Origin of the sequence: Pseudarthrobacter sp. NPDC080039, from assembly GCF_040702335.1 — a bacterium.
Classification (GTDB): Bacteria; Actinomycetota; Actinomycetes; order Actinomycetales; family Micrococcaceae; genus Arthrobacter; species Arthrobacter enclensis_A.
The window spans coordinates 172,144-217,741 of sequence record NZ_JBFBKY010000004.1; the positions used below are offsets into that span (position 1 = coordinate 172,144).

45 protein-coding genes, 1 other RNA gene and 1 riboswitch (1 of these 47 cut by a window edge) are annotated in these 45,598 nt (G+C 65.0%); of the genes, 20 read left to right on the forward strand and 26 right to left on the reverse strand.

The window, feature by feature from the left end; translation table 11 throughout:
* Positions 1–641 carry the 3' portion of a PLP-dependent cysteine synthase family protein gene (locus AB0313_RS06650; RefSeq protein ID WP_366304429.1) on the forward strand. The gene continues 463 nt to the left of window position 1, outside the view, so the window shows 641 of its 1,104 coding nt (coding positions 464–1,104); the start codon falls outside the window, past its left edge; it ends in the stop codon at positions 639–641.
* On the opposite strand, the gene AB0313_RS06655 is transcribed toward AB0313_RS06650, so the two are convergent.
* Complete coding sequence (locus AB0313_RS06655; RefSeq protein WP_366304431.1) at positions 638–1,294, reverse strand: MBL fold metallo-hydrolase; 657 nt, start codon at positions 1,292–1,294, stop codon at positions 638–640. The genes AB0313_RS06650 and AB0313_RS06655 overlap by 4 nt on opposite strands.
* 90 nt (positions 1,295–1,384) lie before the next feature.
* On the opposite strand from AB0313_RS06655, the gene AB0313_RS06660 reads away from it, so the two are divergent.
* On the forward strand, positions 1,385–1,846 hold the full coding sequence (locus AB0313_RS06660; protein ID WP_141942136.1) for a Fur family transcriptional regulator: 462 nt from the start codon (positions 1,385–1,387) through the stop codon (positions 1,844–1,846).
* On the opposite strand, the gene AB0313_RS06665 is transcribed toward AB0313_RS06660, so the two are convergent.
* The 5 genes from AB0313_RS06665 to AB0313_RS06685 form a co-directional block, all read right to left on the reverse strand.
* Positions 1,824–2,708, reverse strand: a complete 885-nt coding sequence (locus tag AB0313_RS06665; RefSeq protein WP_366304433.1) for a metal ABC transporter permease — start codon at positions 2,706–2,708, stop codon at positions 1,824–1,826. The genes AB0313_RS06660 and AB0313_RS06665 overlap by 23 nt on opposite strands.
* The gene (locus tag AB0313_RS06670; RefSeq protein WP_141942141.1) at positions 2,708–3,520 is read right to left on the reverse strand and encodes a metal ABC transporter ATP-binding protein; all 813 of its coding nucleotides are present in this window, start codon (positions 3,518–3,520) and stop codon (positions 2,708–2,710) included. The genes AB0313_RS06665 and AB0313_RS06670 overlap by 1 nt, the downstream gene beginning before the upstream one ends.
* Positions 3,521–4,489, reverse strand: a complete 969-nt coding sequence (locus AB0313_RS06675; protein ID WP_307308588.1) for a zinc ABC transporter substrate-binding protein — start codon at positions 4,487–4,489, stop codon at positions 3,521–3,523. It lies immediately after the preceding gene.
* 142 nt (positions 4,490–4,631) lie between these two features.
* Positions 4,632–5,702, reverse strand: a complete 1,071-nt coding sequence (locus AB0313_RS06680) for a hemolysin family protein (protein WP_307308585.1) — start codon at positions 5,700–5,702, stop codon at positions 4,632–4,634.
* On the reverse strand, positions 5,699–7,033 hold the full coding sequence (locus AB0313_RS06685; protein ID WP_366304436.1) for a hemolysin family protein: 1,335 nt from the start codon (positions 7,031–7,033) through the stop codon (positions 5,699–5,701). The genes AB0313_RS06680 and AB0313_RS06685 overlap by 4 nt, the downstream gene beginning before the upstream one ends.
* Before the next feature lie 544 nt (positions 7,034–7,577).
* Here AB0313_RS06685 and AB0313_RS06690 point away from each other — a divergent pair.
* The 4 genes from AB0313_RS06690 (at position 7,578) to AB0313_RS06705 (ending at position 13,501) form a co-directional block, all read left to right on the forward strand.
* Positions 7,578–11,381: a multifunctional oxoglutarate decarboxylase/oxoglutarate dehydrogenase thiamine pyrophosphate-binding subunit/dihydrolipoyllysine-residue succinyltransferase subunit gene (locus AB0313_RS06690; protein ID WP_366304438.1), complete on the forward strand. Its 3,804-nt coding sequence runs from the start codon at positions 7,578–7,580 to the stop codon at positions 11,379–11,381.
* A gap of 142 nt (positions 11,382–11,523) precedes the next feature.
* The gene (locus tag AB0313_RS06695) at positions 11,524–12,123 is read left to right on the forward strand and encodes a GDSL-type esterase/lipase family protein (protein ID WP_141942156.1); all 600 of its coding nucleotides are present in this window, start codon (positions 11,524–11,526) and stop codon (positions 12,121–12,123) included.
* Between the two features lie 83 nt (positions 12,124–12,206).
* Positions 12,207–13,040 carry a DUF4097 family beta strand repeat-containing protein gene (locus tag AB0313_RS06700; protein ID WP_366304440.1) on the forward strand — a complete coding sequence of 278 codons (834 nt, stop codon included), beginning with the start codon at positions 12,207–12,209 and terminating at the stop codon, positions 13,038–13,040.
* Positions 13,040–13,501: a PadR family transcriptional regulator gene (locus tag AB0313_RS06705; protein ID WP_366304442.1), complete on the forward strand. Its 462-nt coding sequence runs from the start codon at positions 13,040–13,042 to the stop codon at positions 13,499–13,501. The genes AB0313_RS06700 and AB0313_RS06705 overlap by 1 nt, the downstream gene beginning before the upstream one ends.
* 295 nt (positions 13,502–13,796) lie before the next feature.
* Here AB0313_RS06705 and rsrA read toward each other — a convergent pair whose 3' ends face one another.
* Entirely contained in the window at positions 13,797–14,057 is a 261-nt protein-coding gene (gene rsrA / locus AB0313_RS06710; RefSeq protein WP_141942165.1) for a mycothiol system anti-sigma-R factor, read from the reverse strand.
* The gene (locus AB0313_RS06715) at positions 14,054–14,908 is read right to left on the reverse strand and encodes a sigma-70 family RNA polymerase sigma factor (RefSeq protein ID WP_366304444.1); all 855 of its coding nucleotides are present in this window, start codon (positions 14,906–14,908) and stop codon (positions 14,054–14,056) included. Before AB0313_RS06715 ends, rsrA begins: the two co-directional genes overlap by 4 nt.
* A 195-nt stretch (positions 14,909–15,103) precedes the next feature.
* Here AB0313_RS06715 and AB0313_RS06720 point away from each other — a divergent pair, with 195 nt between their 5' ends.
* The 10 genes from AB0313_RS06720 to AB0313_RS06765 all read left to right on the forward strand — a co-directional run bounded on the left by AB0313_RS06720 (position 15,104) and on the right by AB0313_RS06765 (position 23,579).
* Positions 15,104–15,652 carry a DoxX family protein gene (locus AB0313_RS06720; protein ID WP_141942169.1) on the forward strand — a complete coding sequence of 183 codons (549 nt, stop codon included), beginning with the start codon at positions 15,104–15,106 and terminating at the stop codon, positions 15,650–15,652.
* 6 nt (positions 15,653–15,658) lie between these two features.
* On the forward strand, positions 15,659–17,047 hold the full coding sequence (gene aroA / locus AB0313_RS06725) for a 3-phosphoshikimate 1-carboxyvinyltransferase (RefSeq protein ID WP_141942171.1): 1,389 nt from the start codon (positions 15,659–15,661) through the stop codon (positions 17,045–17,047).
* Positions 17,031–18,146 (forward strand): ribosome small subunit-dependent GTPase A, encoded by a 1,116-nt coding sequence (locus AB0313_RS06730; RefSeq protein ID WP_141942173.1) that lies wholly within the window; start codon positions 17,031–17,033, stop codon positions 18,144–18,146. The genes aroA and AB0313_RS06730 overlap by 17 nt, the downstream gene beginning before the upstream one ends.
* Before the next feature lie 44 nt (positions 18,147–18,190).
* On the forward strand, positions 18,191–19,003 hold the full coding sequence (gene hisN, locus AB0313_RS06735) for a histidinol-phosphatase (RefSeq protein ID WP_141942175.1): 813 nt from the start codon (positions 18,191–18,193) through the stop codon (positions 19,001–19,003).
* A gap of 152 nt (positions 19,004–19,155) precedes the next feature.
* Positions 19,156–19,269, forward strand: a riboswitch (SAM riboswitch).
* A 37-nt stretch (positions 19,270–19,306) separates the two neighbouring features.
* Positions 19,307–20,725: an aminotransferase class V-fold PLP-dependent enzyme gene (locus tag AB0313_RS06740; protein WP_366304447.1), complete on the forward strand. Its 1,419-nt coding sequence runs from the start codon at positions 19,307–19,309 to the stop codon at positions 20,723–20,725.
* 93 nt (positions 20,726–20,818) lie between these two features.
* Positions 20,819–21,577, forward strand: a complete 759-nt coding sequence (locus tag AB0313_RS06745) for a class I SAM-dependent methyltransferase (protein WP_366304449.1) — start codon at positions 20,819–20,821, stop codon at positions 21,575–21,577.
* Between the two features lie 49 nt (positions 21,578–21,626).
* Positions 21,627–22,340 carry a metal-dependent transcriptional regulator gene (locus tag AB0313_RS06750; protein WP_366304451.1) on the forward strand — a complete coding sequence of 238 codons (714 nt, stop codon included), beginning with the start codon at positions 21,627–21,629 and terminating at the stop codon, positions 22,338–22,340.
* 7 nt (positions 22,341–22,347) lie between these two features.
* Positions 22,348–22,752 (forward strand): CrcB family protein, encoded by a 405-nt coding sequence (locus AB0313_RS06755; RefSeq protein ID WP_141946412.1) that lies wholly within the window; start codon positions 22,348–22,350, stop codon positions 22,750–22,752.
* On the forward strand, positions 22,749–23,147 hold the full coding sequence (locus AB0313_RS06760; protein WP_307308553.1) for a CrcB family protein: 399 nt from the start codon (positions 22,749–22,751) through the stop codon (positions 23,145–23,147). The genes AB0313_RS06755 and AB0313_RS06760 overlap by 4 nt, the downstream gene beginning before the upstream one ends.
* 54 nt (positions 23,148–23,201) lie before the next feature.
* On the forward strand, positions 23,202–23,579 hold the full coding sequence (locus AB0313_RS06765) for a hypothetical protein (RefSeq protein WP_307308550.1): 378 nt from the start codon (positions 23,202–23,204) through the stop codon (positions 23,577–23,579).
* A 43-nt stretch (positions 23,580–23,622) separates the two neighbouring features.
* Here AB0313_RS06765 and AB0313_RS06770 read toward each other — a convergent pair whose 3' ends face one another.
* Positions 23,623–24,606 (reverse strand): trypsin-like peptidase domain-containing protein, encoded by a 984-nt coding sequence (locus AB0313_RS06770; RefSeq protein ID WP_307308547.1) that lies wholly within the window; start codon positions 24,604–24,606, stop codon positions 23,623–23,625.
* A 216-nt stretch (positions 24,607–24,822) separates the two neighbouring features.
* Between AB0313_RS06770 and AB0313_RS06775 the strand changes: the two genes are divergently transcribed.
* Positions 24,823–25,290: a pyridoxamine 5'-phosphate oxidase family protein gene (locus AB0313_RS06775; protein ID WP_141942188.1), complete on the forward strand. Its 468-nt coding sequence runs from the start codon at positions 24,823–24,825 to the stop codon at positions 25,288–25,290.
* Positions 25,291–25,309: 19 nt separating this feature from the next.
* On the opposite strand, the gene AB0313_RS06780 is transcribed toward AB0313_RS06775, so the two are convergent.
* A complete protein-coding gene (locus tag AB0313_RS06780) occupies positions 25,310–26,365 on the reverse strand; it encodes a zinc-dependent alcohol dehydrogenase family protein (RefSeq protein WP_141942190.1) in 1,056 nt (351 codons plus the stop codon).
* A gap of 184 nt (positions 26,366–26,549) precedes the next feature.
* Here AB0313_RS06780 and AB0313_RS06785 point away from each other — a divergent pair, with 184 nt between their 5' ends.
* Positions 26,550–27,020: a pyridoxamine 5'-phosphate oxidase family protein gene (locus tag AB0313_RS06785; protein WP_141942192.1), complete on the forward strand. Its 471-nt coding sequence runs from the start codon at positions 26,550–26,552 to the stop codon at positions 27,018–27,020.
* Positions 27,021–27,055: 35 nt separating this feature from the next.
* Positions 27,056–28,060, forward strand: a complete 1,005-nt coding sequence (locus AB0313_RS06790) for a zinc-dependent alcohol dehydrogenase family protein (protein ID WP_366304605.1) — start codon at positions 27,056–27,058, stop codon at positions 28,058–28,060.
* A gap of 11 nt (positions 28,061–28,071) precedes the next feature.
* Here the strand turns inward: AB0313_RS06790 and AB0313_RS06795 are convergent, their stop codons facing one another.
* The 16 genes from AB0313_RS06795 to AB0313_RS06870 all read right to left on the reverse strand — a co-directional run bounded on the left by AB0313_RS06795 (position 28,072) and on the right by AB0313_RS06870 (position 43,348).
* Positions 28,072–29,097 carry an ATP-dependent 6-phosphofructokinase gene (locus tag AB0313_RS06795; RefSeq protein ID WP_366304455.1) on the reverse strand — a complete coding sequence of 342 codons (1,026 nt, stop codon included), beginning with the start codon at positions 29,095–29,097 and terminating at the stop codon, positions 28,072–28,074.
* Positions 29,094–32,279: an HAD-IA family hydrolase gene (locus AB0313_RS06800; RefSeq protein ID WP_366304457.1), complete on the reverse strand. Its 3,186-nt coding sequence runs from the start codon at positions 32,277–32,279 to the stop codon at positions 29,094–29,096. Before AB0313_RS06800 ends, AB0313_RS06795 begins: the two co-directional genes overlap by 4 nt.
* An 89-nt stretch (positions 32,280–32,368) precedes the next feature.
* Entirely contained in the window at positions 32,369–32,824 is a 456-nt protein-coding gene (locus tag AB0313_RS06805) for a pyridoxamine 5'-phosphate oxidase family protein (RefSeq protein WP_141942199.1), read from the reverse strand.
* A gap of 150 nt (positions 32,825–32,974) precedes the next feature.
* Positions 32,975–33,343: a transfer-messenger RNA gene (gene ssrA, locus AB0313_RS06810) on the reverse strand.
* A gap of 73 nt (positions 33,344–33,416) precedes the next feature.
* Positions 33,417–33,890 carry an SsrA-binding protein SmpB gene (gene smpB, locus AB0313_RS06815; protein WP_141942201.1) on the reverse strand — a complete coding sequence of 158 codons (474 nt, stop codon included), beginning with the start codon at positions 33,888–33,890 and terminating at the stop codon, positions 33,417–33,419.
* 81 nt (positions 33,891–33,971) lie between these two features.
* Positions 33,972–35,402 (reverse strand): M23 family metallopeptidase, encoded by a 1,431-nt coding sequence (locus AB0313_RS06820; RefSeq protein WP_307308532.1) that lies wholly within the window; start codon positions 35,400–35,402, stop codon positions 33,972–33,974.
* Between the two features lie 27 nt (positions 35,403–35,429).
* Positions 35,430–36,344 carry a permease-like cell division protein FtsX gene (gene ftsX, locus AB0313_RS06825; RefSeq protein WP_141942205.1) on the reverse strand — a complete coding sequence of 305 codons (915 nt, stop codon included), beginning with the start codon at positions 36,342–36,344 and terminating at the stop codon, positions 35,430–35,432.
* Positions 36,341–37,129, reverse strand: coding sequence for a cell division ATP-binding protein FtsE (gene ftsE / locus AB0313_RS06830; protein WP_307308526.1), 789 nt, complete (start codon positions 37,127–37,129; stop codon positions 36,341–36,343). Before ftsE ends, ftsX begins: the two co-directional genes overlap by 4 nt.
* A 185-nt stretch (positions 37,130–37,314) precedes the next feature.
* The gene (gene prfB, locus AB0313_RS06835; protein ID WP_141942209.1) at positions 37,315–38,430 is read right to left on the reverse strand and encodes a peptide chain release factor 2; all 1,116 of its coding nucleotides are present in this window, start codon (positions 38,428–38,430) and stop codon (positions 37,315–37,317) included.
* Between the two features lie 44 nt (positions 38,431–38,474).
* Complete coding sequence (locus AB0313_RS06840) at positions 38,475–38,921, reverse strand: pilus assembly protein TadG-related protein (protein WP_366304461.1); 447 nt, start codon at positions 38,919–38,921, stop codon at positions 38,475–38,477.
* Positions 38,918–39,538: a hypothetical protein gene (locus AB0313_RS06845; protein WP_366304463.1), complete on the reverse strand. Its 621-nt coding sequence runs from the start codon at positions 39,536–39,538 to the stop codon at positions 38,918–38,920. The genes AB0313_RS06840 and AB0313_RS06845 overlap by 4 nt, the downstream gene beginning before the upstream one ends.
* The gene (locus AB0313_RS06850) at positions 39,519–39,932 is read right to left on the reverse strand and encodes a TadE family protein (protein WP_307308760.1); all 414 of its coding nucleotides are present in this window, start codon (positions 39,930–39,932) and stop codon (positions 39,519–39,521) included. The genes AB0313_RS06845 and AB0313_RS06850 overlap by 20 nt, the downstream gene beginning before the upstream one ends.
* Before the next feature lie 27 nt (positions 39,933–39,959).
* Entirely contained in the window at positions 39,960–40,169 is a 210-nt protein-coding gene (locus tag AB0313_RS06855; protein WP_366304465.1) for a hypothetical protein, read from the reverse strand.
* Positions 40,170–40,332: 163 nt separating this feature from the next.
* Entirely contained in the window at positions 40,333–41,274 is a 942-nt protein-coding gene (locus tag AB0313_RS06860; protein WP_366304467.1) for a type II secretion system F family protein, read from the reverse strand.
* Complete coding sequence (locus AB0313_RS06865) at positions 41,271–42,128, reverse strand: type II secretion system F family protein (protein ID WP_366304469.1); 858 nt, start codon at positions 42,126–42,128, stop codon at positions 41,271–41,273. Before AB0313_RS06865 ends, AB0313_RS06860 begins: the two co-directional genes overlap by 4 nt.
* Complete coding sequence (locus AB0313_RS06870) at positions 42,125–43,348, reverse strand: ATPase, T2SS/T4P/T4SS family (RefSeq protein ID WP_366304471.1); 1,224 nt, start codon at positions 43,346–43,348, stop codon at positions 42,125–42,127. Before AB0313_RS06870 ends, AB0313_RS06865 begins: the two co-directional genes overlap by 4 nt.
* A gap of 726 nt (positions 43,349–44,074) precedes the next feature.
* On the opposite strand from AB0313_RS06870, the gene AB0313_RS06875 reads away from it, so the two are divergent.
* The coding region (locus tag AB0313_RS06875; RefSeq protein WP_366304606.1) for a GH25 family lysozyme at positions 44,075–45,598 on the forward strand (1,524 nt) is incomplete at its 3' end.

Consider the following 45,598-nt stretch of genomic DNA (forward strand, 5'->3'; position numbering starts at 1 on the left):
ACGGGCATTACATGGACCAGTTCACGTACGCGGAACGGGCTACGGACTGGCGCGGCAACAACAACATCGCGGAATCAATTTTCGGCCAGCTCAACCTCGAGCCGCACCCGGTGCCGGACTGGATCGTGGTGGGGGCCGGCACCGGGGGAACCAGCGCCACGATCGGCCGCTACCTGCGCTACCACTCCCACCCCACCCGGTTGCTGGTGGTGGACCCGGAGAACTCCGCCTTCTACCCGGGCTGGCTGGGCGAAGCAGCCGGGAAACCCACCGGCCTGCCCTCCCGGATCGAAGGCATCGGCCGGGCCCGGATGGAGCCCAGTTTCATTCCCACGGTGATCGACAGAATGGTCCAGGTACCCGATGCCGCCTCGATCGCCGCGATGCGGCACCTGCATTCCTACGCCGGCCTGCACGCCGGGCCCTCCACCGGCACAAACCTGTGGGGAGTCTGGCAGGCAATTGCCGGAATGCTCGCGGAAGGGCGCCGGGGCAGCATCGTTTCCCTGATGTGCGACGGCGGGGAACGCTACGCGGGCACCTACTGGAACCGGGAGTGGCTGGCTGCCCAGCGGCTGGATCCTGCGCCGTATGAAGCAGTTATTGCCCGGTTCCTGGACACCGGGGAATGGACGGCCTAAACCTCCACTGATTCGCGGGAGGCCAGGTGCCGGTACTCCGTGCCGTACTTGGCGCCAATCCGCTTCACGTGGCCTTCAACGATGCCCAGGCCGTTGTCGTTGAGCAGCCCGTCGTGAATCTGGAACGCCCGCGGCGCCCGCACGCCGATGACGAAATCCACCACCTCCGCGGATTTGCTCCACGGTGCGTGCAGTGGCACCAGCAGCGTCTGGACCGTGATGCCGTCCGGGATGATGAATGAGTCCCCCGGGTGGTACACGTTGTTGTCCACCAGGAAACCGATGTTGGCCACCACGGGAATCTGGGGGTGGATCAGGGCGTGCTGGCCGCCAAAGCTGCGGATATCGAATCCTCCGGCCTGGAAAGTCGATCCGGGTTCCACGGCGTGGATACGGTCCGCGGCGGCCGGGGCCTCCCCGCGCAACTGCCCGGCCACCCCCTCTGGGGCGTACAGCACCAGGTCCTTGTCATCCTGGAGGGCCTTCACCACAGCGGGGGTGTCAAGATGGTCTGCGTGTTCGTGGGTTACCAGGACGGCCTGGGCCCCAGCGAGCGCCTCAGCCGATTCGGAGAACGTGCCGGGATCAAGGACCAGGACCCCGCCTTCCTTCTCGAGCCGGACACAGGCGTGGGTGTATTTGGTCAGCTTCATAGCGCCAGCCTAGGGTCCGCCGCGGAAGCCTGTCCACGATGCTCCGGCTGGTAATCTTGATGTCTGCCCCCCACGGAAGCGAGTTCGTCCATGCCGATCGGCGTCAAGGCTGATTCCGCCGCCCCACCACCGGCAGGAGCTGGCAAGGAACAGCGCGTCACCAAACAGCGCAAGGCCGTCAGCGCAGCCCTGGACGATCTGGATGACTTCGTCAGCACCCAGGAGCTCTACCGCATACTGCAGAACCAGGGCGTCTCCGTTTCCCTCGCCACTGCCTACCGGATCCTGCAGTCACTCGCCGATGAGGGCCTGGTGGATGTGCTGCGCAACGGTGACGGGGAGGCCGTGTACCGGCGCTGTGCGGTGACCGGGCACCACCACCACCTGTTGTGCAGGAACTGCGGCAAGGCAGTGGAGGTTGAGGCACCCGCCGTGGAAACGTGGGCCGTGCGCACTGCAGCGGAGCACGGGTTCACGGAGGTGGACCACACCGTGGAGATCTTTGGCCTGTGCCCCGACTGCACCGCGCTTAAGGCTTCCGGGAAGCTGTAAGGACGCGTCCGTTCATCCCCCGGGCAGACCGCACCGACCCGATGACCCGGCACACCACGTAGATCAGGAATGACAACGTGGTCACGTAGGGGCTGATGGGTATCCGTCCGCCCAGCGCCAGCAGGATTCCGCCCACCGTTGCGCTGACCGCGAAGACGACACTCAGGACCACTGCTGCGACCGGCGAGGACGTGACACGCAGGGCCGCGGCTGCCGGAGTGATCAGCAGGGCGAGTACCAGCAGGGCGCCCACCACTTGGATGGACAGCGCCACGCTGACGCCGAGCACGATCATGAACACCACCGCGAGGGTGCGGACCGGCACTCCCCTGGCCTCGGCAAGGTCCGGGTCCACGCTGGCAAAGTTCAGGGGGCGCCAGATTGCCAGCAATACAAGCATGATGACGACGGCGGTGCCGGCCAGTGCCTGCAGCTGGACCGTGTCCACCGACACGATCTGCCCGGTCAGCAGGCCAAACTTGTTGGCGGCGCGGCCTTGGTACAGCGACAGGAAAAGGATTCCAAGGCCCAGGCCGAAGGGCATGATGACACCGATGATGGAGTTCTTGTCCCGCGCCCGTACCCCCATAACGCCCAGCAGCAGGGCAGCGGCCACCGACCCGATGAGCGAGCCAAACACCACGTCCGCGCCGACCAGCAGGGCGAAAGCCGCCCCGGCGAAGGACAATTCGGAGATGCCGTGGACCGCGAAGGCAAGGTCCCGCTTCATCACGAACGTTCCCACCAGGCCGCCAAGGAGGCCAAGGATGGCGCCGGCCCAGATGGAGTTCTGGACCAGGACCAGCAGTTCGCCGTAGTTGTCGAAGTTGAAGATGGCGCCAAGAATGCTGTTCACGTCCATCAGGCCACCTCCCCCGCCAGCGAATCGGCTCCGTGGTGGTGCGTTGTGGCGTCGGGCAGCCCGACGACGACGATCCGGCCGTTGGCGTGGATGACCTCCACGTTGCTGCCGTAGAGGTCCGAGAGCACTTCAGTGGTCATGACCTCGTCCGGCGTCCCCACACGGAAACGTCCCCCCGCCAGGTAGAGCACCCGGTCCACATATTCGATGATCGGGTTGATTTCGTGGGTGACGAATACTACGGCGGTGTCGTGTTCGCGGCTTTGCTGATGGATGAGGGCGCTGACCGCCTGCTGGTGGTGCAGGTCGAGGGACAGCAGCGGCTCGTCGCAGAGCAGGACCTGCGGGCCCGTGGCCAGGGCCTGCGCCACGCGGAGGCGCTGCTGCTCTCCGCCGGAGAGCTGGCCCACCGGGACCTTGGCGTAGTCGGAAGCTCCCACCATCTCCAGCAGCTGGTCCACTTTTCGGTTGGTTCTACCGGGTTGCAGCCTGATTCCCCACCGGTGGCCGTCCACACCCAGGGCCACCAGGTCGCGTGCACGCATGGGGGTGTCCGGCGGGAAGGACTTCTGCTGGGGTATGTAGCCGATCAGGCTGCTGCCGCGTTCCACCGGACGACCGCCCAGCTCCGCCTGTCCTGAATGCAGTTTCTGCAGGCCAAGCAGGACCTTCAGGAAGCTTGTCTTTCCGCTGCCGTTGGGGCCGAGAACGGCGAAGAACTCTCCGGGCCTGATGTCCAAGTCCAGGTCCTCCCAGAGCGTGCGCTGGCCGAACTTGAGGCACGCCCCTTTGAGGCTGACGACGGATTCCACCTATTTTGTCTCCAGAACCTTGCTGATGTTGTTCACATTGTCCGCCATCCACTGCAGGTAGGTCTTGCCTTCGGGCAGTGTCTCGGTGAAATCAACCACCGGCACACCCGCCCCTTCGGCCGCCTTCTTCAGGGCCTCCGTCTGCGGGCCTTCCGTTTGGGCGTTGTAGGCAAGGAAGCGCACCGCCCTGGATGCCACCAGATCCGTGGCCTCCTTCATGACTGCGGGCGGAACGTCGCTGCCTTCTTCAATGGCTGCCGTGTATTGCACGGGCGTTGCGTTCACCAGGCCCGCGTCCTGCAGCAGGTATAACGGGACGGGCTCCGTCACGGCCACCTTCCCGTTCGCCGCAGCAGCCTTGACCGCGTCCACCTTGGACTGCAGCCCGGCGAGGGAGGACTTGAATGATTCAGCGTTGGCTGAGAACGCAGCGGCAGAGCCGGGATCCAGCGCGGACAGCTTGGCCTCGATGCTGTCGGCCACCCGCTCCATGGCCGGCAGGCTGTACCAGACGTGCTCGTTGATGTCGCCGTGGTCGTGTGCGTCCGCCGTGCCGGTCGCCGACGGCCCGGCCCCGGATTCCGCAGGATGGGCAAGCCCCGAGATGTCGACGGCGGTCAGCACCGAAGCATTGCCAGGCTTGCTGCTTTCCACCAGGGTGTGAAGAAAGCCGTCGTAGCCGCCGCCGTTTTCGATGATGAGCTGCGCCTTGGAAACGGCCAGCCGGTCCTGGGCGCTCGCCTCGTAGGAGTGCGGATCCTGGGCGGCATTGTTAATAATCGCGGTGACCTTGACCTTGTCTCCGCCAATGGTTCTGGCGATGTCGCCATAGACGTTGGTGGAAGCCACGACGTTGATTCCCTGCACCGCCTCCTGGGTCTGCGAAGACTGGGAGCCGCAGCCAGTCAGCAGAAGGCCAAAACCTGCAAGGGCGGCAAGGAAAGAGCTGGCAGCGGCTGGACGGCGCACGGAAGACCTCAGTTCACAGATGGGGTGGCAACATCACCAGCCTATACCTAAATGCGAATGATTCCTATTTAGCTTCCAGGCGTCCGGGGACGCGGGCCTTGGCATGGCAACGCCCCTCCCCGCCGGGAGGGGCGTACCGCTGTCAGCCGCCGTTGGATTGGCCCAGGCGCCGGATGCCCGTCGCCTGGGTTGCGTCCCGGATCTCACCGACCAACTGTTCGATCACGTCCTCAAGGAAGAGGACGCCCCGGGTATTGCCGTCCGGGCCGATGACCCGGGCAAGGTGGGAACCGGTCCGCTGCATCACCGACATGGCCTTCTCGATCTCGTCCCCCAAAGCCAGGTTGGCCAGTGACCGTACCCTGGCCTCGGCAATGGGCAGGCCATAGGCAGACTCGGGGATGGACAACACGTCCTTGACGTGGAGGTAGCCGTACAGCAGGTCCTCATCGTCCAGCATGGGGAACCGGGAGAAACCGGTCCGGCTGACGGCTTTTTCGAACTCCACCGGGGTAGTGGAAGCCGGCAGCATGACCAGGTTTTCCAGCGGCACCATGATGTCCTCCGCCGTATGCTCCGAGAACTCGAGCGCGCCGGTGATGAGGCCGGCGTCGTCGTCCACCAGGCCATGGCGGGTGGACTCCTGCACGATCGACTGCACTTCCTCCAGGGTGAAGGAGGATGTCACCTCGTCCTTCGGCTCAATCCGCACCAACTTCAGCATGTGGTTGGCGGTCCAGTTGAGGACAGAGATGACGGGATGGACCAGCCGGGAGATGAACAGCAGCGGCGGCGCCAGGAACAGCGCCGCTTTGTCCGCCACGGACACCGAGATGTTCTTGGGCACCATCTCACCGAAAGTGACATGCAGGAAGGTCACCAGCATCAATGCCACGGCGAAGGCGGCTACGTCCGCCGCTTCCGCGGGCAGGCCCACCGTCTCGATGGGGCCGGCGAGGAGGTGGTGTATCGCCGGTTCCGCCACCAGCAGGATCAGCAGTGAGCAGACGGTGATGCCCAACTGCGCACAGGCCAGCATCAGGGAGACGTTCTCCATGGCACGCAGGGTGGTCTGGGCTCGCTTGGACCCCGTGTCGGCCAGTGGCTCAATCTGGCTGCGGCGTGCGGACATGATGGCAAATTCGGCAGCGACGAAAAAGGCGTTGCCGAGCAGGAGGAAGCCCAGCCAAAGTATTCCGGCCCAGTCGCTCATGGCCTGCTCCTGTCATCGGCGTCATGCTTGGCCGGTTCTTCCGCGGGGTGGAAGCAGATGCGGTCAATCCTGCGGCCGTCCATCCTGGTGACGCTGAGGGTCCCGCCGTTCACCGGGACGGTATCGCCCACCACCGCAATCCTGCCGAGTTTGCTCATGACGTAGCCGCCCACTGTTTCGTAGGCCGCCTCGTCCGGGACGGTCAACCCAGGGATCTGCTCGGACAGCTCATCCGGCCGAAGGAGGCCGGGAAAGTACCAGTCACCGGAGGCACTTTGCAGGAGTCCGGGACGGACCCGATCGTGTTCGTCCGCCACCTCGCCCACAATCTCCTCCACCAGGTCCTCAAGGGTGGCAATGCCGGCGGTTCCGCCGTATTCGTCCAGCACCACGGCCAGCTGCAGGTTTCCCTCCCGGAGCTCCGCCAGCAGCGCATCAAGGTGGATGGTCTCGGGCACGCGCAGGACCTCGGTCATGATGGCGCCCGCCTCGAGGTTTTGCCGGCGTTCCGAGGGAACAGCGACGGCCTTTTTGACGTGCACCAGCCCCCGGATGTCATCGGCGGACTCGCCAATGACGGGGAACCGCGAATACCCGGTCCTGCGTGCCGCATCCACCACATCCGACACCGGCTGGTCCGCGTCAATCGTCTCCAGTCTGATACGGGGCGTCATCACGTCAGCCGCGGTCCGCGTGGAAAAGTTCAACGTCCGGGCGATGAAGTTGGCGGTCCCGGCGTCGAGGGTTCCCATTGCGGCGGACCTGCGTACCAGCGAGGCAAGCTCCGCAGGCGTGCGTGCACCGGAAATCTCCTCTTTGGCTTCCACCCCGAAGACGTTCAGGATTCTGTTGGAAAACCCGTTGAGGAGCAGGATAGCGGGCTTGAAGATGGTCGTGAACACCAGCTGTGGGCCGGCCAGCGCCCGGCCCACCGGGAACGCAAGCGCAATGGCCATGTTCTTGGGCACCAGTTCGCCGAGGAGCATGGACAACAGTGTTGCCACCACCATCGCCAGGATCAGCGAGACGGACTGCACCGCCACGTCGGGAAGTCCGACGACGGCCAGCGGCACTTCGAGCAGGTGGCCCACGGACGGTTCCATGACATAACCGGTGAGCAAGGTGGTCAGGGTAATGCCGAGCTGGCAGCTGGACAGCTGCGTGGACAGGGACTTGAGGCAGGCCAGCAAAGGCACTGCGCGGGTGTCGCCGTCGTCAATTGCACGCTGGACGGTGGGCTGGTCCAGGGCGATGAGGGAGAACTCGACGGCCACGAAGAACCCGGTGCCGGCGATCAGCAGCAGGCCTGCTGCGAGGAGAAGCCACTCCATTCAACATCCCGCCTGGGATATTGAGGATGACCGGATGCCGGTCAGCTGGAAGGGGGAAAAGCTGTTTGGTCCCGGCGGAGGATGGTCGGCAGATGCCGATGCCTGGCCCGTGCGGGCTGCGGCAAGCTGGGCCGCTGGCTGGTGATGGGCGCGTTGTCGGGGTTTGCCGGCTCTGGGGGCGGACTGCGCGGCGCTTCTCTTGGAGCTCCGCTGACAGCGCCCAGGCCGGCACCTAGATTTACTGTCCATAAGAATTTCAGTCTACAGGAGCGCCCCTGCCGCCGGACCGCATCGAGGCCGCAGGCCGGCGCTTTAAAGAGGAGCATCCAGCGTCCCGCCCCGCCCTGCCACTGACCGTCCGGCCCCTATATTTCGGCCCCGGTTCGTCACTTCATGATTTGGGTCACCCTTATTGGCAGTTAACACAGAATGCTCACTAGACTTGCAAAGGTCCGGGTTCAGCGGACAGAGACTGGTTCGAACGTAGTGCTGAAGCACCGGGGGGCCAAAGAGAAATCAAACTCATGGAAGAGGCGTATTTCAAGTGCCAGAGCAGCCAAGCCACCGTCTACCAGAGGAATTTGGCGGAAACGAGTGGCTCGTTGACGAACTGTACGAGCAGTACCAACAGGACAAGAACGCCGTGGACACCAAGTGGTGGCCCCTGTTTGAATCCTTCGACTCGGGCAACGGTTCTTCTTCCAATGGAAATTCCGCGCATGCCGCCAACCCTCCCACGCGGGAACTTCCCGTCGTAAAGCAGGCCCCGGCAGCGTCGCCGGCCGCAGCCCCCGCCGCTCCCCCAGCACCGCCCGCTGCCCCGGCGCCTGCCGCACCGGCAGCAGCCCCCGTCAAGAAGGCCCCCGCCACGGAAGCGCGCGACGGCGGCAAGAAGACCGAAGCCGGCACCGGCTCGCAGCCCATCCCGGCCCAGCTGCCCAAGAACGTCAAGGCTCCCACCGCTCCCGAGGAAGACGTTGTCTCCGTCCTTCGCGGACCGGCCAAAGCGATCGCCACCAACATGGTCACCAGCCTCGAGGTGCCCACCGCCACCAGCGTCCGCGCCATTCCGGCCAAGCTGCTCATCGACAACCGGGTGGTCATCAACTCCAACCTTGCCCGCGCCCGCGGCGGCAAGGTTTCCTTCACCCACCTCATCGGCTACGCCGTGATCCGGGCGCTCTCCCAGTTCCCGTCGATGAACGTCTACTACGACGAGGTGGACGGCAAGCCCGTCGCCGTGCAGCCGGCACATGTCAATTTCGGCATTGCCATCGACATGCCCAAGCCCGACGGCAGCCGCCTGCTGATGGTTCCGAACATCAAGAAGGCCGAAACCCTCAACTTCGCGGAATTCTGGCACACCTACGAGGACCTCATCAAGCGGGCCCGCAACGGCAAGCTCACCGCCGAGGACCACCAGGGCACCACCGTGTCCCTCACCAACCCGGGCGGAATCGGCACCGTGCACTCCGTGCCACGCCTCTCCAAGGGCCAGGCTGCCATCATCGGCGTCGGCGCCCTTGACTACCCCGCTGAGTTCCAGGGGGCCAGCGAAAAGATCATCGCCCAGAACGCCATCAGCAAGGTCCTCACCCTGACCTCGACGTACGACCACCGCGTCATCCAGGGCGCCGGCAGCGGTGAATTCCTCAAGCTGGTCCACCAGCTCCTGCTGGGGGCGCAGAACTTCTACGACGAGATCTTCGAAGCCCTCCGCATCCCCTACGAGCCCGTCCGCTGGAGCCCCGACCTGCAGGTGGATCCGGCCGACGAGATCAACAAGGTCGCCCGCATCCAGCAGCTGATCCACTCCTTCCGCGTGCGTGGACACCTCATGGCGGATACCGATCCGCTGGAGTACGTCCAGCGCAAGCACCCCGACCTCGACGTCCTCACCTACGGCCTCACGCTGTGGGACCTGGACCGCGAGTGGCCCACGGGCGGCTTCGGCGGCAAGCCCATGCTGAAGTTCCGCGACATTCTCGGCGTTCTGCGCGATGCCTACTGCCGCACCACCGGCATCGAGTACATGCACATCCAGGAGCCTGCCGAACGCAAGTGGTTCCAGGACCAGCTGGAGCACCCTTACTCCAAGCCCAGCCGGGAAGAGCAGCTGCGCATCGTTTCCAAGCTGAACGCCGCCGAGGCCTTCGAAACCTTCCTCCAGACCAAGTTCGTGGGCCAGAAGCGCTTCTCCCTCGAAGGCGGCGAGTCGCTGATCCCGCTGCTGGACGCCATCATGTCGGACGCTGCCGACGACGGCCTGGACGAGGTTGCCATCGGCATGGCACACCGCGGCCGCCTCAACGTCCTGACGAACATCGCAGGCAAGACCTACGCCCAGGTGTTCCGCGAGTTTGAGGGCACCCAGGATCCCCGCTCCGTGCAGGGTTCCGGCGACGTCAAGTACCACCTGGGCACTGAGGGCACCTTCACGTCGGACAACGGCAAGGAGACCAAGGTCTACCTCGCAGCCAACCCGTCGCACCTGGAAGCCGTCGACTCCGTGCTCGAAGGTATTGTCCGCGCCAAGCAGGACCGCCTGGACCAGGGCGAAACGTTCCCCGTGCTGCCCATCATGGTTCACGGTGACGCCGCCTTCGCCGGGCAGGGTGTTGTGGCGGAAACGCTGAACCTGTCCCAGCTTCGGGGTTACCGCACCGGCGGCACCATTCACATCGTGGTCAACAACCAGGTGGGCTTCACCACCGCCCCGTCGTCCTCGCGCTCGTCCACGTACTCCACGGATGTTGCCAAGATGATCCAGGCACCGGTTTTCCACGTGAACGGCGACGACCCCGAGGCAGTGGTCCGCATCGGCCAGCTCGCCTACGAGTTCCGGCAGCGCTTCCACAAGGACGTTGTCATCGACATGGTCTGCTACCGCCGCCGCGGCCACAACGAGGGTGACGACCCCTCGATGACCCAGCCGCTGATGTACAACCTGATCGAAGCCAAGCGCTCCGTCCGCAAGCTGTACACCGAGTCCCTCATCGGCCGTGGAGACATCACCGAGGAAGAAGCCGAGCAGCTGCTCCGCGACTACCAGGAACGGCTGGAGCGGGTCTTTGCCGAGACCCACGCCGCCCAGACCTCCCCGATTCCGATCGTGACGGCAGATTCCGCAGCCGTGTCCGACATCGAGCGGCCCATGGCCCAGCAGTCCGATGCAGGCGTCAGCGCACCGTCCTCCACTGCCATCAGCGCAGACACCCTGGCCAGGATCGGCAAGGCACACGTCGAAATTCCTGACGGCTTCACGGTCCACCCGAAGCTGAAGCAGCTCCTTGAAAAGCGCGAGCAGATGTCGCGCGAGGGCGGCATCGACTGGGGCTTTGGCGAGATCGCTGCCTTCGGCTCCCTGATCATGGAAGGCGTCCCCGTACGCCTGGCCGGCCAGGACTCGCGGCGCGGCACGTTCGTGCAGCGCCACGCCGTCTTCCACGACCGCGCCAACGGCAAGGAATGGCTGCCGCTGGGCAACCTTTCCGACAACCAGGCAAAGTTGTGGATCTACGACTCCCTGCTGTCGGAATACGCCGCCATGGGCTTTGAGTACGGCTACTCGGTGGAACGCCCGGACGCCCTTGTCCTGTGGGAAGCCCAGTTCGGTGACTTCGTCAACGGTGCGCAGACCATCATCGACGAGTTCATCTCCTCGGCCGAGCAGAAGTGGGGCCAGCGCTCCTCGCTGGTCCTGATGCTTCCGCACGGCTACGAGGGCCAGGGCCCGGACCACTCCTCCGCAAGGATCGAACGCTTCCTGCAGCTGTGCGCGGAAGACAACATGATCGTGGCCAACCCCACCACCGCGGCCTCGCACTTCCACCTGCTGCGCCGCCAGGCATACAGCCGCCCGCGCAAGCCGCTGATCATCTTCACGCCCAAGCAGCTGCTGCGCCTGAAGGCTGCCGCTTCCTCCGTGGAGGACTTCACCAACGGCACCTTCCGTCCCGTCATCGGTGAGCATGAGCAACTGCCGGCAACCGCCGTCGAGCGCGTGCTCCTCGTCTCGGGGCGCCTCTACTACGATCTCCTGTCCACCCGGCAGAAGACCGGCGACAAGACCACCGCCATCATCCGCGTGGAGCAGCTCTACCCGCTGCCGCACGCGGAGATCGCTGCGGAACTCGCCAAGTACCCGAACGCAGAGGTGGTCTGGGCACAGGATGAGCCCGCCAACCAGGGCCCGTGGCCGTTCATCGGCCTGCACCTGCCGGAGATCCTTGACCGCCGCGTCCGACTGGTTTCCCGCCCGGCATCGGCCTCCACGGCCGCCGGGTCCATGAAGCGGCACGCAGCGGAGCAGGATGTCCTGCTGAAGCAGGCATTTGCTCGGAAGTAGGCAGTAAGGCTGCCCGGCCGGACGTCGAAATACCAGACTCCGGCCGGGCAGTTCTGTTTAATGGATGGACAGCGCCGCAACTTCCGCAGCCGCGGCGGCTGCTGCCGCACAGAGTAACCCGTACCGAAGTAAAGAGGAACGCGTGGAAGACAGGAAGCTGCGGATCGCAGCTGTAGGAGACGAACTGCTGGCCGGACTGGGCGATCCCCGGGCCCTGGGCTGGCTGGGCCGCGTCCTGGCCCGCACTCCCCAGGACGGCATGGTGCTCGAAAGCTATGCGCTCCCCTGTCCGCAGGAAGGTACCGAAGGGCTCGCGGCGCGCTGGCTGGACGAAGCAGGGCGGCGCTTCAGCGGCCAGGCAGAAAACCGGCTGGTCATCGGCCTGTCCGGGCGCGACATCGAATTCGGACTCTCCACTGCCCGCAGCAGGCTTAACCTGGCCAACATCCTGGACTCTGCGTCGCAGAACAGGATCGAGGTCTTCGTTGTTGGGCCGCCTCCCACGCTGGATCCGGCGCAAAACAGGCGGCTGGACGAGCTGAACACCGCTTTCGCCGACGTCACCACCCGCCGCAAGCACCTCTACGTCGACACCTTCTCTCCCCTGCTGAACCATGAACAGTGGCGCCAGGACCTGGCTGCGAATGGTGGGACGCCCGGTCAGGCAGGTTACGGGCTCATGGCGTGGCTGGTGCTGCACCGCGGCTGGTTCCAGTGGCTTGGGTTGGACGCGCCGCAGTAGCTGCACTTCGAGACGTATCTTGACCCGTCCAGTAACCGGCGTTAGGTTGAACCGACGCGATATATCGTCTTCTGGAGGGGACCTTGAGCGAGGAGAACTGGACCGTCGCAGGCCCGCAAACCATTGACGTCAATGACGTTGCCGCGCTGAAGCTGGGCATTGTCAGGGGCAGGTTCGAGGTCCTGCCCCACGCCGGCCCGGCAGTCCGGCTGGAGGTTTCCGAGGTGCATGGCGACCCCATCGCCGTGCACTTGGGCGATGGCAGGCTGGAGGTCCGGCATCAGCTCCATGGGGCCCAGGGATGGTTCAGGACCCTGATGGAAACGGTCAACCACAACAGCGACAATTCCGCGGTCATCAGCATTTACGTCCCCGCCGGCATCGACGTGGAGGCGGGCACCGTCAGCGGTGCAGGGCTGGTCACCGGCATTTCCGGCCGCGTCCGGCTCAGCAGCGTCTCGGGCACTCTCACTGCCGAGGGCACGTCCGGCGAACTTCAGGTCAACACGGTCAGCGGGCGGGTGGAAGTCAGTAACCACCGCGGAGTCCTCACGGCCAAGAGCGTCTCCGGAGAGGTCAACGCCTCAGGCCGCTTTACCCATGTCCGCACCAACACCGTCAGCGGGCACCTCAATTTCGACCTGCTCGATTTCACGCAGGATTTCGGCTCCAACTCGGTGGCCGGCGATCTGGCCATCCGGCTGCCCCATGACGTAGGCGCCGACATCGTGGCCAAGTCAGCCGGAGGCGCAGTGGTCCTCGATGGCCACCAGTGCATCCTCACCAACGGCAAAGTGGAAACCATTGCCGGTCCGGACGCACAGCTGACGCTCGTCCGCACCAACTCCGTCTCGGGCAAAACCTCCATCAGCCACGCTCCCGCGCCAGCAAAGGGCGGCGGGGCCCCAACAAACTGATGCCACCGGTCTTCGCCAGAGGCGCATTGCGCCTCTACCTCCTGGCCCTGCTCGAAGGCGGCCCAAAACACGGCTATGAGCTCATCAAGGCACTGAAGGACCGGTTTGATGGGACCTACTCCCCCAGCGCCGGGACCATCTATCCCCGACTGGGCAAACTCGCGGCGGACGGCCTGGTGGCCACCGAGGCCGCCGGACGCCGCACCAACTACCGCCTCACCGCCGCCGGCCTCGCCGAACTGAACCGGCGGCGGGTGGACCTCGCCGGAGTCGAGGAACGGATCGCCGCAGCCGCACGGCGGCTGGATGTTGAGCTTGTCCTGCAGCAGTTCAACGACGGGCTGCAGTCGGATCTGCGCCGCCGGGCCCTGCACGGGCCCCTCAGCCCCGCCGTTCTGGAGACGGTCAGGACCGCATTGGACCACGCCCGGGCGACCATCGGCGGCGCGCTGGAGCCCTAGCACAAGGACCTTGGTGTACAACCGCAGGTCATCGGGCCTTGCCGGTTCGCGGGCCGCCACATGATGTGGGAGACTGGAGGGCAGCTCTTTTGAGTACCAACAGTAAGGAGGCCAGCTATGAGCAAGCGTGCACGCAAGCGTCGTGACCGTAAGCGTGGCGGCGCGAACCACGGGAAGCGCCCCAACACCTAGGCAAATGCCAGGAACTACGGTTCAAGCAAGGGACCCCGCAAGCCACTCGGCTTGCGGGGTCCTTTGGTGTCTGTGGCCGTTACCCGGCGGGAAAGTCCTGAACCTATGCTTCGACGCTGCGGATGGAGTGGATCCGGTCCAGGATCGCGTTCTTCAGGTTGTCCGGAGCGGATTCCTTGCAGGAACGCTTGACCATGTTCCGGATGACGCACTCAAGGTCATATTGCTCCGTGCACTCAGGGCACTCGTCAAGGTGGTTCTTGATCTCGGTCAGGTCCTCGCGGGTCAGTGCCCCGTCAAGGTATTCGTAGATGCGTTGCATCCGGGTGTCGTCGCAATCGCCCAATCCCTGGCAGTCGCTCATTTCCTGTTCTCCTGTGCTTTGCTTCCTGCCGCATCCGACGTATCCGCGGCCGTTTTGAATCCGCGCTCAGCGGCATATTCCGCGAGCATGTCCCGCAGCATTCGCCGGCCGCGGTGGAGCCGGGACATCACGGTGCCGATCGGCGTGTTCATGATGTCCGATATTTCCTTGTACGCGAAGCCCTCCACGTCCGCGAAGTAGACGGCCAGGCGGAACTCCTCCGGAATGTCCTGCAGGGCCCGCTTGACGTCCGAGTCCGGAAGGTGGTCCAGAGCCTCAGCTTCGGCCGATCGCAGGCCACTCGAGGTGTGCGATTCGGCCCGGGCAAGCTGCCAGTCCTCGATGCTGTCCGAGTTGGACTGCAGGGGCTCGCGCTGCCTCTTGCGGTAGAGGTTGATGTACGTGTTCGTCAGGATCCGGTACAGCCATGCCTTGAGGTTCGTCCCCGGCTTGTACTGGTGGAAGGCCGAGAACGCCTTGGTGTAGGCCTCCTGGACCAGGTCCTCCGCGTCCGACGGGTTCCGCGCCATGCGCATGGCCGCTGAATACAGCTGGTCCACGTACTGCATGGCATCACGCTCAAAACGCAGGCGGCGCTGCTCCACGGACTCCGCGGAGACGTCCAAGGTGCCGTCATCGCCTGACGCTTCAGCGTCCAATGGCTCGGGACCTGCCTGGCCGGAGGCCAGGGGTTCGCTTCCTGCCCTGCCGTTCACTTCGCCGGGGGAAGCCTCATACATGGCCGCGACGGCCGGATCCAGGGTGTTCATTGCCTTCAAGTCTACTGTCAGCCTCCCGGACCGGGGCATGCCGTACTCCGGAGCCCCGGCTGCCAGCTTGTCCACTGCCACCGGGCCCGCCTGTCTGGTTCCGTCCAACACCTTCCCCAAGGGCCAACTCCGCTCTGTTTCGGGTGAATGATCTCCAGGTCCCCTGTCTCGGACCCGACATGGACAACCGCCTCACACGGGCAAATATTCCCCAAAAGTGCAAGACTAGGACCGACTCCGCCGCTTGCCGCGGTTCGTCCATCCAGGAGGAAATCCATGTCCTTTGTCCGCACGCTCGCACGGCCCATGCTTGCCTCCAGTTTCGTTCTCGCCGGACTGGATAAGCTCAAGAACTCCGACGACACCGCACAGCAGCTTTCGCCGTTGCTGCGCAAGGCTGCAGCTTCGCTCCCTTTCCAGGCGAATGAGAAAACCCTTGCCCGGGTCATCGGTGGAACGCAGGTCGGGGCCGGCGTCCTGTTCGGACTCGGCAAGTTCTCCAGGCTTTCGGCTGCCCTGCTCACGGTCATTTCCCTCCTGAACACCTTCGTCGAATGGCGCAGCGCGGACATCAGCAGCAAGGAAGGCCGTGAGAACCGGCGGAACCAGCTGCTCAAGAACCTCTCCTTGGGCGGCGGCGCCCTGCTCGCTTCAGTGGATACGGCCGGCAAGCCGGGCCTTGCGTGGCGCGCCGAACACCTCGCCGCGGATGCCCGCCGGAACGCATCGCACCTGGCCGCCGACGCCCGCAAGACCACCACCAAAAAGCTGAACAAGGCGGACAAGGCTGTACGCCGCGCCGTCGACCAAGCAACGAAAGCCTAAGCACGAATGACCGCACCAGCTGCCGCCCGGGACGAATCCGGAACCCCTGCCCAGCATTGGCACGCGCCTTTCGCGGCCGGGCCCGTCGACGCCACAGTGACGGTGCCGGGATCAAAGTCCCTGACCAACAGGTACCTGGTCCTGGCAGCCCTTGCAGACGGACCGTCCCGGCTGCGCGCGCCCCTGCACTCCAGGGATTCCGCCCTGATGATCGACGCGCTCCGGCAGCTGGGCGCCACCATCACCGAAGTGCCCGGCGACGGCGCTTTCGGGCCTGACCTGGAGGTGCTTCCCTTCCACGCGGCAGCGGAAGCATCCCGGACCAGGATCGACTGCGGGCTTGCCGGCACCGTCATGCGGTTTGTCCCGCCGCTGGCGGCGCTGCGCAACGGAGCCAGCCTGTTCGACGGCGACCCGCACGCACGCAAGCGTCCCATGGGGACCATCATCGAGGCCCTCAAGGCCTTGGGCGTGGCCGTGGCGGCGGAAGACGGCAGCGCGCCGTCGTCGCTCCCCTTTGCGGTGGAAGGGACCGGCACAGTCCGCGGCGGCCACCTGGTGATCGACGCCAGCGCCTCCTCCCAGTTCGTCTCGGCCCTTCTCCTGGTGGGGGCAAGGTTTGACGAGGGCCTGCACCTTGAACACGTGGGAAAGCCGGTGCCGAGCCTTGACCACATCAACATGACAGTCGACGTCCTCCGGGGCGTGGGGGTGTCAGTGGACGACTCCGTCCCCAACCACTGGGTGGTGGCGCCGGGACCCATTCGCGCCTTCGATCAGCGGATCGAACAGGACCTTTCCAACGCGGGCCCTTTCCTCGCCGCAGCCCTGGCCTCGAAAGGTACGGTGCGGATCCCCAACTGGCCCGCGGAAACGCAGCAGGTGGGAGATTTGTGGCGCGGCATCCTCGCCAGGATGGGCGCCAAGGTCTGCCTGGCCGACGGCGTCCTGACCGTCACCGGCGGCCCGGAGATCAGGGGCGGCGTTTTTGCCGACACCAGTGAACTCGCTCCCACGGTGGCAGCGCTGTGCGCCCTGGCCAGCGGCCCCTCCCGGCTCACCGGCATCGCACACCTGAGGGGACACGAGACGGACCGGCTCGCGGCCCTGGTGACGGAAATCAACCGGCTCGGCGGCGACGCCGAAGAAACAAATGACGGACTGGTAATCCGGCCCGCGGCGCTGCACGCGGGCGTCGTCCACAGCTACGCAGACCATCGCATGGCCACTGCCGGTGCCATCCTGGGCCTGGCTGTGCCAGGCGTGCAGGTAGAGGACATCGCCACCACCGCCAAGACCATGCCCGACTTCCCGGAGCTGTGGGCAGCCATGCTGTCCCAAGGGTCTTCGGCACAGCCGGGACCGGAAGGGCGTGGCAGTGGCGCGGAGCACTGATTCCTGGGACGAATCAGACGTTCGCATCCGCCCAAACAAGAAAGGCTCACGTCCACGTACCAAGGACCGGCCCAGCCATGACGATGCCGTCACCGGCCGGATCATCACCGTGGACCGGGGCCGGTACACGGCTGTGGTGGATGAGGACTCGAAGGAAGAGCGTGTAGTCATCGCCGCCCGCGCGCGCGAGCTGCGCCGGTCGCCGGTGGTTGCCGGCGACTTCGTATCGCTCGTTGGAAACGTGTCCGGGGCGCCTGACACCCTGGCCCGGCTGGTGAAGATCCAGGACCGGAAGACGCTCCTGCGGCGCAGCGCAGATGACACCGACCCCGTGGAGCGGGCCGTGGTCGCCAACGCGGACCAGTTGGTGATCGTGGTGGCCGCAGCCAACCCCGAGCCCCGCACCGGGTTCATCGACCGCGCCCTGGTGGCGGCCTATGACGCCGGCATTGAGCCGATCCTGCTGGTCACCAAAGCCGACGTCAAGGATCCGGCGGACCTGCTGTCCAACTACACCCATCTGGACTTCCCCGTGATCATCAGCCGCACCGCCGATGCCCAGGCCTCGGGAATAGACGCGCGGTCCGACGACGGCCTCTCCGCCCGGCTGGACATAACTGCGGTGGCAGACCTCCGGGCGCACCTCGACGGCAAAGTCACCGTGATGCTGGGGCACTCCGGGGTGGGCAAGTCCACCATGGTGAACGCGCTCACCGGTGCCGAGCGTGCCACCGGCGGGGTGAATGCCGTGACCGGCCGCGGCAGGCACACGTCCTCCTCCGCCCTGGCTCTGCGCCTGTCCGACGCGCCTCCGGGCAGCTGGATCATCGACACCCCGGGCATCCGCTCCTTCGGCCTGGCGCACGTGGACCCTGACCGCATCCTGCGCTCCTTCCCGGACCTCTCCCCCGGGATCGAGAGCTGCGAGCGCGGCTGCAAACACACGGCAAGCGCCGTTGACTGCGGGCTCGATGGCTGGGTGGCGGATGGACACGCCGGGCCCACCGGTCCCGCCAGGCTGGCGTCCCTGCGGCGCCTTCTGGGGACGGACCCACGGATGGAAGCGCAGGACGCCAAGGAGCTCGGCAGCGTCAACTGACGCGTTCTCCCGGCAGAAGCGTCGGCAGACGGTAGTTTGGAACCATGATCCAACCCGCTTCGAGCTACAACGATGACCTGCGCCTGGCCCACGTCCTGGCCGACTCCGTGGATGACCAGACCATGAGCCGTTTCAAGGCCCTGGACCTCCGCGTTGAGACCAAGCCGGACCTGACGCCGGTCACCGATGCGGACAAGGCCGCCGAGGAAGCCATCCGCGGCCAGCTCTCGCGTTCCCGCCCCCGCGACGCCGTCCTGGGCGAGGAGTTCGGCAGCACCGGGCACGGTTCGCGGCGCTGGATCATCGATCCCATCGACGGAACCAAGAACTTCGTCCGCGGCGTGCCGGTCTGGGCCACCCTGATCGCACTCGTGGACGAAGGCGAGCCCGTTGTGGGCGTGGTCAGCGCCCCGGCCCTGGGCAAACGCTGGTGGGCGGCCAAAGGCATGGGTGCGTACATGGGCAGGTCCCTGGCTGCCGCCACCAGGCTCCGCGTTTCCAACGTGTCCAAGCTCTCCGACGCGTCCCTTTCCTACTCCAGCCTCAGCGGCTGGAAGGAACGCGGCAACCTGGACGAGTTCCTGGGCCTCACCGAGGACGTGTGGCGGACCCGTGCCTACGGCGACTTCTGGTCGTACTGCATGGTGGCAGAAGGCTCCGTGGACATCGCCTGTGAACCGGAACTGAACCTGTATGACATGGCGGCCCTGGTGCCCATTGTGGTGGAGGCCGGCGGCCGGTTCACGTCCCTCGAGGGCGAAGACGGCCCGTTCGGCGGTAACGCGTTGGCCACCAACTCGATCCTGCACTCGGAAGTGCTGCACCGCCTGAACCCATACCTGGACGACCTGCTCTAACAGCCGCGGTTTTACCGCTACAGCGAATATTGCGACGCCGGGTGCCCCTAAAAGGGGGCGCCCGGCGTCGTTTATTCGCCCACGCGTAACAAACGCCTTAACAATCGCCCTGGCTTCAATCCTGGGCGCCCCATGTCCTACGCTTTTATGCAGGTCACGAGTGCCAGCGCAAAACCCCGGTTTGCTGGCCGGCAACCCTCCATTCGCGGTGGGGTGCCCCGGGTGACGACCAGGCCGGTCCGGAGCGGATGCGGCAAGCGCGGATTCCTGTATGCCGGAGTCCTGTAGTCAAGTGAGGTCTCTGTGACAACTGCCACCGTCTCCCCCCAGCCCGCTATCGCCCAGGCTGCCGCTGCCGATCAACGCCGCGCCGCTGCCGGCCGGCCCCTCGCCGCCGTCACCGGAGCGGAAATCCAGGCACCACTGATTTCCGGCGGCCACGTACGCTACGCCAACCTCGATTACGGCGCGTCAGCCCCCGCGTTGTCTGTGGTCTCGGCTTACCTGAACGAGATCCTGCCTTACTACGCCAGCGTCCACCGCGGGGCCGGGTATGCGTCCCAGATCAGCACGTCAGTGTACGAGAACGCCCGCAGCATTGTCCGCGACTTCGTGGGCGGCCGCCCTGACGATTCCGTGATCTTCACCCGCAACACCACCGATTCGCTGAATCTGCTGGCTGGCTGCCTGCCCGCAACTGGAGGACGTCCGGACGGGGACGTCCTGTACCTGGACATCGAACACCACGCCAACCTCCTGCCGTGGCAGGCCGTCCCGCACCGCAGCATCGTCGCCGCGGACACCATCACCGGCACGCTGGAGTCTGTCCGTGCCGAACTGGCGCAGGGCGGGGTCAGCCTGCTGGCAGTGACCGGCGCATCCAACGTCACCGGCGAGATCCTTCCCATCCGCGCCCTGGCCGCGCTGGCCCACCAGCACGGCGCCCGGATCGTGGTGGACGCTGCCCAGCTGGCGCCGCACCGGCGGGTGGATATCAGCGCCGACGACGTGGACTACCTCGCGTTCTCCGGCCACAAGCTGTACGCGCCGTTCGGGGCCGGCGTCCTGGTGGGGCGGCCGGACTGGCTGGACTCGGGCGTCCCGCACCTCGCCGGCGGCGGCGCAGTCAAGGAAGCAAGGCTCGACGGCGTCAGCTGGGCCACCGGACCGGCCCGCCATGAGGGGGGCTCGCCGAACGTCCTCGGGGCCGCCACCCTGGCCCGCGCCACCCAGGTGATCGCCGGGCTGGACCAGGACCGCTGGCATGCCCACGAATCCGCCATCCGCTCGTTCCTGGTTGAGGGCCTGCAGCGCATTGACGGCGTAACGGTCCACCAGATCTTCAAGGACACCAACCCGGAAACGGACACCATCGGCGTGGTCAACTTCTCCGTCGAAGGCTACGACGCGGGCCTGGTGGCCGCCTATCTCTCGGCGGAGCACGGGGTGGGCCTGCGCGACGGGCGCTTCTGCGCCCACCCCCTCCTGAAGCGGCTGGGGCTGCCGTCCGGCTCCCTCCGGGCGAGCTTCGGCGTCGGCTCGCGGCTGGAAGACGCCGAACGCCTCCTCGCGGGAATCCAGGCGCTGCGCGCCGACGGCCTGGGCTGGGACTACGTGGTTGACGCGGGCCGCTGGGTGCCCGCAAACGACACCCGCACCTACCCGCACTGGGCCCCCAACACCCCCGGGACGGCCGGCGCCGCGCCCTGCATCGACGACTAGGGCGGGCTGCCTCCTTCCGCCACGCCGGCGATGCCTTCCGTGCGGTAGATTCGAAAGACATCCACAATCGGCAGCGTCAGAAGGAGGCCACGCGTGGTTCGGGGTGGCCCCAGGCTCGATCACGGGCGGCGCCGGGAGCTCGGGCAAAGCTTCCAGGACGGCGGCAGGCATTACCAGCGGGTGCGGCCCGGCTACCCGGAGGAATCAGCCCGCTGGCTGGTCCCCGCCGGAGCCCACGATGCCCTTGATGTCGGCGCTGGAACCGGAAAGTTCACCGCGTTGCTGCTGGAGATGGGACTGGACGTCACCGCCGTCGACCCGTCGGAAGACATGCTCGCCCAATTGAAGGCCCACTGCCGGGCCGCCACCGCCGTGACCGGCACTGCGGAGGCGACTGGCCTGCCGGACGCAAGCTTCGACGTCGTCACCGTTGCCCAGGCCTGGCACTGGTGTGATGCCCTGGCGGCAAGCACGGAGCTCGCCCGCGTCCTGCGCCCGCACGGAACCCTCGGCCTCGTGTGGAACCAGTTGGATACCTCCGTGCCGTGGGTGCACCGGCTCTCCAGGATCATGCACGCCGGCGACATCTACCGGCCGGGCCACAAACCCGTCGTCGGGCCCGAATTCCGGGGCATCGAAGGGCATGTAACACACTGGCAGGACACGGTAACCACGGCAGACCTGATGGAACTCACCAAATCGCGCAGCTACTACCTCCGCGCCGGCGAGGCCACGCGCGCCAAAGTTCTGTCCAACCTGGACTGGTACCTCCATGAACACCTCGCCTACGCCCCGGGCCAGGAGCTTGACCTTCCATACCTCACGCTGGCGTGGCGCGCCGTCAAGGCGTAACCGGCACACCACACAGTGCCGTCCCGGCCAAACCGGTAGGCTTGAGCCTGTGAAGACCAGCGCGCCCTCCTCCTCCATCGAGGACTACGTCAAGGTCATCTATTCATTCACGGAATGGCAGGACAAGCCCATCACGTCCTCCCAGCTGGCACAGCGGCTGGGTGTGGCGAATTCCTCCGTGTCGGAGATGGTCCGCAAGCTCAAGGACCAGGGCCTGGTTGACCACAAGCCCTACAGCGCCGTCACGCTGACCGAGCCCGGCCTCCGCCTGGCACTGTCCATGGTCCGGCGCCACCGGCTGATTGAGACCTACCTGGTCCAGCGGCTCGGTTACAGCTGGGACGAGGTCCATGATGAGGCTGAACAGCTGGAGCATGCTGTATCGGACACCTTTATCGAACGCGTCGCCGCCAAGCTCGGAAACCCCAAGCGGGACCCGCACGGTGACCCCATTCCCACTGCCGACGGCCAGGTGCTGATGCCGCGGGCCCACCTCCTCGCTGATCTGGACGAGGGCCACAGCGGGCGGATCACGCGGATCAGCGATGACAATCCCGAACTGCTCCGGTACCTCGCCGCCCAGGACATAGACCTCGACGCCGACGTCGAAGTGGTGGGACGGCGGCCCTTCGGGGGCGCCCTGGTGGTGCGGATCGGCGGCGCCGGCGCGTCCCGCGACTTCGACCTTGCCGATGAGATCGCCTCCGCGTTGTGGGTGTCGAGCGACACCCCGCATTCCGGCTGCGTCCTGGGCGGCCGCTGACGTGGCGATGCCAACGGGCAGTGCGTGGCTGGCCGTCGCGGCCGGAGGGCTGATCGGCAGCGAACTGCGGTACGGGCTGGGGCTGGCGTTCCCTGATACTCCGGGGTCGGTTCCCTGGGCCACGCTGGCCATCAACATCAGCGGCAGTTTCGTCCTGGCGGCACTCACTACGATATGGATCGCCCGCCCGCATACAGCTTTTTGGCTCCGCGCCGCGCTGGGGCCGGGCCTGCTGGGCTCCTTCACCACGTTTTCCGCGGTCATCTTTGCCTCCGGCCAGTTGGCCCGCGCTCAGGCACACCCGGTGTGGATCACCTACCTGGGGTTGTCTCTGGTCCTGGGCCTTGCGGCGGCCGGGGCCGGGTGGCGGACCGGCAGGTTCGTTTCACGCAACCAGGACGGGCGGCGATGACCGCGGCCGTCCTGGTGGGAATTTTCGGCGTCGGGGGCGCGCTGCTGCGGTTCGCCGTCGACAGCTGGTTTGCCCACCACAGCAGCATCCGCAGCGTCCGCACGGATGGAAGCGCCAGGCTGCACTGGCCGTGGGCCACGCTGCTGGTTAATGTGGCAGGGTGCTTCGTCATCGGCGTGGCGCATGGCCTGACCGCTGGGATGGGGCTTGGCAGCGAATGGCAGGTGGGCCTGGCGACCGGCCTCGCAGGAGGCCTCACGACGTTCAGCTCCTGGACCACCGCCACCATTCGCCTGGTCAGCGAGGCACGCTTCGGCTCCGCCCTGCTGAACGTGGTGGTCAACCTGGTCCTGGGCTTTGCCGCCGCGGCCGCAGGAATCGCGCTGGCTGGTTAGGCCCCCACCGGGCCGCAGTCGGCGATTTGGCCGCCTCCCGTATCGTGGAAGGTGATGATCAGCAGACGTGATGCAGCAATAACCCTCGATGTCCCCTTGGAAATGGCACAGCGCCACGGCCTGCCGAAGTGGATGTCGGAAGCAGAACTGCGAGCCATCCTGGACAATCCCCCACCCTGGCTGGTGCAATCGCGTGCCAACAGGACGGGCAAGCGGCCCGTATGGGTCCATCTGGAATGTGCGGTCTGCGGGTACGAGGAAGCGGCGCGCCCCAAGAAGTGGTGGCCGGACTTCACGTACGTAGTCTGTGTGCACCACTCCCCGACCGAGGTTCCGCCCGTACGCACGGGCTGCGTCCGCAGCGAGTACGACGGCGTCGGGACACGTTTCGTGGGCATCGCAGACGTGGAAGCGCCCCAGGCCAGCCGTTAGCTTTCCCAACGCTTCGCCCCCGGGCGCCGGCCCGGCGTCGTGCTTACGATGTCCCGTTCGCCGTCATTTCGTTGGGAACGGTGGTGAGGTGCAGTTCACTGCCCTCCCGGAGCACTGCGACGTCAAGGGGCTGGCCAATGGCGTCCGCGAACAGCAGCCGCTGCAGACTCTCAGCATTGCTGACCGGGCTGCCTCCGGCCGTGACGATGATGTCTCCGGCCAGCAGGCCGGCCTTGTCCGCCGGCGACCCCGGCAGAACCTCCACGATGCGAAGCCCCTGGCGCAGACCGGTGCGGATCACGGAGCTGGGGTTGAGCTGGATCGGCGTGCTGACGAGGCCCAGGTAGGCGCGGCGCACCCTGCCATCCTTGAGCAGGGCGGAGATGATCCGGCGGGTGGTGGCGTTGATCGGGATGGCCAGCCCCAAACCCGCCCCTGCCACAGCGGTGTTGATGCCGACGATCCTGGCGTGGCTGTCCGCGAGCGCTCCGCCGGAGTTGCCTGGGTTCAATGCCGCGTCTGTCTGGATGACGTCCTCGATGACGCGCCTGTTGCCGCCCGACCAGACCGGAATGGCCCTGCCCAGGCCGCTGACCACACCTGCGGTCACCGACCCCGCCAGTCCCAGCGGATTTCCCACCGCGACCACCAACTGTCCCACGCGGAGGGACTCGGCCGCGCCGAACTCCGCAGGCCGGAGCCTGGGCCGGGAGCCGTGAACCACCGCAAGGTCGGACAGCGGGTCGGCGCCCACCAGTTCCAGCTCCATCCTGGTGCCATCGCCGAAAACCGCAAAACCGTGCACGGTACCGGCAACCACGTGCGAATTGGTGAGCAGGTAGCCATCCTCCGTGAAAAGCACGGCAGAGCCTGCACCCACCCTGACGCGTCCGTTGCGGCGCGTTGCGGTCATCTCGATGGCTGCCACGTGGGGCGTGACGGCTGCGGCGACGTGCATGACTGTTTTCGAATAGGAGTCCAGGACCTCGTCGTCTTCCGCTGTCCCGGCGTTCCGCGCCTGTTCCATGACGCACCTCCGGCGTCCGTTCCATCCACCCCGCGGGGCCGGCCTCAGCGTGATTTTGTTCCGGCCCCGGCCATCGCGGGCCTTTAGTGGAACAACGCATGCGCGTGCTGTTTCAAGTCCCGGTTCTGCTACGCCGTGGGTGAACGGCAGCCTGGTCCACCGCTGGATCGTTCTTCACCCGTGCGCGGCGGCTCTCCAGGCTCTAGGATCGGTACCATGACTGATTCACCTGCAGGGTCTCATACGGAAATTCTGCGCGCTGATGAATGCTGGAAGTACCTCAAGTCCTCGTACATCGGACGGCTGGCGGTCATCAACGGTGATATTCCAGAGATCTTTCCAGTGAATTTCTCGGTGGCCGGAGGAACCCTGGTGTTCCGTACGGGACAGGGCACCAAGCTTCGTGCCCTGCTCAGCGGTGCGATGGCAGCCCTCGAAGTGGATGGGCTCAACCCCTACGCCACGGAGGTTTGGAGCGTGGTAGCCAAGGGCGTGCCGGAACCCTTTGATGAAGCCCGGATGGCCCTGCCTGAAGACGACGCCGACCGTGAACCGTGGGAGCCGGGCATCAAGGACCACTTGGTGGCCATCACCCCCACGGAGATCAGCGGGCGCAGATTCGCGGTCAGGTCGCGGGTGCGGTGGTGGCCGCCCGTGGATTTTTCCGCCGATTGGCTGGACTAGGCGGGGCCGCCCGGAGCCCTTACGCCGTGAGGATCACCTTGAGGGCTTTGGTTTCGGAAGCACGGGAAAACGTGTCATACGCGTCGAGGAACTGGTCGAAGCCAAACCGGTGCGTCGCGAATTTTTCTGCCCTGATCCGGCCCTGGGCCACCAGCTTGAGCAGCATGGGCGTGGTGTTGGTGTTCACCAGGCCCATGCTGATGGTGATGTTTTGGATCCACAGGTCTTCCAGGTGCAGTTCCACAGGCTTTCCGTGCACCCCGACGTTCGCCACGGATCCGCCGGGGCGGACGATGTCTGTGCACATGGCGAAGGTGGCCGGCACGCCCACAGCTTCGATGGCGACATCCACCCCGTGGCCGTCCGTCAGGGCCAGGACCTGTTCCTTCCAGTCGACGCTGCCGGACAGGACGGTGTCGGTAGCGCCGAACTCCTTTGCCTTCCCGAGGCGGTTGGCGTCCACGTCGATGGCCACCACGGTGGCCGCGCCGTACAGTCCCGCCGTGGCGATCGCAGCCAGTCCCACCGGCCCGGCGCCAACCACCGCCACGGCGTCGCCGGGCTTGACGCGGCCATACTGGACACCGATTTCGAACCCGGTGGGAAGGATGTCCGAGAGCATCACGCCCTGCTCATCCGTGACGCCGGAGGGCAGCAGGTGCAGCGAGTTCTCTGCGTAGGGCACACGGACATACTCCGCCTGGGTGCCGTCGATCAGGTGGCCGAATATCCATCCCGTACCTTCCTGGCCCTCGCCCCCGAGGCAGTGTGAGTAGAGGCCGGCCTTGCAGTTGGCACAGTGGCCGCAGGATTTGATGCAGGAAATGATCACGCGGTCATTGACCTTCAGCCCGGTCACGGAGGATCCGGTTTCAACGACAGTTCCCACTCCCTCGTGGCCAAGGATCCGTCCTTTTTCGACGGCGGGCACGTCGCCTTTCAGGATGTGCAGATCGGTGCCGCAGATGGTGGTCGTATCAACCCTGACGATCACGTCACCGGGCTGCTGGATCCGGGGGTCCGGGACTTCGGTCCACGACTTTTCGCCGGGCCCGCCATAGACGAGTGCTTTCATGCGGAACTTCCTTGCTGTGAGGGGCGGCCGTGCATGGCCTGCGGGCGGGCGCCGATCGATGATGCCCGGACATCTCCCCCAGCGTCCCATTGGCCCTGCCGGGCACCAAGGGCCATAGGTCCTCCCGCCACAGGCGGGCCTTAATGCCCTTACCGGCGGCAGAAGAGTTGCCTACGCTGTCGACATGACTGACAAGACGAACATACCGGTGCCGGAAATCCTCGACGAAGAAGAGTGTTGGACGCTTCTTTCCCAAACAGGGGTGGGCAGGCTGGCTGTCATTGCTGACGGCCATCCCGACGTCTTCCCCGTGAACTACAAGGTGGAGGGCCGTTCGCTGGTTTTCCGCACCGGCGGCGGCACCAAGCAACAGGCCATCCAGTCAGACGCCACGGTTGCCCTGGAAGCTGATGCCGTCAGTTCCCAGTTCGGCCTTGCCTGGAGCGTTGTGGTCAAGGGCAAGGCCGCTGAGACAACGCCCACCGGCGCTGACCTGGATGACATCCGCCGGGCGATGTTTCCCTGGCAGGGTGTGGGGCAGGAGCACTTTCTCCGCATCACGCCGGAATCCGTAACGGGGAGGCGCTTCACGATGAGCGCACCGCTTTTGTGGCAAACCCCGCTGGACGACGCAACCCGCGCCGGCTTCGAATAGGCCTGTGGACTGGAGGCGCTGTGCGCGCATGGTGGGTGGATGAGCCCGGCCCCATGTCCACCCATCCGTTGGTCCAGGGAAGCCGTGCCACTCCCCGCCCGGGCGCCCATGAGCTCTTGGTGGAAGTAAGCGTCTGCGGCGTGTGCCGCACGGACCTTCATCTGGCGGAGGGCGACCTGGCCCCGCACCATCGGCGCGTTGTACCCGGGCACGAGGCCGTCGGCGTCGTTATTGAAACCGGGACGGACTGTTCCCGCTTCAAGCCGGGTGACAGGGTGGGCGTGGCCTGGCTGGGCGCAGCCTGCGGCAGGTGCCGCTACTGCCGCCGCGGCGATGAGAACCTGTGCTCGTCACCCGTTTTCACCGGCTGGGACCGGGACGGCGGCTATGCCGAGCACATGACAGTTGCGGAGGATTTCGCCTACCCGGTGCCGGCCGTGTTCACCGACGAACAGGCGGCGCCGTTGCTGTGTTCGGGCATTATCGGCTACCGCGCCCTGAAGCGCGCTGCCCTGCCCGTGGGCGGACGCCTGGGAATCTACGGGTTTGGCAGCTCCGCGCACATCACTGCCCAACTGGCCATCAGGCAGGGTGCCTCGGTGTTCGTCATGACCCGCTCCGAAAGTGCGCGGAAGCTCGCGCTGGAGCTGGGAGCGGAGTACGCGGGGGGCGCCGGGGACAACCCGCCGGTACCGCTCGATTCCGCCATCCTGTTCGCCCCGGCGGGTGACCTTGTTCCCGTCGCACTGCGCGCCCTGGACCGGGGTGGAACGCTGGCCATCGCCGGGATCCACCTGACTGCGATTCCTGCCCTGGACTACGGCAGGGAGCTCTTTTTCGAACGCCAGGTAAGGAGCGTGACGGCCAATACCCGGGCTGATGGGGAAGAGTTCCTGGCGTTGGCCGCCAGGCTCTCCCTGGCCCTCACCACCACCACCTACCCGTTCGATGCCGCGGACAGGGCGCTGGAAGACCTGGCTGCGGACAGGGTGACGGGCTCGGCCGTACTACGGGTCCGGCCGGAGCAGGCGCCAAGCTGACGCGACCGGCCTTACCCGAACAGGACGGCGGCCTCCTGGTAGCGCGCCTCGGGGACCACCTTCAGTTCTCCCAGCGCTTCCTCGAGGTTGGCGTTGACGATGTCCGTGCCACGCAGTGCCACCATGGTGCCCCATCTGCCTGCAGCTGCGGATGCGACGGCGGCAAGCCCCAGCCTGGTGGCCAGCACACGGTCAAAGGCCGTGGGTTCCCCGCCCCTCTGAATGTGGCCCAGCACGGTCGCCCGGGTTTCGATGCCGGACCTCAATTGAAGTTCTCCTTCAAGCAGCAGCCCAATGCCACCCAGCCTCGGCCGGCCAAAGGTATCAAGGCCACGTGGTGCGTAGGGCGCCGGGTGACCCTCTGGTGCGAAGGCTTCGGCTACCACTACAAGGGGCGCCCTGCAGCGGTCACGGGCGGAAAGAACCCATGAGCAGATTTGGTCCAGGGACACAGGATGCTCAGGTATCAGGATGGCATGGGCGCCGGAGGCCATCCCCGAATGCAGTGCTATCCAACCTGCGTTACGGCCCATCACTTCGGCGACCATGCACCGGTGATGCGATTCGCCTGTGGTCCGCAGGCGGTCTATTGCTTCCGTGGCAGTTTGCACTGCAGAGTCAAAGCCAAACGTGTAGTCCGTCGCGCCGAGGTCATTGTCGATGGTCTTGGGCACCCCCACCACGTTGATGCCTTGTCTGCACAGTTCCCGGGCGGCTGCCAACGTCCCTTCCCCTCCAATGGCAATCAGGCCCTCCAGCCTGTTGCGCTGAAAGCAGGCGCGTACACCGTCGATTCCTTTCCCGACCAGCGGGTTAGTCCGGGAAGTACCCAGGATGGTTCCGCCGAGCCGGGAAATCCCCCTGACACTTGTCCGGGGCAGCGGAACAACATCCTGTTCCAGGACACCCCGCCACCCGTCCAGGAAACCGAGGAATTCGTATCCGTGCTTAACGTCCCCGCCCAGCACGGCTCCCCGGATCACTGCATTTAGTCCCGGACAGTCGCCGCCGCTGGTGAGGATTCCCAGCCGCTTCACGGCGCCGGCACCCCTGGCACCTGCGCAGGCAGCGGGAAATGCCTGGTCTGGCCGGGTGGCAGAACCACGTCGCGTCCATGCACCCGCACCTTGATAGGACCGGCGTCACCGGGGCCAGAGGCGATGCTCATGTGCCGGCCCTTGAGATGGACCCTCAGCAGGTGTCCGCGGTACAGGACCTCGAAGGCAACGGCACGGAGCCCTGTGGGCAGGTTGGGGGCGAACAGGATGGTGTCACCGCTGAAGCGAAGGCCCGCAAAGCTGCGCTGCACGACGTCAATGGTTCCTCCCATTGCCCCCAGGTGGATACCCGAGCGAGTGGTGCCGTGCTGGGTATCGTCAAGGTCGGCGTCGAGCGCTTCCCGAAAACTGTCCCACGCCCGGTCCGCGTCAAGGGCCGCCAGGACCGACGCGTGCGCAACCCGGCTCAGCGTTGACCCGTGGGCCGTCCTGGCCAGATAGTACTCGATGGTCCGGTTGAGCTGTTCCTGCGTAAAGCCGTAATGCAGCCGCTGAAGAATGGTTATCAGCCCTTCGTGCCCCAGGAGGTACGGCAGCATCAGGACATCCGCCTGCTTGGCCAACTTGTAGCAGTTGGTTGCGTCGTCTTCGGCTTCAAGGATCAGGTCCAGTCGTTCGATGTCGCCGTATTTGTCCCGGTAATGCTCCCAGTCCAGCTCCTTTAGTTCGCCGTAGCCCTCGAACTGGCTTATGATGCCGTCGCTGTGAAAGGGGACGTACATGGCGGCCCCCATGTGCACCCACCCGGCTGTTTCCTCGTCTGTGATACCAAGTCGTTCCTTAAGCCCTGTGCGTTCGCTGCCGTGCAGGAAGGACACGATTCCCGCTGCCTGGGAGCAAACCCACGCCGTCATGACGTTGGTGTAGGCGTTGTCGTCCAGCCCTGGGGCGTCGCGCCCGGGATACCCGGTATGGTACTCGTCCGGCCCCACAACGCCACGCACATGGTACCGGCCGTCCTGTTGGTCGTAGTCCGCCAGGGAGCGGAAGAAACGGGCAACCTCGATCACCAGCTCGGCCCCTTTTTGAAGGAGCCAGATCTTGTTCCCGGTGGCTTGGAAGTATTGCCAGGCGTTGAAGGCTACTGCCAGGCCGGCGTGGACCTGCAGGTGCGAATGATCCCTGACCCACCTGCCGGATCTCTCGTTGTACAGCCATTTCGGCGTTTCCTCGGTCCCGTCGCTGCCACTTTGCCACGGGAACTTTGCCCCCGCCATCCCCTGCGCCTTTGCAGCATCCCGGGCGGCCGGAAGCCTCCGCCATCTGTAATCGATCACAGACCGGGCAATGTCAGGCGTCCTTGACGTTAGTACTGGCAGGACGAACAGTTCGTCCCAAAAGACGTGGCCGCGGTAGCCCTCGCCGTGCAGGCCGCGGGCGGTAACGCCGGCATCCAGTTCAGCGGTGTGGTGTGTCAGCGTCTGCAGGAGATGAAAGATGTGCAGGTTGAGGACCAGGCGAACCTGTACCGGGGCATCGATCTCCACCATGAACGGCCGGAGTTCACGTCGCCATGCCTCCTCGTGCGCCGCCAGCATGGCTTCGAAGTCCGTGCCCGTACGTTCCAGCACCGCACGGGCACCAGTCTCCGGAGAGGAGATGGCACGGTCGCGGGAGGTCACCACTGCCACCGTCTTGGTGACCCGTACAGCCGTGCCCGCCTCAAGGGAAAGCATCAGGGTGCGGAAGTGGAAGGACCCTTTCCTGCCGTCCTCGAATTTTGCTGCATCCTGGGACACGTATGTCCGATAAGCTGCGGCGACGCGGATGAGGCTTTGGGTGGTTTCCACCTCGACGATGGAGATCGCGTCCCGGGGCCGCCCCGGGACCGAACAATGCGATGTTGTCCTGTCGGTCAGGTGGACATCGGAGCCGTGGGAACGTTCAGGCAGGTTCGCGTTGCGCACCCCGGCATCAATCCCGCTGCGGAGCTCCACGGCACCACTCCATCCAAGTGCTGTAACAACCGTGTCAAGGACCAGCAGGTGGGGTTCGGCCATGGACGCGAAGCGCATCTGCGCCACTTCCAAGCGCCGGCCATCCCCGCCCTCCAACAAGAGCCTGCGCTCCAGCACCGCCCTCCTGAGATCCAGCACCCTGCGCTCCCGGACGACGGTCAGCCCACCTTCCGACCACCACCGCTGGCCCGCCACCCTCAAATCAAGTGGAAGGCAATCGGGGGCATTGACCATGTGCTCCTCCAACAGCACTTCACCCGCAGCCTCCGCCCTGACACGGTTGTAGACGCCAGCGAGGTACATGCCGGCGTAGCTGAACGGGCCGCCCTCGGGGGCCGCTCCCCTCACCCCCATGTAGCCGTTGCCCAAGGTGGTCAAGGCTTCCCGGTGCCCCTCGTGTACTGCGTCGAAACCCTCGTAGACGAGGTGCCAGGCGTTGCCGATAACCTGTCCCAGATCCAGCTCGCCCACGTCGTTCAGGACACTGTCGGCGCCCGCGGCTTCGAGCTGCCGGCGGTTGCCAGTGCGGTCAATTCCAACGACCATGCCGAACCCGCCCCGCCGTCCTGCCTCAACGCCTGCCGCGGAATCCTCCACCACCACGGCATGTGACGGAGCCACCCCCAGCCGCGATGCCGCCGCAAGAAAGACGTCAGGCGCGGGCTTGCCGCGCAGACCCAGCCCAGCCGCCGTCGTACCATCCATCACTGCCGTGAACAGATCGTGGATGCCCGCCGCCTGCAGGACCAACGCCGCGTTCCGGCTCGAGGTGACCACGGCGGTGGGCACTCCCGCAGCAACAAGCCTCTGCAGCAGCTTGAGTGTCCCGGGGTAGCTTTCCACGCCGTCATTCCGCAGGTGTTGCAGGAACAACTCGTTTTTCCAGGCGCCCAACCCGAAACCAGTCCAGGTACCGGGCTCGTCGGTCTCCTTGCCCTTGTCAACCTCCACTCCCCTGGCAGCGAGGAAGCGCACCACACCTTCCTCCCGCGGCATGCCATCAATGAAGGAGAGGTAGTCAGCCCTGCTGAGTGGCGCACGGTTGGCCCGAGCCGGAACCCTCGGGTCATTCAGGATCCGCTCGAAGGCGTCTTTCCACGCAGCCTGGTGGACCAGGGCCGTGTTGGTCACCACCCCGTCCAGGTCGAAAATGACGGCGTCGAACGGTGGCTTGGCGGCGGCGGCGGTTGGCGACGCAATCATAGGTCAGTGGTACCAGCAAGCCGTGATTCGGGACAGGGCCGTTGGGCCCGGCCGCCGCGTCCCCTTTCCCGCGCCACTGTCACCTGCGTCTAGCCGGCAGCGCCGTGCTCCACGTGGTTCCACCAGGTCAGCGGGGAAGTGATGGTGAAGCGTCTGCCTGATACCGACGTTGGGACGATCCGGACAAAGTGGTTCTTCTCGCCGGACTGCCAGGGGAACAGCGTGAGGCCGGCCCCGGTCAGGAGTTCTTCCGATGGTTCCAGGATGACGGCCTTGCCCTTCACCAGGACGCTCCATGCCTGGGCGTCGTCATGGCCATCGGCTTCAAGCGCGACGGCGAGTGGTCCCCCGGCTGCGCGCAGTTTGGTACCTTCTCCGGTACGGAACAGGACGGTGTCGTGGTCCACCTTGTAGTTGACCGGGAAGACTTCCGGATACCCGTCCACGAGGACGGCGAGGTGCCCCACGGACACTCCGCGCAGCAGGTCCCAGCACGCGCCGGCAGCCAGGACTTCGGTGGGCGCTTGCGGCGGGTCGTTGTGCATAGAGTGGACGGTACCTGGCTGCCGGGCGGCCCACTAGAGTATTTTGGCCCGGCCTTTTGTTGGGGACGGCAAACAAAAACACCCCGGTCCGGGACCGGGGTGTCATGAGCAAGGCCGGGGCATCCGCTTGGATGCCCCGGCCTTGTCCGAGGGTGGAGATGGGGGGAATTGAACCCCCGTCCGATGTCGTGTTGTCAGGGCTTCTCCGGGCGCAGTTTGCGTCGGATTTTCTCGGCCCCAGCCATGCCGCAAACAGCTGGCTGATCCGGGCCCAGTCATCTAAAAGTCCCGTTTACTCCGATGACGGGAGCAAACAGCAGTGGCTACCTAAATGACGCCAGGATCCGGGGCGATAGCAACCCCGGGCTGACGGACTGTCTTACTGCTTAGGCAGCAAGAGCGAAGTCAGTGCGCTTAGATTCGGCACTTATTGGTTTGCAGAAAGCGTTTACGAGATAATTCTGCATCCTCGGCCCGCTTCACCTGTCGCGACTAACACCGTCGAAACCGATCATCCCCGTATTTTGTTACCAAACCGGCTGGCAAGCCTGCCGGACTATCCATACTAACGCACGCCCTGCCGAAATAATTCCTAGCGGCGGCGGTTGCGCTCGCGCATCTCGCGCTGGGCCTCACGGTTGTCCTGCTGTTCCCGCAGAGTCTGCCGCTTGTCATACTCGCGCTTGCCGCGGGCAACGGCGATTTCCACCTTGGCCCGACCGTCCACAAAGTAGAGCTGGAGCGGCACGATGGTGTAACCGGGTTCCTGGACCTTGCGGGAAATCTTAATGAGCTCCTCGCGGTGCAGCAGCAGCTTACGGCGGCGGCGCGCAGCGTGGTTGGTCCAGCTGCCCTGGTTGTACTCGGGAATGTGGATTGCTTCCATCCACAGTTCGTCGTTGTAGAACGTGCAGAATCCGTCCACCATCGAGGCGTGGCCCTCGCGCAGGGACTTCACTTCGGTGCCCATCAGTGCGATGCCGGCCTCGTACGTGTCCAGCACATGGTAGTCGTGCCGGGCCTTGCGGTTGGTGGCCACCACCTTACGGCCACTTTCTTTAGGCACGGGGCAACTCCTCAGGGTCAGGTTGGACTCTCCGCGCCCGGCGGCGCGGAGCTATACCAGTCTACGGCAGCAGCGTTCCCCCTAGAGCAGCCCCATGGGGTCCACGGCCTTGCCGTTGAGCCATGTCTCGAAGTGGGCATGGCATCCAGTGGAGTTGCCGGTGCTGCCCGAGTAGGCGATCAGCTGTCCCTGCGAGACGTGCTGGCCATTCGAAACCACGATGCTCGAGTTGTGGTAGTAGATGGTGGTCAGGGTGTTGCCCTGCACCACCCCATGGTCGATCTTCACGCGCCAGCCGCCGCCGTCGGCGGAGTTCCAGCCGGAGCTGAAGACTTCCCCGGCGGCCGCTGCGTAGACAGGAGTGCCGCAGGCGGCGCCGAAATCGATGCCGGTGTGCATGTAACCGCCGGTGCCGTAGAAGTCGATGGTCCCCGGCGGAGTGAGGCGGTAGCCAAATCCGGAGGTGATGGGGATGCTTCCGTCAAAGGGGTGGCGCAGGCCAAAGGCCGACGGCGATCCCGCTGCCGGCGGTACGTACGGCTGGACAGGCGGGGCCGGGCGGTTGGCTGCCGCTGCTGCCGCGGCAGCAGCTGCTGCCGCAGCCTCTGCCTGCCTGCGCTGTTCGGCTTCCCAGGCCTCGCGGGCTTTCCGGTCGCGTTCGGCGATTTCGTTGGCCACCTGGTTCTGGTTGGCCTGAACGCCCGCAAGCTGCGCCTGGATGCCGGGCTTGGCTGCCTGCAGTTCAGCGTCAAGGCGCGTGGTATCGGCGATCAGCTGGTCAACCTGGGCTTTTTTGGCCGCAGCTTCGTCCCGGGCAGCCTTTTCCCGTTCCAGGGCAGCGTCCGCCTTGGCCTTAAGATCCTTGATTTCCGCTTCCACTGCCTGGAGGCGCGCCTCGGAATTGACGTTGGTGGCGTTCTGCTGGTTGAGCTTGTCCATGGCCGCGTTCTGGCTGCGCATCGCCTGGTCCGCCAAGTCCATGGTGTCGGTGAGGCTGCCACCGCCGTTCGAGCCGAAGAAGAGGGACAAGTTGGAGGGGACTCCCCCGGACTTGTAGGCCTGGGTGGCAATCTGCCCGATCAGCTTTTTGGTGTCGGCGATCTTCTGCTTGTCCGCTTCCAGCTGCTGGGTGATCTTCGCCTTGTTCTGCTGCGCCATGTCGACGCGTGCCGCGAGAGCTTCCGATTCCTTCACCGCGCTGGCCACGCGGCCCTGTGCATCAAGGAGGTCCTGCTGCGCGCCCGGCAGCTGGCCCTGGTAAATCACCAGGTCACCGGCGGCCTTCGCAATCCTGGAATCGACGAACTCAAGCGAAGCCTGGACGCGGGCGGCTTCGGTCTCGAGCGCCTTCTGCTTGTCATCCAGGTCGTCGGCGAACGCGACCGGGGTGGCGATGGCCATGCCGGCGGAAAGGAGGACGGTGAGCACGCCGCTGACGATCCCCAACCGGCGGGCAGCGGCCAGCCGGTTGCTGCGCCGGGGAAGGGGCGGGTTCTGATCGGTTACGTTCATGGGCATTCCTTGGTCGGTGTGCACAGCCTAAACGCGCAAATATCTGCGTAAGGTCAAGAGAGACGAAATTCCTGCCAAGGATCCGCCAAGGACCAGCAGTGCCGGGGCGAGGATGAGCGTCTGCCCGGATGAGATGAAGGCCGTGTCCGGATACTGGCGGGACATGTAGTCGCCCAGGAAGAACTGCGCAACTGCCCACAGGGTGCCCGAAGCCAGGGCAGCTCCAATCACCGCCGCAATGACGCCCTCCAGGATGAATGGTAACTGGATCACGGTCTTGGAGGCGCCGACAAGACGCATGATGCCGGTTTCCCTGCGCCTGCTGAATGCGGAAAGGCGGATGGTGGTGGCAATCAGAAGAATGGCGCAGACGATCATGACGCCGGCGATGCCTACTGCCACCAGCGACGCGCCGTTCATTACGGAGAAGAGGCGTTCGAGCAGCTGGCGCTGGTCAATCACGGTTTCCACCCCCGGCTGGGAGGAGAAAGTCTCGCTGATGATCTGGTACTTTTCCGGATCCTTCATGTTGATCCGGAAGGATGCAGGCAGCTGGTCCGGCGTTACCGAATCGACGATGGGTGAGTTGGAGAACTGGTCCTTGAAGTGCTTGTAGGCCTCATCCTTGGACTCGAACTGGAAGTCGTTGATGTACTGCGCCACGGCCGGGGATTCCAGGAGCGCGTTCAGGCCCTTTTGCTGCTCCGGAGTGACGGGCCCTGAAGCGCACCCCGGCGCCGTCGAGCCGTCGCTGCAGAGGAAGATGGCCACCTGGACCTTGTCGTACCAGTAGCCCTTCATTTGGTTGATCTGCATTTGCAGCATGCCGGCCGCGCCCACGAACGTCAGGGACACGAAGGTCACCAGGATGACTGAGACCACCATGGAGAGGTTGCGGCGCAGGCCGCTGCCGATCTCGGAAAGAATGAATGCGAGCCTCACTGCTGGGCCTCGCCTTCGGCACGGTTGCCCGGCAGGCCGGCGTCGGGCGCTTCCCGGCCACTGGCATCCTTGAGGCGCCGCGATTGTCCGACGACGGGAATCATCGACGTGTAGAGAGCCTTGGCTTCGTCGCGGATCACCACGCCGTTCTTTAGTTCGACCACCCGTTTGCGCATCTCGTTGACGATGTCGTCATCGTGCGTGGCCATCACCACGGTGGTTCCGTTTTGGTTGATCTTGTCCAGCACGCCCATGATTCCCATAGACGTAGTGGGGTCCAGGTTTCCGGTGGGCTCGTCCGCGAGGAGGATTCCCGGGCGGTTGACCACCGCGCGGGCGATGGCCACGCGCTGCTGCTCGCCGCCGGAGAGTTCGTGCGGCATGCGGTGTTCCTTGCCCTCGAGGCCTACCGTCTTGAGCACCTCGGGGACGGTGTCGCGGATGACGCTGCGGCTCTTGCCGATGACCTGCATGGCAAACGCGACGTTGGCGAACACATTCTTTTGGGGCAGGAGGCGGAAGTCCTGGAAGACGACGCCGATGCCGCGGCGGAGGCGCGGGACCCGCCAACTGGAGATTTTGGCGACGTTCTGGCCTGCGACGTAGACCGCCCCCGAGGTGGCACGGTCTTCCTTCAGCACCAGTCGCAGGAAGGTTGACTTTCCGGAGCCGGACGCGCCGACAAGGAAGGCGAATTCGCCGCGGTCAATCTCAAGGTTGACGGAGTCCAGTGCCGGACGGGCTTTCTGGTCGTATACCTTGGTGACATTTTCGAATCGGATCATGGCCCTAAGTACCCTGCAGGGCAGGACTGATCCTTCTGACGCAGCCCAGTTCTGCAGCCGGTGCACGGGTTTTCGTTGGGGGAAGGTAGGGCCCCGGCCCCTCGACTATACGCAGGACAGCCCGGGGTTGGCCGGGCTTTCCGGGGCGTGTCGCCGGATCCGATGGCGACCTGCGGGCCGGCCTGCTACTTTTCGGCGTTGCGGTTATCAGTACGCCAGCGGATGCCGGCGTCGATGAAGTCGTCGATCTCGCCGTCGAACACTGCCGACGTGTTGCCCACTTCGTGTTCCGTGCGCAGATCCTTCACCATCTGGTACGGGTTGAGGACGTAGGAACGCATCTGGTCGCCCCAGGAGGCTTTGACGTCCCCGGCCAGGGCCTTCTTCTCCGCGTCTTCCTGTTCTTTCTTGAGCAGGAGGAGCCGGGATTGCAGCACGCGCATAGCCGCGGCCCGGTTTTGGAGCTGTGACTTCTCGTTCTGCATCGACACGACGGTGCCGGTAGGAATGTGGGTGAGGCGCACCGCGGAGTCGGTGGTGTTAACCGACTGACCGCCGGGGCCCGACGAACGGAATACATCGACCCTGATTTCGTTGTCCGGGATGTCGATGGAGTCAGTCTGTTCGATCAGCGGGATGACTTCCACTGCTGCGAACGACGTCTGGCGCCGGCCCTGATTGTCGAACGGGCTGATCCGGACCAGTCGGTGGGTTCCTGCTTCAACGCTGAGGGTGCCGTAGGCGTACGGCGCCTTGACCTCGAACGTGGCCGATTTCAGGCCGGCCTCCTCCGCGTACGAGGTGTCCATGACCGTCGTGGGGTAACCGTGACGCTCGGCCCAACGGAGGTACATGCGCATCAGCATTTCGGCGAAATCTGCTGCATCGACTCCGCCGGCTCCCGCACGGATGGAGACCACGGCTTCGCGCTCGTCATATTCCCCTGACAGCAGGGTGACCACTTCCAGGTCCTTGAGGGCCTTCTTGATGGATTCGAGTTCGGCCGCGGCCTCCCCCATCGAGTCGGCGTCGTCCTCGTCCTGGCCGAGTTCCACCAGCACTTCGAGGTCGTCAATCCGGGACTGGAGGTTGGTGAGGCGCTCAAGCTCCGACTGGCGATGGGACAGCCGGGAAGTGATCTTCTGGGCCGCGGCAGGATCGTCCCAAAGATCCGGCTCCCCTGCCCGTTCGCTGAGTTCGGCGATGTCCTCCTTGAGCGCTTCGATGTCGGTCACGCGTTCGATGGACTCGTAGGTGGCGCGGAGCGCGCGGATTTCAGCGGAAAAATCAATATTGGCCATGGTCGTTTAAGCCTACGCTATCGGCGCATACTGCCCCGGTGCGGCTATCGCGTCAACCGGGAGCGGGCTGTTGACGTCGCCTCGATCCGGATGCCGTCTGGAATGAGGAAGTTGACCACCGGCGGATGCACGGCCGCGCTGAGGACCACGACGGCGGTGGAGCCGTCCGGCGTCCCCGTCGCTCCCGTGACGGCAAGGTCCGAAAAACGCTGGGATGCAGGACTTCGGGCAACGAAATCGGCAGCCACATTCCGGATCCGCGCGGGGTTAAGCACGGCTGAAGGGCTTCCGCCCTGTGTTGCGACTTCGCCCAGGGTGTAGCTGCCTGCCGCGGCAAGGGAAGCTCCGTCCGCCAGGGACAGCAGCCGTTTGTGCTCCAGATATACGGCGGAAATGCCTACAACGACCGTGGCGACCAACAGCGCCAAAACCACGTAACCCAGGATCATCACCATCAACTGGCCGCTTTCGTCCCGTTCGTCGCGCCTCACCGGTAACGGCCCACCAGTTGCGTTTGCGTGGAAGAAGCGGTGACCTCTGTGGCAGACAATCCTTCAGCAAATGGCATGAACGGCAGCGCGACGCGGAGGCTGACGTTCACCGTTACCGTGCTGCCCGCCGCCTGGCAGTCGGCTGGATTGCAGGACGTGGTCACGCTGGCCCGGTCCGGTTGGTGCCCGAAATCGGAAAGGGCCAGGGCCACGGCCCGCTCTGCAGCAGCTTGGGCGGTGGCGGCATCGGGTTGGGCAATGTAGACCTTGGCCGCCTGGTCTGCAGCGCCCACCACCGCGAAGGAGCCACCTTGGATCTGGCTGACCGTGATGACGAAGTACACCAGCGGGACCATGAGCAGAAGTGCCAGGAACGTAAACTCCACAATGGCACTTCCCTCTTCAAGCCCGGAGCCCTGCTGCGCCGTCTGCTGCCCGCGGTGGATGTCCCCGCGCACGGCACGTCGCGCCGGCCCCTGGTTCGTCCCCGTATCCGGGTCGAAGTCCGTCTCCGTTTCGCGGCACAGCGCGCCGGAGAGGCGGATCTTGAAGCGAACGTAAAGCGTGGAACCGGGCAGCGGGTTGAAGCCGCGCGAATCAGGGCTGGACAGCCGCATGCCCCTTCACCTCCAACATGTCCCGCGGCCCGATCAGACCGATGACGGGCATGGGAGAGCGCACTGTAACTTCCAGGGTGCGCATGCCGTGGACGTTCACCTCCCGGGTACTGACCCGTTCCGCGAAGCCCGGGTTGAGGGCCACGCTTATGAGGCTTCGGGTTCGTTCTTCAGCATCGGAGGCGTTCCTGTCAGCAAGTGTTCCGTACCGGGCACCCGATGCCGCAGCATCGATGAGGGTGTTCCGGACGTGCAAGACGAGGGTCAGCTGCATGATTGCAAGGAAGAACATCGTCAGCAGTCCGCCAACCAGAACGAAGTCCACGACCGCTGCCCCCCGCTCCCCGGGCCGGGACAACTCCGGCGCCACGCCGAGGTGCAGGCGCGGATGCACCTTCGCCCCCTGAGCGGAGCTCACGGGTCAGTTCCCCACTTTGTCCATGGCCTGGTTGAACATGGCCTCCAGGGCGGGGCCGGCGAGAGCCAGCAGTGCTGCCACCAGCACCGCTGACATCAGGGTTATCATCACCCAGCCCGGCACGTCGCCCCGCTCCCGGTCGTCATGCGGGGCCGGCCACGTGGATTGGCCGGCATTCCGCCTCCCGCGGCTCTGTGTGATGCCGCCTTGCATACGCGAAGGCCGAACCGACCGGGTCATCCGTACCTGCAACAGCATCCCAAGGCCAAGAAGCAGCATCGCACAGCGGGTTCCCATGTTTTTCATCTTGCGTCCTATTCCTGTTCCTTGAAGGGGATTTGAAGTCGTCGAGTCGAAATTTCGGTTCTTGCTTCCATCAGAACCCCAGGTTGATTGCGGCGAGGCCCGGGAAGACCGCAAACACGACGGTCAGGGGAAGCACTCCGAAAACCAGGGGCACCATCATGGCGATTTCCTTCTTTCCTGCGGCCTCCATCAGGTCGCGCTTGGCCGTATCGCGGACGTCCTGCGCCTGTGCACGGAGTACGTCGGCCAGTGGTGTCCCTCGCTCGACCGCGACAATGATTCCGTCCATGAACCGGACCAACGGCGCAAGGTCGGTGCGCGCGGAAAATTCCTGCAGTGCCAGGACCAAGGGTTTGCCGGCCCTTGTCTCTGTGAGGATTCTCGAGAATTCCCGGGACAGTTCGCCGTTCGCGCTCCTGCAGACGCGGTCCAAAGCCCCTGCAGCGCTCTCCCCTGCACCCACAGCGAGTGCCATCAACTCGGCAAGGCTGGGAAACTCTGCCATCATCCTGGTTTCGCGCCGACGCACCTGGACACCCAGCCAGTAGTCCCGGAGCACAAACCCTCCTGCAGCGCTGCCGATGACTATCACGGCCGAAATGATCGGGCTGACCCTGCCCGCTGCTGCTCCAAGAAGGATAAAGATCAGCGAGAGGATGAATCCGCCCGCTGCCCAAAGCAATTGCTCTGCGCGAAAGTCGATGGGCGATTTATTGAAGCCCGCCTGTGCCAGCCTCCGGCCCGTTGCGCCAGGAGAGGGGTTGAACTTGCCCAGGGCCGACCGCCACTCCTGGAAGACGGGACGAAGGATGCGCTCGAGGGGGCCGAAGGGTGTCAGGTTCTGCTCACTGGTGTGCAGGAGCCGCGATTCCAGGTTCTGTGATTTCAGCTGGGGCTCAATCCGCTCTGAAAGCGTCATGGGGCGCATCGGCGGTGAACGGAAGATGACAAGCCACAAACCGAGTCCAAGACCTACACCGCAGATTACAGCTCCTGGGGACATGATCATCATCGGAGGACCCTTTCATCCTGCGGTAGGGCCCCGATCTTCAGCATGACCGTGTAGCAGATCAGCGAGACCACCAAACCGCCCAGCAGAACCACAGCCCCCACAGGCGTGTTGTAGGCCTGGATTGCTTCCGGCCTGGTTGCAAGAAGAAGCATGACGATCCAGGGCGCAGCGACGGCAAGCCTGGCTGCGTTGATTGTCCAGGACTGCCGGGCTTCAAGCTCACTGCGTGTCCGGGCGTTCTCGCGCAGGAATTCGGCCAGAGTACCAAGGAGCTTCCCGAGGTCCGAGCCCCCAACTTCCCGCGTCAGCCGGAGCGCCTCGATGATACGGTCGGCAACCGGATCAGCGAGCCGCTGCTTCAGCTTGTTGAGAGAACCGTCAAACTGGCCTCCCGCACGGTAGTCGGCACCAAACTCGCGGAACACCGGCCGCAGTTCCTCAGGTCCTTTATCTCCGAGCTGGATAAGGGCCTCCGGCATTGGAAGCCCTGCACGGATCGCCGACCGGAGATGGTCCACAACATCAGGCCAGAGTTGGCGCAGCATGGCCATCCTCTTTTTGGCCCGCCAGCGGAGAATTGTGATCGGCAGCCAGGCTCCAAAAAGGCTGAAGCAACCGGCTATCGGCCAAGACCGGCTGAGGGCGTAGAAGACGAGTGCCACGAAAATACCAAGCCCCAGGCACGTACCGGCCAAACCCCGGGGCGATACCTTGTCCACGCCCGCGGCAGCGAGCAGGTCAGCCAGGCGACCAGGCTTACGTTCCCGGTCTCCGCGGGCAGCGGTCTCCCAGCAGGACCACCAGATGAGGAAGAAGCCAACGCCCCCCACTGTTCCGGCCAGCGCGGTGATCATCGCGGATCCAGCAGTGCCGAAACGTCGTACCCTGCCTGCGAAAATTTCTCGGCAGCGGGCATCGCGTTCGCCCGGGGCTGCAGAACACCGTCCTCCAGGGCAAAGACCAGCGATGACTCAATCACGCCGTTTTCCACGCGGCGACCCAGCGACAGGATTTGGGTTACTAGGCGCCGGCCGTCACCATGCCTGCTGCAATGCACCACGAGATCTATGCACGACGCAACAGTCGGGACCACGAACGCACTTGAGATGTTGTCCCCGGCCAAAAGCGGAAGTGTGCAGATTTTAGTCACGGCGTCGTACGCCGAATTGGCGTGGACGGTGCACATTCCGGGAAGGCCGCTGTTGAGCGCAATGAGCATGTCCAGGCTTTCGGCTTCCCGTACCTCCCCAACTACCAGGCGGTCCGGACGCATTCGCAATGCCTCCTTGACCAGCCGGCGAAGTGGGATTTCCCCCTCACCTTCAAGGTTTGGTTGACGACACTGAAGTCCTACAACGTCGCGGAGCGGAAACTGCAACTCAAAGATCTCCTCGACCGTAATGACACGTTCCCTGCTTCCAATATCGGCCGCCAGGCAGTTCAGCATGGTCGTCTTGCCTGCCTGGGTTGCGCCTGAGACGAGTATGTTGAGGCCGCTTGCTACGGCCGCGCCGAGGAAACGAGCAGCGTGTGCGGTGAGGGTGCCGAGTTCTACGAGATGCTCCAGACGGCTCGCCCTGACAACGAATTTCCTGATATTCACTGCCCAGTGGCGGCGCGTAACGTCCGGAATGACGACGTGGAGCCTGGACCCGTCGGGAAGCGCAGCGTCTACAAAGGGCGACGACATGTCGAGCCGTCTTCCCGAGCTCTTAAGCATGCGCTCCACGAGATCACGCACCTGCTGTTCGGAGAGAGTCAAAGACGTCAGTTCTGACTCGCCATTACGTGCCACGAAGATTTCGTTGGGGGCATTCAGCCAAATTTCTTCGACGGATGGATCATCAAGCAGAGGTTGGAGCACGCCGAAACCTGCGACGGCGTCAAAGAGGAATCGGCGCGCGGCGTCAAGAGGACCAAGGGGCGGCAGCGGACCCACCAGCGTGCGTTCGTCATAGTCGGAGACCACGGCTTCGACCAGGCGTCGAACCTCGCCGGCCTGCGTGAGCGGGTCCAGCCCTCGCCGGCGGATAAGTTCGCGGACTTCGTCCTCGACAATTTCCAGCGCATCCATATGTTCCCCCATACAACGGCCGCCCCCGATGGAGGCAGTGCGACTGGGTTACAGCCTAGGGAGAGGGGCATCGCCACAACAAGTCATCCAGCCCGTTTGTGGATAAACGAACAACCTCAAGATTCCCACCAGTTGGTGTGAGGATTCAGCAGGGAGCCCCGCAAGATTCACATAAGTAACATCAGAACCACTAGTTCCCCCAGTAACACCGGTGCTAAGGTGAGCGCGTTGTTTATCGAAATAGCACTATCAGGTGGCTTCCTGGGGGAAACACCTGAGCAGTATCCAAAGGGGCGCTTGGGGGAGCGCCGCAATGTCTCCGGAGCAAATATGAAGCGGAACCTGTCTCAGTCCCGTCGCCCAGCCCTGAAATTCTTCGGGCTCCTCGCCCTCGTGGGCTCCTTGTTGGCAGGCCCGGGTCTGAGCGGGGTCGCCTTCGCCACCGATTCCAGCCCGTCGCCGTCACCTTCGGCTACTGCGCCGACGTCGCAGCCCGCGGCTACGCCGCCACCGACGACTGCCCAGGCAACGGCAACGGCAACGGCAACGACCACCCCTAAGCCAAGCGCGGCGCCATCTCCGTCCCCGTCAGCGTCCCAGACCATGGCCGAGGCCGTCGGCAAGGGTGCCGAGATGGGTCAGCGCTCAGCCCGGGTGACGGCTTCCGCGAATACTACGGGCGTGAAACGCCTTAGCGCGGAGTCACTGACGACGCAGGGAACCTGGATGCCGACGTTCGGTGTGCAGGGACTTGACGTCAGCGCCTACCAGACCAATGTCGACTGGCAGCAGCAATGGAACATGGGCGCCAGATTCGCGTATGTGAAGGCATCAGAAGGCAACTACTTCACCAATGACCAGTTCAGCTCCCAGTACCAAGGTTCGCGAAACGTGGGCATGATCCGCGGCGCCTACCACTTTGCCATCCCGAACTGGTCCTCCGGAGCAGACCAGGCCCGCTACTTCGTGCAGAATGGCGGCGGCTGGACTGCGGACGGCTACACGATGCCCCCGGTTCTTGACTTCGAATTCAACCCCTACGAGGGCCGGACCATCAACGGTTTCTACTTCGGCAACACCTGCTACAACATGTCGGCAGACCAATTGTCTTCCTGGGTGCAGGACTTCGGCAACACAATGCTGTCACTGACTGGGCGGCTCCCGGCCATCTACACCAACACCAGCTGGTGGAACCAGTGCCTGGGCAACCAGACAGCCTTCAGCGACTACCCGCTTTGGGTAGCAGCGTACCCAGGGTCCCCGAGCAACGACGCCGGCGCGGTACCAGCGAGCTGGGGCACCTACAGCATCTGGCAGTACAGCAGCACCGGGCCTTTCGCTGGCGACTCGAACGTCTGGAACGGGGATTATGCCGGGCTCCAGGCCTTCGCCGCAGCCGGGGTGCCGGCGGCCGCCAACCAGGCCATAAGCAGCGTCCAGATGCAGACTCCGGGTCTGGGATCGCCTACAACTTCAATAATTTGTGGTCTACGTGACGGTGGCTGCTACCAGAATTTCGACAGTGGAGCGATCGTATGGTCTTCCGCCACTGGCGCCCATGCCTCTCCAAACGGGTCTATCCGTGACGCCTGGAAAGCCTCCGGTTTCGAGGGAGGCGTCCTTGGCTACCCCACCTCAGATCAAACCTGCGGGCTGAAGAACGGCGGCTGCTACCAGAACTTCCAAAACGGAGCCATCATCTGGTCCACCGCTACCGGAGCCCAGGTCTCCACCAACGGACCCATCCGCGACGCCTGGCAGGCCAGCGGTTTCGAGGGAGGCGCCCTGGGCTACCCGACGTCGTCCCAGATCTGCGGACTGAAGGACGGCGGCTGCTACCAGAACTTCCAAAACGGAGCCGTCATCTGGTCCACCGCTACCGGAGCCCAGGTCTCCCCCAACGGACCCGTCCGCGACGCCTGGCAGGCCAGCGGCTTCGAGGGAGGCACCCTGGGCTACCCGACCGGACCGGTAATCTGCGGACTGAAAGACGGCGGCTGCTACCAGAACTTCCAAAACGGAGCCGTCATCTGGTCCACCGCTACCGGAGCCCAGGTCTCCCCCAACGGACCCGTCCGCGACGCCTGGCAGGCCAGCGGCTTCGAGGGAGGCACCCTGGGCTACCCGACCGGACCGGTAACCTGCGGACTGAAAGACGGCGGCTGCTACCAGAACTTCCAAAACGGAGCCGTCATCTGGTCCACCGCTACCGGAGCCCAGGTCTCCCCCAACGGACCCGTCCGCGACGCC

What these genes read in the sequence shown, in the direction of transcription:
- AB0313_RS06655 (WP_366304431.1), bottom strand. Translation starts at nt 1,294, where the DNA reads ATGAAGCTGACCAAATACACCCACGCCTGTGTCCGGCTCGAGAAGGAA.
- AB0313_RS06660 (WP_141942136.1), top strand. Translation starts at nt 1,385, where the DNA reads ATGCCGATCGGCGTCAAGGCTGATTCCGCCGCCCCACCACCGGCAGGA.
- AB0313_RS06665 (WP_366304433.1), bottom strand. Translation starts at nt 2,708, where the DNA reads ATGGACGTGAACAGCATTCTTGGCGCCATCTTCAACTTCGACAACTAC.
- AB0313_RS06680 (WP_307308585.1), bottom strand. Translation starts at nt 5,702, where the DNA reads ATGAGCGACTGGGCCGGAATACTTTGGCTGGGCTTCCTCCTGCTCGGC.
- AB0313_RS06685 (WP_366304436.1), bottom strand. Translation starts at nt 7,033, where the DNA reads ATGGAGTGGCTTCTCCTCGCAGCAGGCCTGCTGCTGATCGCCGGCACC.
- AB0313_RS06705 (WP_366304442.1), top strand. Translation starts at nt 13,040, where the DNA reads ATGCCACCGGTCTTCGCCAGAGGCGCATTGCGCCTCTACCTCCTGGCC.
- rsrA (WP_141942165.1), bottom strand. Translation starts at nt 14,057, where the DNA reads ATGAGCGACTGCCAGGGATTGGGCGATTGCGACGACACCCGGATGCAA.
- AB0313_RS06720 (WP_141942169.1), top strand. Translation starts at nt 15,104, where the DNA reads ATGTCCTTTGTCCGCACGCTCGCACGGCCCATGCTTGCCTCCAGTTTC.
- aroA (WP_141942171.1), top strand. Translation starts at nt 15,659, where the DNA reads ATGACCGCACCAGCTGCCGCCCGGGACGAATCCGGAACCCCTGCCCAG.
- hisN (WP_141942175.1), top strand. Translation starts at nt 18,191, where the DNA reads ATGATCCAACCCGCTTCGAGCTACAACGATGACCTGCGCCTGGCCCAC.
- AB0313_RS06755 (WP_141946412.1), top strand. Translation starts at nt 22,348, where the DNA reads ATGCCAACGGGCAGTGCGTGGCTGGCCGTCGCGGCCGGAGGGCTGATC.
- AB0313_RS06760 (WP_307308553.1), top strand. Translation starts at nt 22,749, where the DNA reads ATGACCGCGGCCGTCCTGGTGGGAATTTTCGGCGTCGGGGGCGCGCTG.
- AB0313_RS06765 (WP_307308550.1), top strand. Translation starts at nt 23,202, where the DNA reads ATGATCAGCAGACGTGATGCAGCAATAACCCTCGATGTCCCCTTGGAA.
- AB0313_RS06770 (WP_307308547.1), bottom strand. Translation starts at nt 24,606, where the DNA reads ATGGAACAGGCGCGGAACGCCGGGACAGCGGAAGACGACGAGGTCCTG.
- AB0313_RS06775 (WP_141942188.1), top strand. Translation starts at nt 24,823, where the DNA reads ATGACTGATTCACCTGCAGGGTCTCATACGGAAATTCTGCGCGCTGAT.
- AB0313_RS06780 (WP_141942190.1), bottom strand. Translation starts at nt 26,365, where the DNA reads ATGAAAGCACTCGTCTATGGCGGGCCCGGCGAAAAGTCGTGGACCGAA.
- AB0313_RS06785 (WP_141942192.1), top strand. Translation starts at nt 26,550, where the DNA reads ATGACTGACAAGACGAACATACCGGTGCCGGAAATCCTCGACGAAGAA.
- AB0313_RS06800 (WP_366304457.1), bottom strand. Translation starts at nt 32,279, where the DNA reads ATGATTGCGTCGCCAACCGCCGCCGCCGCCAAGCCACCGTTCGACGCC.
- AB0313_RS06805 (WP_141942199.1), bottom strand. Translation starts at nt 32,824, where the DNA reads ATGCACAACGACCCGCCGCAAGCGCCCACCGAAGTCCTGGCTGCCGGC.
- AB0313_RS06820 (WP_307308532.1), bottom strand. Translation starts at nt 35,402, where the DNA reads ATGAACGTAACCGATCAGAACCCGCCCCTTCCCCGGCGCAGCAACCGG.
- ftsE (WP_307308526.1), bottom strand. Translation starts at nt 37,129, where the DNA reads ATGATCCGATTCGAAAATGTCACCAAGGTATACGACCAGAAAGCCCGT.
- prfB (WP_141942209.1), bottom strand. Translation starts at nt 38,430, where the DNA reads ATGGCCAATATTGATTTTTCCGCTGAAATCCGCGCGCTCCGCGCCACC.
- AB0313_RS06845 (WP_366304463.1), bottom strand. Translation starts at nt 39,538, where the DNA reads ATGCGGCTGTCCAGCCCTGATTCGCGCGGCTTCAACCCGCTGCCCGGT.
- AB0313_RS06855 (WP_366304465.1), bottom strand. Translation starts at nt 40,169, where the DNA reads ATGCAAGGCGGCATCACACAGAGCCGCGGGAGGCGGAATGCCGGCCAA.
- AB0313_RS06860 (WP_366304467.1), bottom strand. Translation starts at nt 41,274, where the DNA reads ATGATGATCATGTCCCCAGGAGCTGTAATCTGCGGTGTAGGTCTTGGA.
- AB0313_RS06865 (WP_366304469.1), bottom strand. Translation starts at nt 42,128, where the DNA reads ATGATCACCGCGCTGGCCGGAACAGTGGGGGGCGTTGGCTTCTTCCTC.
- AB0313_RS06870 (WP_366304471.1), bottom strand. Translation starts at nt 43,348, where the DNA reads ATGGATGCGCTGGAAATTGTCGAGGACGAAGTCCGCGAACTTATCCGC.